Genomic DNA, 57,671 nt, shown 5'->3' on the forward strand with positions numbered 1-57,671 from the left:
AGTCACAGTGCCAAATGAAAAAAGCGAGGTATTCAACGATTTAATCGTTGAATACCTCGCAATGTGAGAAGATATGGACTTTTTCAGTGCCCTTCAATTTGTCGAGGGCTTTTTTTAGGCTCTGGTAGCAGCTTGGAGTTCTTTATTCGCTCCGCTCCCTACTTCCACCTATCCAAAAAACCCCTTTTAACAAAACTGCTAAAAGGGGTTCCAGCTATTTCTGCCAATTATTAAGTTCCTTTAACAACTCAGGTAGCTGCAATTTCTTAACATCAATCGGTGGTAACGCCTTGACAAATTCCTTACCGTACGACTTTGTTGAAATGCGGCGGTCTAAAACGATAAAGGCTCCTTTGTCCTGTGATGAACGAATTAAACGACCAAAGCCTTGTTTAAAACGCATGATGGCTTCTGGTAGTGATAACTCGTTGAAGGAATTTCGACCTTGTGCGGTAATATGTTTTGCTCGTGCCTTAAATACAGGCTCTTCTGGTGAGGAGAACGGCAGGCGTACAACAATAACCGATGCAAGTGCATTACCTGGAACGTCTACACCTTCCCAGAAGCTGTTAGTACCAAAAAGAACGGAGTGACTAAACTTTTGGAATGATTTCAAGATTCGCATACGGCTACCACCTGTGACGCCTTGTGCAAAGAGCATATAGTCATCAAGGAGTTCACTATCTTGAATAAGCTCCACTGTTTTTCGAAGCATGTCCTGTGCAGTAAATAGGACAAAACAACGTCCTTCCGTCATCCGCACTGTACGTGTAATGGCATGGGCGACCGCTTCAATATATTCATCCTGTGACACATGTTGAATATCGGGCATATCTGTGACAATAAATGCCTTCGCTCCTGCATAATAGGATGGTGGCGCTTGGAGCTTTCTTACTTGCACACTATCAGAAATACCGAGTTGACGCGTCACAAAACGTTCATTACCTGGCACAGTTAAAGTACCTGAAGTCCACACAATACTTGCCTGCTTCCGAAGTGGTGCAAGTACTTTTTCAATGATAGGCGTGATATTAACAGGCTTTTTAAAGACGTGCAAGCTCCCTGGAACGCTCCGTAAATCAAATTCTAACCACACTGAATTATCATCCTGTGACGATAGGAAAATTTCCTCCCATTCAGCGATTTTCACTTTTAATTCACGGATCCAATAATGCCATTCCGATAATATATAGAGCTCATTTTTATCTAGTTGCTCAATATTATTTTCAAAAGCCTGCCCTACTTCCGTCGCAAGATCAAGCCACTGTTGTGTAAGCTTACTCACTTGTAAAAGCGGTTCTTTTGCTAGCGATACATCCTCTAAAAACAAAGTGCATTTGCTACTAGCCCTTTTTCCTTTTATTTGTTGCTGCATTTTTTGAACAGCCCGCTGAATAGTGTCATCGAATGTCCGTTGCAGGCGTATAAATTGTGCATCTAGTCGTTGCAAGCTTTGCATAGAAACACGTTGTTTTTTCTTAGCTGCCTGACTAAATTGTTGGAACAAAGCAGTTTCCTCCATCGTTCCTATTTGACCGAAAATGTACTTCCACTGCGTATAGGAGAAGACAATTTCGTCTTGCTGCATAGCAGATTGTATAAATTGATGTGCTTCGTCAATGATCCATCCGTCAATTTGTGTAAAGATTGGTGTTTGACGAACTAAATCACTGAGTACCATAGAATGATTGGTTACAATGCAATCGGCAAATTCACTATTTTTTAACGCTTGCTCATAGAAATCAAAGCCCTTTGAAGGTTTTTCATCGGGCATTTTGCGGATTTTCTCTAAAAATAGTTGTCCACCACCAGATACATTGAGCTCACTTAGCACACCTGTTTCTGTTTTGGTCAGCCAAACGAGAATCTGCAAAATCGTAAATGTATCATCATAAGTTTCATCAGCATAAGCCATACATTGCTCAAAGCGTGCAACGTCAATATAATGCTGCATGCCCTTAAGAACAGCAATATTTACTTTAGTGCCTAGGATTTTTTCAATCTTTGGGAGCTCTTCCTCAACAAGCTGCTCCTGCAAGTGTGACGTATATGTGCTAATCGCAATTTTTTTATCGACTGCTCGAGCATACAAAATCGCAGGGAGTAGATAGCCCGCTGTTTTACCAATACCTGTTGAGGCCTCTATCACGCACTCCCTTTTGTCATTTAGCGCCTGCCAAATAGTGTCCATCATTTCGAATTGTGCAGGTCGTTGCTCAAAATTTGGCATCGCCTTTGTCATTAATGCTGTTTTGTCAGCTGTTGTTTGCGGGTACGATACAATCTCCGAGTTAATTGTACGCTTTTTTCTTCCATCAGAAATGGCCAAATTACGATAGTAGGAGACATTCTCATTAACAGTTACATGCTGTCGTTTAATTTGAAGAGCCTCAAAGAAAAGCTGAGATAAATTTGATTTTAATCTGAATGAGCGTTTATGCATTTGTTCAAGAGTTAGCTGTGGGAGACTGAGTAGCTCCCTCCAGCAATGTTTAAAGAGCTCAGCCGTTGCACGGGCATCGTCATCAGCTCGGTGTGCATTTGTTAGCTCTATATTTAAATCTGCCGCTAAATCACCTAGTTTAAAGCTAAGTGACATTGGAAATAATATTTTGGCAAGCTCAACCGTGTCCATCTTTTTACCTTGCCATTTCGGTAAACCTGCACGCTTAAATTCTGCTTGTAAAAAGGATAAGTCAAAATCCGCATTATGCGCGACAAATACACAATCAGCAAGCAGTTCATATATGTAGTCGGCATGTGCCTCAAACGGCAAGGCATCCTTTACATCCTCATCCGTAATATGCGTTAAATCCTGAATGAAAGTTGGAATGGCCTTACCTGGATAAATAAACTTCGTATACGTTTTCTCAATTTTCCAATCTTTCATAATAACAATTGCTATTTGAATCATTCGGTCCCCATTTGCCGGTGAATGACCTGTCGTCTCTAAATCTACAATTGCATACTTTTGACTTTCCATCATACATCTCAACTCACAGTTCACATTAGATAGATGAATTTTATCATATATTTGGCTCAACGGCATCCCTTCGCCTCTTTAGATTGAACACAAAAAGAAGCATGTACAATTTGTACATGCTTCCTCCCTATTACATCACCGTTGCTTCTGGTTCATAGGTAATCATTTCTTTAATTGTATTGTCTTCGCCCATAATGGCCACTGTTGGCTTATGATCTTCTGCCTCTTCATGATCTACATACACATAAGAAATAATAATCACAATATCTCCACGTTGTACTAGGCGTGCTGCTGCACCGTTCACACAAATAACGCCTGATCCACGTTCCCCTGCAATAATATAAGTTTCAAAGCGTGCGCCATTGTTGTTATTGACGATATGCACTTTTTCGTTTGGTAGCATCCCTACTGCATCTAAAATATCCTCATCAATCGTAATAGATCCAACATAGTTTAAATCTGCTTGTGTCACTGTAGCACGGTGGATTTTACTGTTCATCATCATTCGTAACATATTACAATCCTTCTTTCACATTAAAGATACAATTATCAATTAAACGAGTATTCCCCATATAGACGGCTGCTGCTAAAAGCACTTGTTCAGTTTCAGCAGTTGCTGGTGTTAAATCTGGATACGCTAATAGCTCAATATAGTCAATGTGGCCATGTGTGCGTGCTGCAATGTGTGCCTTTGCTTTAGCAAGCGCATTCGCTGCATCACCATTCGCTAGAAAGCTATCACGAGCAAGCTGTAGCGCTTCATTAATTGCTGGTGCCTCAAGACGCTCCTCTTCACTTAAATACACATTACGAGAGGATTTCGCTAAACCGTCCTCCTCACGTACAATGGGTACTACTCGCATTTCTAAAGGGAAGTTAAAATCGCGTACCATTGTAGCAATAATAGCAACCTGCTGTGCATCTTTTTGTCCAAAATAAGCTCGTGTCGGCTGTGCTAGGTGAAATAATTTTGATACGACCTGTAAAACGCCATCAAAATGACCTGGACGGCTCGCTCCACAAAGAATTGTTGCCTGTTCACCCGCATGAATACGAATACCACCATCACTCGGATACATTTCTTCAACACTCGGTGCGAAAATAATATCAACGCCGACAGACTCTGCCAAAGCAGTATCCCGTGGCAAATCACGTGGATAGCTTTCAAAGTCTTCGTTTGGCCCAAATTGTGTTGGGTTTACAAATATACTCATAACGACTAAATCATTTTCGGCACGAGCTGTTTTCGCTAGTGTTAAATGGCCCTCATGTAAATACCCCATTGTTGGAACGAGTCCAATTGTTTTTTGAGCTTGCTTAGCTGCTTGGATTTCTACGGTTAGTGCTTGGATTGTAGTTACGACTTTCATTACTTTACGCCCCCATATAGCTGATCCAATGCTTCCTCTTTCATCGTGAAGGAATGCTTCGGCGCAGGGAATGTACCTGCCTTGACAGCTTCTACGTAACTAACAATTCCACGACTTGCTTCTTGGTCCATATTAGCAAACTGTTCCACAAATTTTGGTACATGATGTGAACCGTAGCTTAACATGTCATGATAAACCAAAACTTGCCCATCAGCCTCAACACCAGCTCCAATGCCGATCGTTGGAATGATGAGATTAGCGGATACCATCTCTGTTAGCTGATGCGGAATACATTCTAAGACGACTGCACACGCTCCAGCCTCTTGACATTTTTTTGCATCTTCAATGAGTTTCGTTGCCTGTTCAGCTGTTTTACCCTGAACTTTGTAGCCACCAAGTACTCCTGCTGATTGAGGTAGTAAACCTAAATGAGCTACCACCGGAATGCCAGCTGACGTTAATTTACGAATTGCTGGTAGAACATCGTCTGCTCCCTCTAACTTTAGTGCATCTGCTCCTGTTTCTTGCATCATAGATACTGCCGTTTTCAACGTCTCGTGTACATCACCGTGGTACGAACCAAATGGCATATCCACAACAACAAACGTATCCTTTGCACCGCGACGTACTGCTTTTGCATGATGGACCATATCGGCTACTGTTACTGGCATTGTAGAATCATAGCCTAGTACTACCATACCTAGTGAATCTCCCACTAGAATCATATCGACGCCTGCTTCCTCGGCAAATTTTGCAGCAGGATAATCGTATGCCGTGAGCATAACGATTTTCTCACCTGCTGCCTTCATCTTTAAAAAATCTGAAGTTGTTTTCATCATGTAGTCCCCCTTTTTTAAGGGAAGAAAACAGAAAAACCCCTCTGTTCCTAATATGGACAGAAGGGTAGTGTTTCGTTCGTTATCAAAAATCACCTCTTGTTTTTTGAGTAGAGGCCATAACTTAATAATGGGATACGTAATCAAATCTCTTTGAGAGAATTGCCCATTCCATTGAATCAAGTTATATTTTTGAACGCTTGTTTTCTTCCGTCCCTGTCATATAAAGATCAAGGCAGATATTTATTGTAAATAGTTCTTACGTTTTGAAGGTGCCGTTCACAAAAGGATACTGCCCTTCGCACATACTATAACAGATTCCCCTAGTAATCTTCAAATATTATTTTCTAATAATTACACTTAGTAGTTTTTTCTAATTTCAAACCAATCGTTTCTGAAAGTTTGATTTTCGATAAACTTCATACACTGTAAATAGAAACAGGGCAAATAAAAATGTGAATAAACCAGATGTTACATTTGTAACTGGTACAAAGACGACATCCCAAAATGAATTAATTAAAGCGTGGAAAATAATACAGAGAAAAATACTTTTAGTGGAGAGGTAAATGATTGTCAATAAAAAGGATAGTGCTAAAGCTGTTAGAGAAAACCATAGGAAGTTCATGTTCATTTGGTTTGATCCAATGACGAACCATAATGGCAAATGCCAAACTGTCCAAATAACGCCCACAATAATTGTACTTGTGAAAGGAGACCATCTTTTTTGTAATGTAGGCTGTAAAAAACCACGCCAGCCAATTTCTTCTAGTCCTCCACCAATAATCATGATTGGCAATTCAAGTAACGCCAGATACATTGGATTCTCCATAGTCGCTCCACCCCATAGAGTTGGTAAAAAACACGCCGCAAATGCGAATCCGATTGCAAATAGGTACCATGAAACAGGAAGCTTAGGATTTTTCACATTATGGATAAATGATTTGAACTCTTCTTTAGTCGAATATTTCTTTTTCAACCAAATCTCACAAATTGCAGGAGTAATGCCGCCGAGAATAAATAATAGCATTGATATTGCATTGTCAAACTCCAGCAAATTTAGCTGTGTTAACAAAGCTAAACTGCCCCATATTATCCAAGACGTAGCAAAGGTATAAAATAGAAATCTTCTTATCTCTACTCCCAACTTTAATCCTCTCCTTCTTTCGTACCCAATAGTAATAATACGGATTTGCAAAGTGTATTCATCAATCGAATCTCATCAAACTGCACTTGATCATTTGAGAACATTCCGTAACATTTTTGCAAGACAACGTCTCTCACAATGCCATCAATGGATGTCATCATAAAAGTAGATAAATCCTCTATCGATATCTCAAGCTGAAAACATCCTGAAGAAATACCCTTATGGATTGAATGAAAAATTTGTTGCATCAAATATTGCCCACTTTCATTTTCCACAATGTTCGATAAAATTTTCTTTTCTCTTTCTGGATTGTTAGCAAATAAAATCGTAAGCTCAAATTGAATTTTGCCAACTGTTGATACGTTTTCCTTCATGTACTCTCCAAGAAAACTAAATAATTTAATGATTGTTTCTGAGGGAGAGTTACTCGTACCCGTAATTCCATCGATAATATGTTTATAGTCTGCGTTAGCATTTACTTGATTAATAACATCAACAAGTACTTCGTCCAAGTCTGAATAATAACGATAAATCCCACCCTGACTTACCCCTGACGCTTTAATAATATCCCTCATCGAAATGTCATAAAGTGGCTTAACTTTACATACTGTTATAGCTGCTTCTAAAATGCTGTTTTTCTTTTCCTGTACATATTCATGGCTTACCTTTGGCACTATCTTTACCTCCAAACATTTTAAATGACACCATTGTCATTTTTATCGTAATTTATATACCTTTTATTGTCAATTAAAAAATGACACTGCTTTCATTTTTATTTTTTTCTTGAACTTTTTAATAAAATTTGACAAATCAACGCGATATGTAATATACTTCCACCATACTATACGACGTATAATATAAAACCTCGTATAGGTAAACCATTGTGAGGTGATAAAAGATGACATTTCAGCTTGGCTCAGCTTTACTTGACGCTTGTGTACTCGCCATCGTCGATAAGGAAGATGCTTACGGCTACTCATTAACACAGCAAATACAATCTGTGATGGATATATCAGAATCTACGCTGTACCCAGTTTTACGTCGTTTACAAAAAGCAAATTGCTTAACAACCTACGATCAGCCCTACCAAGGCAGAAATAGACGCTATTACCAAATTACTGATCAAGGTCAAATACGATTACTGGAACTATTAAAAGAATGGCAACAGTATAAAGAAAAGGTTGATTGTGTACTTATAGGAGGGAAATATGATGAATAGAGCAAGCTATTTGAAAAAGCTACGGGGGAAATTACAACGTCTTCCAGCGCATGAGGTTGATGCTGCGCTTGCCTATTATGAGGAATATTTCGATGAAGCAGGAGAGGAAAACGAACAGCGGGTCATTCAACAACTAGGCTCCCCTTCTCATGTTGCATCACAAATAATGGCGGACTATGCATTAAAGGATTTAGAAACAACCTCAACTTCGACTAAGAAGAATGTGTCTGCGATTTGGCTTATCATTCTAGCTATAATATCTGCCCCACTTTCATTACCGTTACTTGTAGTCGCTATAGCACTTATTATTTCATTTGGAGCAGTTATATTCAGCGTTATCATTGCGATTATCGCAACTGTACTTGGTATCTTTTTCGGTGGAATTGTTGCACTTATTTCAGGTTTCTTCATTTTAACTCAGCATTGGCCGACAGCGTTACTCTTTATGGGCGTTGGCTTTATTGTAACAGGTCTGGGCACTCTGCTTTTCCCATTCGTTGCTCGTTTGATCAAAACAATCGTTGTTGTTTGTGTTGAAGCATTAGGTAAACTATTTCATAAAATGATGAAGAAACGGAAGGAGGGATACTAATGACGTCTCGACATACCCATATTGCCATTACTATGATTGCTTTTGGTATACTGTTAGCTCTAGTTGGTTATTTCTCTGGTGGGAAATGGAATTTTGTGTTAACTGATGAAGGCATCCAATTGCCAGAGAACAATAAACTAGTAAACAATTCCTATAAACTAGATGATTTCACTAATCTCAATATTATCAATCACTATGGAGATGTTGAAATTGTTACTAGTGATCGTTATGCATTAGAAACAAATGTTATTAATAATGATGATGTGACGTACAGTATTAAAGATAATACATTAACTGTTGAAACAAAGGCTAAGAAGAAGAATGGTTTAGAATTCGGATTTGGTAGCTTCAGAACTCCTTCCATCAAAATCTATGTTCCTTCAGATGTAAAATTGAAAACCGTTATCCTTGATAGTAATTTTGGGGATACAACCATTCGTGGTCTGAATTATCAGGAGTTAAATCTAATTGAAGATTTTGGAGACATTATTTTTAAAGACACTTCTGGTGATAAAACAGAGATTACACAATCATTTGGTGATATGAAGCTACAACAATTTTCAAGTAACGGCTTCGTTGCCGAAAGTGAACATGGTGATATTAATATTGATGGAACATTAAATGGTCAATCCACTATTACGTCTAACTTTGGAGATGCTACACTTCACTTACAAAATAAAAAAAGTGAACTTGGTTTTGAATTACAAACGGACTTCGGGGATCTTACAATTGATAAGAAAGATCAAGACGACAAAGTATCACAATTATATAAGGGTGATAACCAGCTAAAAGTAACAGTTTCACACGGTGACTTACAGTTAAAGTTAAAATAAAGGGCTTTGGCAAAACGAGGAGTTGATTTCCGTTCCGGCTAGGCGCGGCGTCCGATGAGCAGCTTCACTCGCGATGCTCGCTCCAGGGTCTCATCTGTGACGCTAATCCCCGAGGAGTCGCCTAGCCTCCACTCCAATCAACTTTTTTTTACATGACATAGGTTTTAGTCAAAATATCATCCCAAACTTACAATAATGGACCAAATATCAGAAATGCATTTGTATGGCTCAGCCAAAAAAAAGAAGGGATGATTCCCGTTCCGACTGGGTGCTATCCTGAGGGCGTCGGGGCAACAAATGTTTTCTGTGCGAAAGCGTAGTGCTAACGTAGCGACAGCAACGACAGATGTCTTTTTATGCAAAAGCGTAGCCAATATTCGCGTCACTGTTAAATGTCACTTCTGTTCGATTATGGTGAGTAGCCTAGGACAGAACTCACCTCATTAAAAGTGCCACAACATCATAAAGATTTCCTTGACCATTTTGATTTTAAACACTATGAAGGTAGAATTTATACACTTGTGATTCTGCCTTTATAGTAAGAATTTTTTATGATTCAGTTCTTCCCTCTAAAAGTTAGTAAGAATTTTCTGTTTATTATATTCTATACTCATATTTTAGAAATATATATTTAATTAAAGCAGAATCTGAGGTGAATCGGGTCAGATACGTCCATCATCTTGGAAATAAAATGCGACTTTCGAGGTGATCAATATGAAAATTAGAAAAGCAAACATTGAAGATGCTATAGGTATCGGAAAAGTACATGTTGATAGTTGGCGAACAACATATAAAGGCATTCTTCCAGATGATTTTTTGAATAATTTATCTTACGAGCAACGAACAGAGCTTTGGAAGAAGAATATTTCAGATGCTACGAATTATGTACTAGTGGCCGAAAATGAACAAGGTGAAATAATCGGCTTTGCAACTGGTGGCAAACGAAAAACTAATTCAGTACCCAATGCAACTGATTTAACTTCTATCTATCTTTTAGAAGAATATCAAGGAATGGGAATCGGAAAGCAACTACTCAAAGAAGTATTCGCCTATTTTAAACAAAAAGGATACGAAAAAGTATTTGTTGAAGTATTAGCAGAAAATAAAACACGTGATTTCTATGAATATTATGGTGCACAATATGTCAATAATATAGAAATAAAAATTGGTGGAAAAATAGTAGAAGAGCTTATTTACGTATGGAATGATGTTAATAAAGTTACAGAAAAAATAAAATAGAGAGATATTTAAATATTTTTTTCTCGAAAAATATAAAAGAACGTATATTCTCAGATCGATAATATACGTTCTTGTTTAGTTAAAACAGATAAGCAAGTACTCAACTACTATTTACAGAGTATGCTTATAGTATGTTCTATAAAATCTTTATATCTCCAGCATAAATTGTCCGGACTGTGCCATTATCCTCTGTTAGCTGTAGTACACCTTCATCCGTAATCCCACTGGCAATACCTTCAAAGCGCTCGCGTAAAGTCGTGACTTCAATACGTTGTCCGATGGTACATGACATTTGCTCCCATAGTTCTTTAATGCTAGCAAAGCCCTCTTTTACGTATACTTCCGTGAATTGTTCTAAGTATTGTAAAATCGATGCGACAAGGGCTGCACGATTAATTTCCTCACCCGCTTCTAAACGTAAAGATGTCGCAATATCAGCAATTTCTGGTGAGAAATCTGATTCGACTTGGTTTGCATTAATACCTATACCTACCAGTAGTGCTTGTACACGGTCTGCCTCAGCCTGCATTTCTGTTAATATACCTGTACACTTTTTACCGTTAATGAGTAAATCATTTGGCCATTTAATGGCTGGCTCAACATGTTTATATAATGTTTTAATAGCCATTGTAACCGCAACTGCTACGACAAGCGTATACGATGAAGCTTGCTGAGGAGTAACATCCGGTCTCACAATAACGGTCATCCAAATACCTGTACCATTTGCAGATTCCCATGGACGCGCCATACGACCACGACCAGCAGTTTGCTCCTCCCCGATTATGATCGTGCCATGCGGAGCGCCTTCCTGTGCAAGCTTATGGGCAATTGTTTGTGTTGAATCTACAACATCAAAATAATGAATTTCACGTCCAAAGCGTTCCGTATTTAAAAACAGTTCAATTTGTGTTGGACTTAAGCTATTTGGCACGCCAGTCAGCACATAGCCTTTTTTCTTTACAGTTTCAAATGTATAGCCTTCCTCCTGCAGTGTTTGCATATGTTTCCATACAGCTGTACGTGATACTCCAAGAGAATCTGCTAGCTCCTGACCTGAAACCGCTTCACCATTAGCAGCTAATATTCTTTTTAAAATTTCATCCTTCATGGAAATACTCATGCTCAAATCAATCCTTTAGTAATCTCTACTATTAGTAATTTCTGTTGCTATTAGTAATAATCATACTGTAAATTATGATACTTGACCACAAACTATCATCAAATATCTTTTAGCTACTAGTTATTCACTTTTTTCACCTATATTGTTTCGGATCTTTTTCTCTTTTTATAGGTCCTTTATGAGTAAAAGTCCATTCAATGATATGGTCGCTAATTCTGTCATATACATCATCGTCAAGATATGGCGCATCAAAATTTAATAACGTATCAACGTCCATTTTTATTTCACGTAAAACATTATGATCAAAAGTCTCTTCGTCATTTAGAACTTCCCATAAATAATGACAAAAAAGTTCAAATCCTTCATCCCAATTACAATTTCCGTTATTCTGTGCTTCATACCGAAGTCTTTCAATCGCCCTTATTAGTTCACCTTCAACTGTATCTGCCTGCCCACTCTTCGGAACATAATTTTTCCAAATATATTTAGCTTCCTCAAAGTATTTCATAATAACCTCCATAAAGATTCTTTAATCGGTTTCCAATCAGGATTTCTTTTATCTTCAATCTTTGACTTTCTAACATTATGAATAAATCGCTCTTCTGAGACACCCAAGCGAAAATAGTTTATTTGTGCTTCTACTAAAGAGATTTTATTAGCCCCCTCTTCATCTATATTTACTTTCTGAAAAGGATCATCCTCCCAAAAACAAATTGGACAGATTTCATAATCACCATCACTATTAATTGTTTTATATCCACAACACGAACAAGGATATTTCATACAATCACCAACCTTTCTATTTTATTTATTTCCAGTTCAACTAATTTTTTCACAGAAAAACTTCTTGCTTCTAATTAATATTATATATATTTTTTACCATCAGGTTTTACCTTTCACTCATCTCATCACCCAAATTATGTAATAGATAATGCTTTTTGAACATATATTACCTATCTTTTTTAACAATTCATTCATATAATTAAGGTGAATACAAGGCGAGCAACGGAAGCACGTCCCATTTACTTTACTATTCTTTTGTTTTAATTTTTTAGGAGGTATTATTATGCAAATAATCATCAGTGTACGCCCTTAATAAGGGACGTACACTTCTTTAGCCGCCAGAAATTTGGAGGCTATTATGAAACCAATTTATTTTGTTTATACAAAAGCATTTTCTGATTTTAGTTCCCGCATGCAGTTTATCGGATTGTCAAGTGCACTGTTAATGAGCCCTTATCCTGAGCTTTATATGACCTTATTTTTTATAGGGAGACAAGTTGGAGGTTTGATGATAAGTTATCTTGCAGGGATCGTTGCTGATCGTTATTCAAAACGTCGAACAATGATTTTTTCGGAGCTTGCAAGCGGTGGAATTGTGTTAAGTCTAATTTTTTTAGAACATCCGTTGTTTATTGTGTTGGTTGCTTTTTTACTGGGGATAACATATGTATTTTTCGATGTGAGTTATCGTGCATCCATTCCCTCAATGTTTGGTGAAGAATATCTTACAAAAATTAATACTCTTCTTGTACGTCTTGGAGCAATCATGAGTACTATTGGCTTTACGACTGGTGGCTTTATATCTGCCTTTTTCTCTTACAAGTATCTACTTGTATTTGATGGAATTATGTATTTTGGCTCAGCAATCGTATTGTTAAAAGTCCGCTGGATAGAACCAACTTTGTTACTAAGGTCGACTGAACAAAGACAAACTAACCAAAACATTATTCAGACAGATGGGTATTTGTTTGTACTCATAGTTGGCTTCGTATACCCATTAGCAGCTTCTGCTTATCAATATGCCTTGCCACTTTTCACATCTGTAAAAGAGAATGGTGATTTTTATAATGGCTTGATGTGGTCAACAATTGCCATTGGTTCTTTCCTTTGTTCATTGTTTATAAAAAAAGAAACTGTAAACGAGCGTCGTTATATTATAAGCTTACTATTGTTTGCATTTTTGGTATCAATGACCTTTATTTCTGAGTTAACACCCATCTCATTTTTTATTTTATTACTAGTAGGAGCTTCTGAAGCATTCGTACAAGTAAATCACTATACACTTTTACAGCGCAGCCATGAAAATGTGCGAGGTCGCTTGCTCGGTCTTAACACACTTGCATCAAGATGTGGTTTTTTAATAGGCTTTTTACTATTACCCGTACTGACGAAGTGGATTTCCTTAACATACGGAATTTGGCTAATGCAAAGTGTTTTAATCTTATGTTGTACTGTTTTTATTTGGCGAAAAAATAGATGTTGAATTAAAAGGGGCCGTCTCATTCGTTTTTGAGACGGCTCCTCGTTTTACATTCGAGGTCTACCATTCTTTGCTGAAATAATCATGTTCTATCCAATTCTTTATCTGTTGTCGGTCATTTTGAAGCTCGCCATTGACAACCGCTTCAAGCATCGCCTGCAACACTTCTTTTACCCATGGTCCACCTTTTTTTCCAGACCATTTTATTAAATCTGTACCGCTTACAATGAGCTCTCGCTTGTGTCTAATAGGAAGCTCCATCTGTATTTCATGAATACTTTGCTGTGGCATTTGAACGTCAAGCTGTCTCAGCTTCGCAAAATAACAAGCTGTCTCTAGTTCCTGTTGTGTATACAAAAAGTAATCCATTTTCGTCCAGCCATTTTTTAAAGCTTTCAAAGCTTCTAACACAGCTTTTACAAATGCCATCTCCTTATTCGATAAACGATAGTCACCTAGCACTTCTCGCCAATGATCACCCTGTAAAACCGCAAAATATGCCCAGCCTAATAGCTTGTCCTGCGTGTTAAATTCATACCAGTCATCAGCTTGAAAAGTACCATTCAAATAATTCACTAAGTTACTTTCCTCAAGCTTTCTTATACCGTTAAAAACATCTTTCCCTACCCATAGCTTATCGAGCTCTGCCTTTATGCGCTCCCTTGCAATCCAAGAAATATTATCAGCCTTGTTCTTCATTGCTTTCAAGGTTTCTGATTCGATTAGAAAACCAAGCTGAGCCGAAAAACGCACGGCTCGGAGCATTCGTAATGCATCTTCCGAAAAGCGTTTCTGCGCGTCACCAACAGCTCGAATCACGCCAGCTTCAATATCTTGGCGTCCTCCGTAAAAATCAACATAAGAGCCATCACGACGCATCGCAATGGCATTCATCGTAAAGTCTCGGCGCTGTAAATCTTCTTTTAGCGAACGTACAAATTGCACTTCCTCTGGTCTACGGTGATCCGTATATTCACCATCTGTGCGATATGTCGTTACCTCCACCGATCCAGCTGGCACGATAACAAGTACCGTCCCATGCTGAATCCCTATATCAACCGTGTGTTTAAAGACAGACTTTACTTCGTCTGGCATGGCATTTGTTGCAACATCTACATCGTGGGCAGGACGACCTAGTATAGCATCTCGTACCGCACCACCGACGATCACTGCTTCAAAGCCTGCGTGTTCTAGTTGTTCAATAACTGAATAGGCTGCTTGCCATTCTTTATTGTTTTGCATGATTTCTTTCAGCAACCTTTTCATACAATTTTTCATATTGTTCTACAATTTTAGATGAATGGAATTTTTCATCAACAGCACGGATAGCTGCTTCTCGGAAACGTTGTAATTTCTCCTCATCATTCATTAGGTTCACGGCATATTCTGCTACCGCGTCCGTATCACCTAATTCCACTATATAGCCATCTACACCATGCTCAATGACTTCTGGAATACCGCCTACAGCTGTTCCAATACAAGGTACACCACAAGCCATTGCTTCAAGTAAGACTAGCCCGAATGATTCCTGCTGTGATAGTAATAATTTCAGGTCACTGATCGCATACAATTCAGCCAAATTTTCTTGTTTGCCTAAAAATAGAACATCCTGTACGTAAGGACTTTCCTTTACTTGATCCATTACACGATGCTTTTCTGGACCATCTCCCACAAGTAACAGCTTTGCCTTCATGTTTGCACGAATCTTCATAAAGGCGTCGACAATATGCGGCAGATTCTTAATTTTACGGAAATTAGATACGTGAATAATAACTTTTTCATCTTCTTGAATCCCAAATTGCTCCTTTAAGTTACCTGAATTGCGCGGGAAGTATTCACGTTCATCAACAAAGTTGTAAATCGTGTTTATCGGCTTTACTGTATCGATAAGCTCATAGGTTTGTTGCTTTAATGCCTCTGATACTGTTGTAACGATATCAGATTTGTCAATGCCATACTTAATTGCCTGTGAAAGAGTGGAATCCTGCCCAAGCACCGAAATATCTGTACCGTGTAACGTTGTGACAATCCCAATGTCGCGACCACTCATTTCACGTGCTAAAACAGCACAGACAGCATGTGGTATTGCATAATGCACATGAAGCACATCTAGTTCTTCATCCTTAATCACGTCCGCCATTTTACTCGCTAATGCTATATCATATGGCGAATATTGAAATACTGAATAATTGCTAACTTCTACTTCATGGAAAAAGACGGTTGGATAAATTTTATTCAATCGAAATGGTACGCTTGAGGTGATGAAATGAATCTCGTGTCCTCTCTCTGCAAGCATTTTTCCTAATTCTGTTGCAATAACACCAGAGCCTCCAACTGTTGGATAACAGGTAATGCCGATTTTCAGCTTTTTCATTCGATTATCATCCTTTCTAAATCACGTCTTTTTTTAATTTCGTCTTTCTTGAATCAGTCTCCAATCCACAAAGCCTTCTTGTAGGCCTTTTAGTAATATTTCTGCTGTTCCCATATTTGTGGCCAGTGGCACTTGGTAAACATCACAAAGACGAATAAGTGCAGAAACATCTGGCTCATGTGGTTGTGCTGTTAAAGGATCTCGGAAAAAAATGACCATGTCCATATCATTATTGGCAATCATTGCGCCAATTTGTTGATCGCCGCCGAGTGGTCCTGAACGAAAACGTGTTACCTCTAAGCCTGTAGCTTCCATAACACGCTGTCCTGTTGTACCCGTAGCAAACAACGTATGCTCATTTAAAATATCTTCGTAAGCAATAGCAAACTGTACTAAATTATCTTTTTTACGATCATGTGCAATTAATGCGATTTTCATAATGCTTCCATCCCAATCTTTAGATGATGTTTTCTAAACCATATACAAGTTGATCCATTTTCATGACCTCTTCTACGCAGAATGCTACACCCGACATAAAAGAATTACGATTTAACGAATCATGACGAATTGTTAATAGCTGCCCATCTCCGCCAAATAACACTTGCTGGTGTGCCACTAAACCTGGTAAACGAACAGAGTGAATACGCATGCCATCAAATTCTGCCCCTCTTGCACCCTCAATTGTTTCTTTTTCCTCTGGATGTCCTTGCATTTTTTGCGCCCGCACCTCTTGAATCAATTGTGCCGTTTTAACAGCTGTTCCAGATGGCGCATCCAGCTTTTGATCGTGGTGCATTTCAATAATTTCAACATCAGGTAAATATTTTGCCGCTTCCTTAGCAAATTTCATCATAAGGATCGCCCCTATCGCAAAGTTTGGAGCAATAATACAGCCTAGCTCTTTTTCTTTAGCAATTGCTGATAATTCCACTAGTTGTTCATCTGTAAAGCCTGTTGTACCAATTACAGGTCGTACATTCAAATTCAAGGCCTCTTTAGTATGTTTATATACTGCATGTGGGCTTGTTAAATCTACTAATACGTCTGGTGCAGTCGCCTCTACAAGTTCAGACATATCTGTAAAGATTGGAGCCGTATAACTTGCCGGAAACATCTCCAGATCAGCTAATGTTTTTCCTACTTCCTTATAATCTAGTACGGCTACTAATTCCATTTTGTCATGCTTCATGACCGTATGTACAGCCTCAGCCCCCATTTTTCCCCTAGGTCCTGCTATTACTACACGAATTGACATTATTCTCCATCCTTTCTAGTCCAGCGATCTTTATCCCTTGTTTCAAATTTATGTATAACGCGTAAAAGTGCTTCATCTAATTTAATGCTCTGCGCATTTGCAAAGCACACTAAAACAAAGAAAAAGTCACCTAATTCTTCTTCAATACTGTTTGCTTCCTCTGTACTCTTTTTCTTCTTTTGCCCGTAAACGTCCTGCACCTCGCGAGACAATTCACCAAGCTCCTCGGTTAGACGTGCCAGTAACTCAAATGGTGGGAAATAGCCTTCTTTAAATTGTCCTATATAATCATCCACACGCTGCTGTAAAGCATGCATTGTCAGTTGTTCAGTCATCTAAATCACACTCCTACTTACCATCGTATAAAATTTACACCATTCTTGTCAAAAACAATAAAATGTCAGATAATAGATAGCACTACTTCATTTGTTTGGAACTTCAGGAGGTCATATGCTAAAACAGATCAAAATCAGCAATATCATCGCAATAATGCTCGGAGCTGCAATTTTTAGCTTCGGCTTCGTCCACTTCAACATGCAAAATCAACTTGGTGAAGGTGGCCTAAGTGGGATTACACTCATACTTTATTTTACACTTGGCTGGGACCCTGCCTTAATGAATTTACTTTTAAACATTCCTATGTTTATTATTGGTTATCGTTTACTTGGGAAAAAATCATTTATTTATACGCTTGTTGGAACTTTATCTGTTTCAGTTTTCCTTAAAGTTTTCCAAAAGTATCAATTTACTATTCATTTAGAGGACGATATGTTACTTGTTGCTCTTTTTGCAGGGGTTTTTGTTGGACTAGGGCTCGGTATCGTCTTTCGCTTCGGTGGTACAACTGGCGGTGTAGATATTTTGGCTCGCCTTGGGCATAAATATTTTGGCTGGAGTATGGGGAAAACGATGTTCATCTTTGATGCAATTGTCATTATCCTATCATGGCTAACGTTTTTAGATGCACGCTCTATGATGTATACCCTCGTTGCGGTATTTGTTGGTGCGCGCGTCATTGATTTTGTTCAAGAAGGAGCATATGCAGCACGCGGAGCACTTATTATTTCTGAAAAATCTAGCACCATTGCTGAGATGATTGCCTTACGAATGGAACGCGGCATTACTATACTTGAAGGGCATGGCCATTTTACAAAGCAACAAAAAGAAGTTATTTATTGTGTCATTGGCCGCAATGAGGTTGTACGTTTAAAATCTATTGTTCATGAGGTTGATCCACACGCCTTCGTATCTATTATAGAAGTACGAGATGTTGCAGGAGAAGGCTTCACGCTAGACGACCAAAAACAACCGCTCCATTAACATTAACAACCTGCCTACTCTCACGAAAAAACATTTTACTTTTTCGATGGATGTAGGCTTTTTCTACATAATCAATTGTAAACATAGTTTAACGGATTAAAAAACTTGCTATAGTGAAATATCACTACAACAAGTTTATTAATTAGTCGTCATTTCGCATATTTGTAAAAATTAATACTAAACGTAATAATTCTAATACAGCTACTGCTGCTGCGGCAACATATGTTAATGCTGCAGCACTTAACACTTTTCGTGCTGGGCGCTCTTCTTCATTTGTAATAATCCCCAGAGAATTCATCTGCACTAACGCACGCTTTGATGCATCAAACTCTACTGGTAACGTTACTAATTGGAAAACCACACCTGCTGCCAATAATACGATACCTAAAAGTAACATATTTGCGCTACTTGCAAAAATACCAATCATGACAAATATCCAAGACATATTTGATGAAATATTTGCAACGGGAACTAGCTTACTTCGTAATGTCAGCATTGAATAAGCTTCTTTATGCTGGATGGCATGGCCAACCTCGTGGGCAGCAACTGCTGCACCAGCAATACTCGCCTCGTAGAAGTTACTTTCCGATAAAGCCACTGTTTTTGTTGCCGGATTATAGTGATCAGACAATACACCTTGTGTTGGAACAACTCGTACATCATATAAGCCGTTTGCATCTAAAATCGCACGCGCTACCTCTGCACCTGTTTGTCCCTTCATTGTACGTTCTTTTGCAAACTTATTGTACGTACCCTTTACTTTCATCTGTGCGTAAAGCGGTAGTAGCATTATTATTGCAAAATAAACAATATACATACTTGTTGACAATTTTCTAACCCCTTTCTACCTCGATACTATAATTCTATAATCATTTACCTAATTCGGCAAATATTTGCGCCACTTAATTGAGAAGATGGCTAGGAAAATGCATGTAACTGATAACCAAAAAGTAAAATAGCCAATATAGCTTGTATAATCTGCTAAATCTCGATACATAGGCATTTGGCCAAATACGTAATCAATCACATCATTATGCATTGTCCATACCGCTGCCACGGCAATATGCCAATATGAAAAAACATATTTACCGAGATACAAAATTACTTGGACAGCCATCGCAAAATGCGAGCCCACAAGCATCCAGCCTTGCCAACCAATAGATCCAGTTTCAATCAACGTCCAAATATTCATCACATCTGCCCAGATTCCATATTTCACCGACGTAATAAGTGCTAGCACCTCCATTAGCGGCCATTTTTTATCCATAATCCAAGCTATCAATACAAAGCAAAAGAATAAGCTCGCTGTTGGGCTATCCGGCACAAAAATATAAAAAATTGGCTTCGTGATGGCAAGCTGCCATCCATACCAATAATAACCGTAAATAGTACCTAATAGATTGATAATAAGTAATAGTATTAAAAATGACTTATGTGTAAGGAGATACCAGATGTTAGCACGTGAAATTTGCATAATAAAAACTCCTTTATCTTCTGTCTTTACTAAGATGCCTTTTTTAATTGTTATTATGTATAAACTAGTCTTTAATTTGCCACATTCTTTCTATAATGAATATTGGCAGTATTTTTTTGCCCATATCCATAACGGGGGTTGATTTCCGTTCCGACTGGGCGCTTTGTTGCTGCCGCTTCGCTTTCGCGCAGAGCAGAGCTTCCTGGGGGCGTCGGGCTAACACGATGTTAGTCACGAAGGCGTTATCACAGGACGTGATGCTTTTAGCCTTCGTTCCTCTATTGCTATTCCCCAAGGAGTCGCCCAGCCTCCACTCCAATCAACTTTGGAGGCAAGGCAGTCACCGGAATTTATGTAGAGCTACACATTGTGCCGTACCAGGTCATTTTTAAAGGGAATGTTAGAAAAAATGGCTCATCAACAAAAGTTAGGGATGTCATTTGTAAAAACGCAAGCTATGTGTATTCGGTTTGTTCACACAAACACTGTCTGGTCTTGAATCGCCAATTTTCCGGCAATAGTGGCAGGGCATTTGCCTCTATCTTAAATAGTATGTATATCCTCATAAATATTATAGAACTAAAATATATTTTGCGGGAACTTTTTTGAAGCTGTAACAGTCACAATATTAGACTAGCAGAAAAAAAGAGCCAGTTTCCTGACTCTTTTAAAACAAATCTTATTCCTTAGCCTTTAAGCTCGCAATAAATTCAGCTAATTGCTTCGCTTCTTCGTCTGTACCGTGGAATTGACCAGGTGGCATTCCACCACGACCATTATGAATAATATCTTCAACTTCATCAGCCGTTAGTGTATTACCAAGTAATTTTGGAGCAGCTGGGCCACCGTTTAAATCAGCAGCGTGACAGCCGATACAAGTTTTAGCTTGATCACCTGAGTCACCGTTCCAAATTGCAAAACCTGGTAGTGATTCATCAATATCAACATCAACTTCTTCTACAATTGCACCCATTGCTTTTTGAGCTTCCCAGTCATGGTTAACAACTGACTCCCATGTTAAGTAGAACATAGCAGCTAAAGTTAATAACATAAACGCTGTTGGTAATGGGCGTTTAGATGGACGACGCTCTGGACTTTTATCTAAAAATGGCATTAATAATAGCGCTCCAAATGCAAGACCTGGAATTACGATTGCTCCAATAACATTATATGGACCTGAAGCATATGAGTATTTTAATAATTGATACATGAATAAGAAGTACCAGTCCGGTAATGGCACGTATGCTCTTGTTGGATCAGCTGGTCCTTCAAGAGGTGATGGATGTGCAACTGTTAATATTAAATAAGCTATTAAAAATACAGCACCAACCATCCATTCTTTTAGTAAGAAGTTCGGCCAGAAAGCTTCCGTCTTACCTGGATATTCGGAATAATCCTTTGGAACGTTCGGCATTCTGTGATTCGCTTTAATACGAGAATCACCAACAAATTTCATTCCTTTTCCGCGATGCATTATGTCCCCTCCTTTAAAAAATCATCGAACCGTCAAGAACTATTACAACGGCCCTGAAATTCCTTGACGACGAATCATGATAAAGTGTGCTGCAAGTAACCCAAACAATACTGCAGGTAAGAAGAATACATGAATCGCAAAGAATCGTGTTAACGTTTGAGCACCAAGAATAGTTGAGTCACCCGCTAATAAGATTTTAATCCATCCACCGATAAACGGTACAGATGCAGCAATTTCGATACCTACTTTTGTAGCGAATAATGCTTTCATATCCCATGGTAATAAGTATCCTGTAAAACCAAGACCCATCATTACACCAAAAATACCTACACCAACCATCCAGTTTAATTCACGAGGTTTCTTATAAGAACCTGTAAAGAATACACGAAGAGTATGTAAGAACATCATTACGATTACTAATGAAGCTCCCCAGTGGTGCATACCGCGTACGATTTCACCAAATGCTACTTCGTTTTGTAAATAATAAACTGATTTCCAAGCATTCACTACGTCTGGTACATAGTACATTGTTAAGAACATACCAGATAGTATTTGAATCACTGTGATGAAGAAAGTTAATCCTCCGAAACAGTAAACGAATGCTGAAAAATGATGTGCAGGGTTCACGTGCTCTGGCACTTCGTGGTCGGCAATATCACGCCAAATAGGTGTAATATCTAAGCGTTCGTCGACCCAATCATAAATTTTATTTAGCACTGTTTTGTACCCCCTTACTTAACTAGAGTATTTGCTTTAGTTGGACCAAGCGATAAGTAACCATCTTCTTCTTTAACTTCGTATTCATCCAACGGACCTGTAGGTGGTGTACCTGGTACGTTTTTACCATTTTTCTCGTAACGTCCAGCGTGACAAGGACAGAAGAATTGATTCGGATGTGCTGAATCTTCCTCCCAGCCTACCATACATCCTAAATGCTTACAAACAGGAGATAATGCAACGATTTGATCGCCATCTTTGTAAACCCAAGCAACGTTTGTTACTTCTGATTTGTACCATGCGTCAACTTGTTCAAATTTTAAGTCAACTTTAACTGGTTTGTCAGTAATATCAGCGATTTTATGCTCTGTCTTTATAAAATTCCCACCATCATGTTTTTGTAATAATGGGTCAACTGCAAAGCGAAGCATCGGCATCAGCATACCTGCCGCCATAAAGCCACCTACACCAGTTAGTGTATAGCTTAGGAATTGACGACGTGAAACTCGATTATTACTCATTTTTTTCCCCCCTCTAACTTAAAGGTCAGTCCAACGGACATTCATTTACAAATAGTAATACTAGGACATATCTATGATATATCAAGTCCATAGCTTGGTCAATATAGCATTCTGTGGAAAGCTGGAGAATGTGAACATTTATTGAAACAAATTGTTAAATCTGTGCCCATTTGGTCGAAAGCATCGGAATCACTTGTCGCAATTGATCTTCGAGAATGGAGTTTTTCACGCCTTTATCCATACTTTCTAACGGAATCGCTGGTAGCCAAATAACATTTACTTCATCTTCAATATTTGTCCAAAAATGGTCACAAGTAATGAAGAACACATGCTTAAAACCAGCATTATGTAATTGTGCCTCTAATTGCTTTGGCATATCTTCGTTTTTTAATGTTGCACTATACGAAAATGGTGGCATCAGTAATAGACGGCCTTTAAACTGTTGTTCGATAAAAGATGTGAGCGATAACAAAAAATCTGCCTCTGTACCACTCTGTTTCATTTTTTCAGAAGTTAAATCGACGGTTACGAGTGGAACAATTGCTGTATCGATAAATTCCTTCTGTGCCATAAACGATGTCACATCGCTTGCATTAAAATACATCTCATAAACCTCCTCATGTTGCATAAATCAATTTCTCCTTGGAGTAATTGTTATCTTCGTTCAGTAGGTGTTTGGTACCACTGAATGAAGATAAAAAAAATGCCCTTCTCCACTCTTCAATAGGATAGCCAATAAAAAGTGAAAACAATCATTCACTTGTTATGTTATCATATCGAGGTAGATAAAGGACATTCAATTTTTACCTAAAACTAATGTAAATTAGCCGTTTCCTTTAAAGCTTGTAACAAATTAGACAATTCATAAAAGCGCTCTTCATCTCCCTGATCGAGGGCTTCATCAATTTGCGCGAGTAATTTTTCTTCTTGGAATACGAGTAAGCTGTTGGAAAGCAGCTCTTCTGCAAGTAAACGATCTTTTTCACTGACAATGAGTGCTTCCGGCATATAAGGGTTTTCTTCAAGAACTGCTAAGTATTGTGCACTTGGTGGTACATTTGGAAAATTCAATTGTATATACATATCTTCATGTTCATGTAAGCGTAAATCATGGAAAGATTTCTCGGCATCTGCTGTCATTACATTTCCTTTGTAAAAACGAAATGGCACACCTGTTGAGTCAACTGTTGACATCACCATTGCTCTAGGGCAATAGTGGGCTTCTTCAACAAATCGAATTCGTGTTAATAACTCATCGTTGCTTAACAAATAATTCAATATCCATACACACTCACGACGTTTCAATTGATAATTTTTTAAAAACCATCTAACAAATGCTTTTTTATCGACAACTGATACAGAAGCAGTCATACCCACTCCCTCCTTTACTCAAATTCTAAGGTTTCTAACTTCTCTTGCCACTCAAGTTCACCGGGCTGAATAGTTATTAATTGACCGAGTACTTCTTTAGCTTCTGAACGCTTTCCTTCCTCTAATAAGAAGTAAACATATTTTTCCAAAAACGTTGCGTCTTCCTTAAAATCATTATATGCCAAACGGTAAAATTCGTATGCACGGTCGTACAATTCTAAATTTTCATATGCAACCGCAGCAAATGGGTATAAAGTGCTCCATTCAAAATCATTTTTTTGCAACGTTTCAAATAATTCTATTACATCCTCATGACGCTCTTGTTGTGACAACACAGAGATTAATGTTAATACTGCCTCCATGTATTCAGGATCTAAAGCAACGGCTTCACGTAGATGCTGCTCGCCTTCAGCTGGCAAGCCAGTTTTTAAAGCCATTTTACCAGCGAATAAGAATAAGGTCTTATCATATTCGTCACGCTTTAATCCTTCCAGAATGGCAGCGTATGCTTTTTTATTGTCCTCCGTCATAGCATAGCTTTCAGCAAGTAATAAATAGGCAGAAAAATAATCAGGGTCTAATTCTTTTAATTCCTCTAATTGTTTAATGGCCATTTCATATTTTTGTGATTGAAAGGCAGAATACGCAGCACCAAATAAAACATCTGGCTTTACTTCATCATCAAGTGCTTTTAAATAGTAATCTAAAGCCGTTTCATAGGCAGCTCCTGCACGATACACCTCAGCAAGTCTTTCAACAAGACTTACCCCAGCAAATTCAACTTGTTGTTCAGACAAATCTTCATATAATCTCGCAGCCTCTAAAAAACGACCCGTTTCAAATAAAAGCTCCGCTTTAGCAAATTGTAATAATGGCTCTTCTGGTAATATAGATAGTGCCTCATTGATGCGCATTTCTGCTACTTCAAATAATCCTTGCATTTGATAATAATCCGCTAATACTAATAATGCTTGAGGATATTCTGGAGATGACTCCTCTACTTCTAATAAAAAATCTAACGCTTCATCTTCATCGCCAAGTTCCATTAAGACGTTTGCACGATCAATTTTTAACTGTGCCTCTTCTGGGAATAAAAATTGTAGATGCTCCAGTACACGGTCAGCTTCCTTCATATATCCATACTGCATAAAAACTTCAGATAGCGCATAAATTTCCTCAGGTAGCTCCTTCGTTAAAAATGTTTCAAGTAGCTGTTCAATTAATGCTAAGTCCCCTTGTTCAAGTGCTTGCATCATTTCAGTCATCGCATTGTTCACAGTCATTCACCTATTCTTTCATTAATACCTTTATGCTACAAAACATTTTCTTTCGAAACAAGAAAAAACTCCCCAAAAGGCTTGGAGAGTCAAGCATAGATTTATATTACTTCCTCAATATGCTCGAAAAACGATGGGTAAGAAACCGCAATACATTCTGCGTCATCTAAAGTAACAGCCCCATCTGATATTAGTGCTGCAACAGCGCCCATCATTCCTATACGATGATCACCATAGGTTTGAAGGCTAGCACTACGTAATTGAGTTGGTCCTTCAATAATCATTCCATCCTCAGTTGCTTCAATATTAGCACCTAGTTTTTTCAATTCATCCACTACAGCCGTTATCCGGTCTGTTTCCTTCACTTTTAGCTCCTCGGCATCCTTAATAATAGTTTTACCGTTTGCCTGCGTTGCTAATAAAGCAAGGATCGGGATTTCATCTATAAGACGAGGAATAATATCTCCCTCAATTGTAGTTCCTTTTAATGTTGACGTTTCAATTGTAATTGTTGCTGTCGGCTCTGATTGGCTATCTTCATTCGGCATAAGTGTTATAGATGCTCCCATATTATGAAGCACTTCGATGATACCATCTCGTGTAGGATTAATTCCGACATTTTCTAACGTTATTTTACTATCTTCACAGATAGCTCCCGCTACTAAGAAAAAGGCAGCAGATGAAATATCACCTGGCACAGAAACATGCGTCCCTGTTAGAGCTTGCCCTCCTTTTAATGAAATAACACCATCCACCTCATCAACCTGTGCACCAAATTGACGTAGCATTCTCTCAGTATGATCTCGAGATACTTCAGTTTCTCGCACAATTGTAGTACCTTCAGCACGTAAACCCGCAAGTAAAATAGCTGACTTTACCTGTGCACTTGCAACAGGCATGTGGTAATCAATAGCTTGTACTGTCGTACCTTGAATGGCTAATGGCGTATATTGCCCATCTACCCTTCCGGTAATGTGAGCACCCATTTGACGTAACGGATCAATAACACGGCGCATCGGTCGCTTTCCAATTGACGCATCCCCTGTCATCACTGAATGTACATTAGATCCAGCTAGAATCCCTAGCATTAAGCGTGTCGTCGTACCAGAGTTTCCTGTATATAGTACCTCTGTAGGCTCTTGCCAACCCTCAATACCTGGGCTGTCGATGGATACTTTTGTTCCTTCCACATCAATTTTTACACCAAGCTTTCGGAAACAATCAATTGTACTCAAACAATCCTCACCTAATAAAAAGCCGTCAACTGTCGTTTTACCCGTTGCAATAGCTCCAAACATAACGGAACGGTGAGAAATAGATTTATCACCTGGAATCGTTAAAGTCCCTTGTAAGGAAGGTTTATCATATTGTAATACTTTTTCACTCATCGGTTTTTTCCCTCCAATATGAAGATAGAAAGCGCCGTAATTCCGACGCTTTCTTTTAAACTGTTATTTCCTATTCAGATTTCCGAGGCTGCCTATGAAATATATGTTTCATAATTAGCACGATTTTGTATACACGCTGCTGCACGTTCACGGTCACTTTCGCTTTGTAAGCTAATAACAAGAATCCCGAAAACGTCTTCTCGTGACTCTACGATACGTAAATTCGTAATACTAATCGCTTCGTCTGCAAGTAAGCCTGTCACCTCAGAAATAACCCCTGGATAGTCAGGAACGTCAACATATAAGTCAAATGATGTGAACATTGCTCCTGCACTAATCGGTAATTCATCTCTTACTTCTTTGGCAACCGCAAAGTATGTTTCTATGTCATCCGAGCTGCCATTTAAAAGCAGCTCCTTCACACGACTCATTTCCTTTTCCCAGCCTTCTAGCTGTGCAATAAGCTCATCTCGATTTTGCAATGTAATATCTCGCCATAAAATCGGATTGGACGAGGCAATACGCGTTACATCACGGAAGCCACCTGCAGCAAGTGAACGTGTCATCGGATATTCCCCATTTTCTCCGCCCAACTGATGCACAAGAGAAGCAGCAACGACATGTGGAAAATGACTAACTACAGCTGTCATATGATCATGCTCACGAGCAGATACACTTACAACCTTTGCATGTGTAAATTTTAATAGACTTTCAAGCTGTGCCATTTTAACAATTTCTTCGCCGGCGAGCGGTGTTAACATATAATACGCATTTTCAAAAAGGTGAGCCTTTGCAGCTAAAACACCGCTTTTATGTGAGCCTGCCATTGGATGTCCTCCAATAAAGGTAATGCCTAACTCACGTAGCTCCCCAGCCTTTTGCATAATCATCTTTTTTGTACTGCCTGTATCTGTTACGATTACTTTATTTTTTAACGGCCATGTTTTTAATTGTTCCATCCATTCAAGTGTTGCGTTGACGGGAGTGCCAAAAATGATAACATCCACGTCGGCTGCAACTTCTTTGGGGTCTGACACAATATCATGAACAATATTTAATGTTTTCGCATGTTCACGTGTTTTCGCATCCATATCATAGCCAATAATTTTTGTTTCTGGTGCCTTTTGCAATGCCAAGGCAATTGAGCCTCCAATTAGGCCTAGCCCAATAACGAGCACGTTGCGTATCATGCAAAAACTCCTTGCTCTTTTAGGACGTTTTCAAGGTGACCTAACAACGCTTCGTTTTGAGCCTCTGTTCCGATTGTCACGCGGATAAACCCAGGCAATCCTAACGCATTTCCACTACGGACTATAAAACCTCGTTTCATTAGCTCATTGAAAACAACATCACTATCAGTATTCGTATTAAAGAAAATAAAGTTCGTATCAGAAGGGAAGTATTTCAAATTACGTTTTTCGCAAAATTCAATATATTGTTTTTTACCTATTTCATTTGCTTCACGGCAAGCTTTTATATATTCTCGATCACTTAACGCGATTGTCGCAACTGCTTGACTTAAAATTGTATTATTAAATGGCGCTCTTACTGGATCTAGTTTAGCAATCACGTCTGGTTGCCCAATTGCATAACCAACTCGGAAAGACGCAAGACCATATGCTTTTGAGAATGTACGCATTAATAGTACATTCGGAAACTCGTCAATTAACGGTAGAGTATCTTTGTGACCAGGATGCGTTACGTATTCGATATATGCTTCATCTAATACTACTAGCACATCACTTGGAACCTTAGCTAAAAATGCACGCAATTCAACATCAGGTATCACCACACCTGTTGGATTATTTGGACTACAAACCCAAACGATCGATGTGTTACCATCAACTGCAGCTACCATTGCATCTAAATCATGTGCACCTTCGATACAAGGAACTTTACGTACCTCTGCGCCTTCTATTTCAGCATTGTGCCAGTATTGAGAGAAGGATGGGTCTGCCATCACTGTGTTTACACCTGGATACAACAATGCACGAGTAATAATTGCAATGATATCGTCGGAGCCGTTACCAAAAAGAAGCTGTGTTTCTTTGACACCTAGATGATTTGCAACAGCTGTACGTAAATTTTGCGCATAGCCGTCTGGATAGATAGCATGATTTACTGAATTATTTTGTAAATAAGCAGTTACCTTAGGTGAGCACCCAAATGGGTTTTCATTAGATGCTAGTTTGATGACTTCTTGTAAGCCATATTCACGTTGCACTTCTTCAATTGGTTTACCAGGCTTATATGCTTGCATACCGTCCAATTGTTGTTTCCATTTCATCTCAAACATCTCCTCTAATTATTTAGCTTGGGCTAAATCTGGTCTTAATTTCACTGCATCATTGAGATACAAGTGTTTTACATCCTTTTGTGCTACTTCCACATTCGCATGTATTAATACACGAATACAAAGTGGCAATGCGTTCGGCACGTCCATTTCATGCGTACACATGACAGGTACATACTGCCACCCGTCCATTAACCGTACAGCACGTGCTGGAAATGCTGACGTAATATCAGGTGTTGTGGATATTAGTATAGAAGCAATATCATCTATTTCCACATTATTGGCTGCTACTACTTCACGCACTAATCTTGCTGTCTCATCCCATACAAGCTCTGGCTTGTCAGATTCAATTGTAATTGCTCCTCTAAGTCCACGAATCATACAAGCACCTCCGCTAATAGCTGTCGGAATTCGGCATCTACTTCTCTGCACTCTGCTAAATCAATTGGTTGCACGAAGGGTTTACCAATTTTATCCAACAATACAAATTGTAAAATACCATACTCCGCTTTTTTATCTTTCATTAAATACTCTGTTAACTGTTCAAAGGTATATTCTTTCACAGCTTCAAATGGATAGCCATTCTTCACTGCAAATTGCAAAAATGCTGTAGTGAAGTTACGGTCTAATTCACCGTATCGCTCACTTAATAATAAACAATATACGAGACCAATCATTACAGCCTCTCCATGCGCTACTTTTCCATAACCAGCGGCCGCTTCAATGGCATGCCCATAAGTATGGCCTAAGTTTAAAAATTTCCGCACGGATTGCTCGGTTTCGTCCTCTGCTACGATTTGTGCTTTCACTTCAATACCTTTTCTAAGCTGCTTCGCTAATTCTTCTGTGTTGAAATGAATAACTGTCTCTGCAGCCATTAATTCCTCTAACCACGCTGCATTAGAAATCATCGCATGCTTGATCACTTCTGCTGTTCCTGAACGTACCTCGCGCTCAGGTAAACTATCGATAAATACGGTATCGTAAATAACTCCCTCAGGTTGATAAAACGCACCAATCATATTCTTACCTAGTGGATGGTTAATAGCTGTTTTACCGCCTACTGCTGAGTCATGTGCTAAAATCGTAGTTGGGATTTGAATAAACGGCACTCCACGCATATAAGTGGCTGCCACAAAGCCTGTTAAATCACCTACAGCACCCCCACCAAATGCAAAAATAAATGATTTACGTGAGCATTTTTGTTCAAGTAAAAATGTTTGTGCTGCATTGTATTGTTCGAAGGTTTTACATGCCTCACCACCTGGTAAGACAAAGACCTCAAAATGATAAGGGAAATTAACCTTGAAATAATCTCCTTGCGCTGCCCATACATTAGCATCTGTAAAAACAATGAGTTTATCCGCTTTTTGAAGCTTATCATCAAATGCTTTTACTGCCTCTGCTAAAAATTTATGACCAAGGACAACCTCATATTGATGCGATTTCGTTGCTACTGGTACTCGCATATTAGAACCCCTTTGTATAACGACGCTGTTCGTCGATTTGAGCTTTTAGTTGAGGTAATTGATCGCTATGGAATTGTTCCAATATTGCATTCGCTATTTCCCAGGCAATAACGTGCTCAGCAACAACTGATGCTGCTGGTACTGCACAGCTATCCGAGCGCTCTACACTAGCTTTAAATGGCTCTTTCGTTTCAATATCAACACTTTGCAACGGTTTATATAATGTAGGAATTGGTTTCATTACACCACGTACGACAATTGGCATTCCAGTAGACATTCCACCTTCTAAACCACCAAGTCGATTTGTTGCACGTGTATAGCCTTCTTCCTCTGACCAAATGATTTCATCATGTACTTCAGAGCCTTTACGGCGTGCCATTTCAAACCCAATACCAAATTCAACACCTTTAAATGCATTGATAGATAGCATTACAGCTGCTAATTTCGAATCTAGCTTACGGTCATAATGAACATATGAACCAACACCCGCTGGCATTCCTTCAACGATGACTTCAACAACACCACCAATGGAGTCACCCGCTTTTTTCGCTTCATCAATTGCCTCTACCATTTTTGCAGAAGCCTCTGGGTCAACGCAATAGCAAGGATCTGCTTCAACAATGGCACGAATTTCATCTGCAGATTTCCCTTCCACTAAGGAAGTGTCTGCCTTAATACCAATGATTTCTGTTACATGTGCCACAATGGAAATGCCTAGTTCATTTAATAGCGCTTTTGCAACAGAACCTACTGCGACACGTACAGTTGTCTCGCGCGCTGAGGAACGCTCTAACACATTACGTAAATCACGGTGTCCGTATTTCATGCCTCCAACTAAATCTGCATGTCCTGGACGAGGGCGTGAAATTTGACGCTTAATATCTTCAGGATTCACATCTTCTGCTAACGGTTCTGCTCCCATAATTTTTGTCCAATGCTTCCAGTCATCATTTGTGACTACGAGTGCTACGGGAGAACCAAGTGTTTGTCCATGACGAACACCAGCGACTATTTCCACTGTATCTGTTTCGATTTGCATCCGGCGACCTCGTCCATGTCCTCCTTGACGACGTTTTAAATCATGGTTAATTTTTTCTGCTGTAATTGGTAAGAGCGATGGTAAGCCCTCAATAATTGTTGTTAATTGGGGTCCATGTGACTCTCCCGCTGTTAAGTAACGCATAAACACTTTCTCCCTTCAACTCGCTAAAGTATGTATTTTTCACTATAACATATATTCTCTAAAAAAACAGTCCTTTTGCAAATGTCTTTTAAGACTCGTTTTAATCGTTTGTAAATTTCGGATTATTTCAGCAACTCCTAACATTTTTATTAAGACCTTGAAATTAATTTGGAGCACCTTGTTAAATTCGAATATTCTGAACGATTTATTTAAAAAAAAGATAGTTTCCTCATCTTTACTAATTATTAGTCTTCACCGATTAGGCTTTTTACAGACATGTAAGTTCCTACCTCCCTTATTTGCTCTCGCTAAATTTTAAGGTTGGGATCTTACTCTACTGTTGATGCGAGATAACTAATAAAAAATACGCTTTTTGCTTAAACCAAGCGAAAAGCGTACGATTCATCTATGTCTTAAGCCTTTAAAATATGTATATGACATTCATAGTGTCTACTGTACGAATGCTTTTCTCATATTATTAACTATTTCGTCTATAGAAGAATGTATCCTCAACTTCAAACTCATAACGAGATGGATTAAAAATTTGCTCTGTAGATCCAACAAATAAAACCCCATCCTTGCGCAATGCTTTACTAAAATTCGTATAAATCTGATCCTTCGCTTCTTCAGTAAAATAGATCATCACATTACGGCAAACAATTAAATCATAATTAGAATCGTAATGGTCTTTAAGTAAATTCTGTTTCTTAAAAGTCACACAACGTTTAATCTCATCCTTGACCCTATAAAAGGAACCTTCTTGCTCAAAATACTTAGCTTTAATATCACTCGGCACTTCAGCTAATGAGCGCTCTGGATACACACCTAATTTCGCCTTTTGAATGACATTCTCATCTAGATCAGTAGCAATGATTTGAATTTGAGATAATGGCACTAATTGCGATAATACCATGACTAAAGAATAAGGTTCTTCACCCGTTGAACAAGCAGCACTCCAAATTTTCAAACGTTTATTAGATTGCAGTAATTTTGGAAATATTTTTTTCTGTAACACTTCCCAACGCTTCCCATTGCGATAAAATTCGGAAACATTGATCGTCATGCGATCTAAAAACTCATTCATTAAATCACGATCTTGTTCAAGCGCCTTTAGAAAGTCCACAAAATTACGATGTCCCTTTTTCTCATACAGAGATGTTAATCGTCTTTTCATTTGCGCTTCTTTATATAGCGCTAAATCTATTCCTGTCTTGCGCTTTATACCTTCTATAAACTGTTCATAATCAGACATGCGGTCTTCTTCCCCTCTAGCGACGTATTTCCATTATAGCGGAAAAGTGCCATTCCTGAAATAGTCTTTCACATGTAATCCAAGTTACTTAGTTGAGTTTTGTTTTTCCTCTAATAATAACACTTTGGATTGCTCTAATTCTAGACGTAATTTTTCTGTTTCCATCGTATACGTTTCTAATCGAAGCTTTTCTAACTCCGTTTCTTTCTCAATAGCCTTTAATTTAATTTTTTGCTTTCTTGTATAGGCATCAGTAAAAATCCCTGCTAAACTAATAACGACTCCACCAATAATAGCAACTATCGCAATTGACAATACATCCACATCCTCTCATTAATAATGATTATACGGCAATATGGAAAAAATAGTTTCATTTTTCTTTTCATTCTTTCATTAATTTAGCTAAAATATTCTCATTGCCAATTGTTAAACGTGATGAGCCTATATCCCCTAAATTTTTACGTAAAAAATGAAGGTAGTTAGTCACCACCTTCAAAATTTTTTAGTCTCCTAAACCTCTACTCGATAATCCTTTAATTCTTCTCGCAATTTTACCTTCATGAATTTTCCTACAGAGGTTTTCGGTATTTCATTTAAAAATACAACATCATCAGGAATCCATGTTTTATGGAATTGCGATCGTAAATCTTCTAGCAGCTCTGATTTCGTAATGGAATCCTTAAATTCAGGCTTTGGTACAACACATGCTAGAGGTCGTTCAATCCATTTTTCGTGGGGAATGGCTATAACAGCAGCCTCAAACACTTTAGGATGTGACATCAAAGCATTTTCAAGCTCTACTGAAGAAATCCATTCTCCACCGCTTTTAATTAAATCTTTTGTCCGATCTGTAATTTTGATATAACCATCTACTGTCACTACAGCAATATCACCAGTGTAGAGCCAGCCATCTTTAAAGGCTTCATTTGTTCGTTCATCATTATAATACTCTGCAGCAATCCATGGGCCCTTAATTGTCAATTCGCCCATTGTTTTGCCATCCCAAGGTACTTCACCGTTTTCATTGACTACTCGTGTCTCAATGAGCGGCACTGTTATTCCCTGCGTAATACGAACGTCCATTTTTTCATCCATCGTATAATCTTGCATATGTGTTAAATACGTCGATACGCTAACAAGTGGCGACGTCTCGGTCATACCGTAGCCCGTCATGTAAGGAATTTTAAGCTCCTCCTCAAAGCCACGAACTAGACCGAGCGGCGATGCTGAACCACCACATACAATCAACCGTATTGAAGACAAATCACGAGGATTTTTGCGTTGCTCCTGTAATACCCCAAGCCAAATTGTCGGTACTCCAGCAGTCAACGTTACCTTATATGTTTCAAATAAATCAAGTAATAGCTGCGGTGTAAACATTGGCCCAGGAAGCACCTGTGTAGCACCAAATAATACACCAGCAAACGGAAATCCCCACGCATTCGCATGAAACATTGGTACGACAGGTAGTAAAACATCAGCCTCGCCTATTGCAATACTATCCGAGATTCCTGCTGCCATAGTATGGAGGACAATACTACGATGAGTATATACTACACCCTTTGGCATTCCTGTAGTTGCACTTGTGTAACACATGCCAGCAGGTGTATTTTCATCTAAATCATCTGGGAATCTAAAATTATCATTCGCCTCTTCAAGTAATGCCTCATAAGAAAGAGCATTCGGTAATGGGATGTTTTCTAGCTCGACAGCATCTCCCATTACGATAAAATGCTTAACCGATTTAAGCTGTGAGACAATTGGTGCAATAAGTGGAACTAAGTTATCATCAATTAGTAATATTTCATCTTCTGCATGATTAATAACATATGCAATATGCTCAGGTGCTAATCGAATATTAATCATATGCAATACAGCTCCCGCACATGGTACTGCAAAATATGCTTCTAAATGGCGATGGTGATTCCAAGCAAAGGTACCTACCTTCATACCTCGCTCCATTCCCAGCTTTGTAAGGGCATCTGCTAGCTTACGAGTTCGTTTTACATATTCTTTATAAGTAAACTCGTGAATTGTTGTAGGACTTGTCCGCGAATATATTTTTTTCGCATGAAAAAATCGTTCTGCTCGATCCAAAAAGCTTGTTAATAATAAAGGTGTATCCATCATATGCATAAAAACGCTCCCCTTTGTTCATAAATTTTTGAATCGTCCAAGGCTGACTGCTACTACCAATAATTACATACGAAACAAGCTAACTTTTTCGGCTCGCTATCCGCAGACAAGCACTTTTCACTTCAGAGCTTCACGAAAGCGTAATCACGGGAAGGTGGTTTTAGCCTTCGGTCATTCTGTCAGTTTATTTTGCAGGAGTCGAGCACCTTCAAGTTATCCCTACTTCGGCTGCATACGAATCGCACCGTCTAAGCGGATTACTTCACCATTTAATAAACCATTTTGGATAATACTTTCGACTAATAGCGCGTATTCTGATGGCTTCCCAAGTCGTTTAGGGAATGGAGTCATTTGGGCAAGCGCTGTTCTTGCTGGCTCTGGTAACGATGCAAACATTGGTGTTTCTACTAACCCTGGAGCAATAGTCATAACACGTACACCAATTTCAGCAAGCTCCCTGGCAATCGGTAACGTCATCGCTGCCACACCACCCTTTGATGCGCTATATGCAGCTTGTCCTATTTGCCCATCAAATGCTGCCACAGATGCAGTATTAATAATAACACCACGCTGACCATCCTCGTTTGGCTCATTATGTTGCATCTTCTCAGCTGCTAGGCGAATAACATTGAAAGTACCAATTAAATTTACCGAAATTACCTTTTCGAATAAATCGAGGGCATGTACACCACGCTTTGAAAGTACTTTACTTGCATCAGCAATTCCAGCACAATTCACTGTGACATTAATGGACCCAAATCTTGCTACTGCTTGCTCAAGCCCTGCCGCTACATCAGCTTCCTTTGTGACATTAACACGTGCATATTGGACATTCTCCCCTAACTCCTCTACTAGCGCATGTCCTCGCTCGTCATTAAGATCAAAAATTACTGCTTTGCCACCCTCCGCAACAATTTTACGAACAGTCGCCTCTCCTAAACCAGATGCTCCCCCTGTTACAACTGCTATTACTTCATTCATCAAACACAACCCCTTTTACATTTTTTCTATAATAGTGGCATTCGCCATTCCCATACCTTCACAAATTGCAAGTAAGCCATAACGTAAATTTTCTCGTTCCATTCTGTATAGCATCGTTGTTAACAGTTTTGTACCAGTCGCTCCCAATGGATGCCCTAAAGCAATTGCTCCTCCATCTGGATTTAATTTATTTTGATCTGCTCCAATTTCATGCAACCAAACTAGTGGTACTGGCGCAAAAGCTTCATTCACCTCATAAGTATCAATTTCCTCTATCGTAAGACCTGAATGTTCTAGTGCTTGTCTAGTTGCCTCAATTGGACCAGTTAGCATTAACGTCGGATCCGAGCCAACAACAACCCTTGTAACAATTTTAGCAAGCGGTTGGATATCAAGCTCCTGTGCCTTTTCTAAAGACATAATAACTACTGCTGAGGCACCATCACTCATTTGACTTGCATTACCAGCTGTTATCACACCATCTTCCTGGAAAACGGTTTTTAGTCCATTTAATTTATCAACTGTCGTTTCTGCCCGAGGTCCTTCATCCACAGAAAACGTTGTAACTGCGCCGTCTTCTTGCGTAACTTGGACAGGCAGTATTTCCTCTTTAAAATGGCCCGCCTCAATTGCAGCTAATGCTCGTCTATGGCTATTGTAAGCATAGCTATTTAGCTGCTCCTTTGATAAGTTCCATTTTTCCGCTATTTTCTCGGCTGATAACCCTTGATGTATAATTGTATAGTTGTCTTGTAATCGTGCACCCGCATGGGCACCCTTCATGTTAGACCCCATTGACACCCTCGTCATGCTTTCAACCCCACCAGCAATAACAATGTCCATATCGCCTGCTAAAATAGCCTGTGCGGCGAAATGTACAGCCTGCTGACTTGAGCCACATTGACGATCGATTGTCACACCTGGGACACTTTCCGGAAAGCCTGCCATTAATAAAGCCGTACGGGCTATATTTGCTCCTTGTTCTGCAGTTTGCGTCACACAGCCAAAAATAACATCCTCCACCTGATCCTTGTTGATGCCTGCCCGTTGCACCACTTCTTGCAGAACATCTGCCGCTAAGTCATCTGCTCGAACATTGCTTAATGCCCCTTTACTCCTGCCAACTGCTGTACGAACAGCTGATACAATCACTACTTCTCTCATAAAAAAACCCCTTTGCACTGTCAATTCTCTCATTACCTATCATCCAATGTATTTAGATGTTATGAAATATATTCTTGATAATAAACTATTAAAAAACCTTAATTATCAGAATATTATATCTTTTATTTTACATGACTAAGAAGTATTTAACAATTCTATATGTATCTAGAAGATTCTATCCACTGTTTTAGTAAGTATTTTAGTTTCTTGGGTTCTATCTGTTACTTTAACAAAGCTATCCTTCACTCCATTTCGAGGCACAAAAAAAGCAATCTCAAACTAAATTGAGATTGCTTAATCTATTTGCAAATTAAACTTTGCGAATTAAACTAAATCTTCACCGAAGAATAAGCCGATTTCACGCTCAGCAGAAGCAAGTGAATCAGAACCGTGAATGATGTTATGAGAAACAGTTGTTGCATAGTCACCACGGATTGTACCTGGGTTAGATTCTTCAGGTTTAGTTGCTCCCATCATTGTACGAGCAAGCTTAATTACGTTTTCGCCTTCCCATACCATAGCGAATACAGGACCAGAAGTGATGAAATCAACTAATTCACCAAAGAATGGACGCTCTGCATGCTCTGCATAGTGCTTTTCTGCTAATTCTGCAGGAATTACCATTAATTTAGCACCTTTCAATACAAAACCGCGACGTTCAAAACGATCTACGATGTCTCCTACTACTTGACGTTTTACGCCATCAGGCTTAACCATTAAAAAAGTTTGTTCGATTGCCATTTTTAAAACACTCCTTAAAATTCGTATAACAGGTTTTACACCTACCGATAAATATTAACAAAAAATGAGCCTTTGTACAACAAAAAGCTAGAATTTACGCTTACCCATAAACAAAGCGACATCACGAAGTTTTTTCTTGACGGGATGTTTTGGTAATGCATCTATTTCCTGTAATGCCTTTTTCAAATATTTATCACTCATTTTATTAGCTTGCTCAATCGCGTCAGATTTACGCACATACTTCAGCATATTTTGACGTTCTGCTTCTGTCAACGTACCTGCAAATACTTTTACCAAATAAGGTTGCATCACAGGATCATCTTTTAACAATAGAATCGGTAACGTAATATTGCCCTGCAATAAATCACTACCTGCTGGCTTCCCTAATTCTTTATCAGTTGCCATAATATCTAAAACATCATCGATAATTTGGAAGCTCATGCCCACAAAATAGCCGAAGCGTTTCAAATGTCTCACTGTTTTGGGATCTACACCTGCTGCTACTGCACCAAGTTCACAACTAGAAGAAATCAGTAATGCCGTTTTTCGTTTGATTCGTCTAAAATAATCCTTTAATCCTTGATCTAATCTAAATTTATCTTCGATTTGAATGACTTCACCGTTACAAATTTCCACCATTGTACGTGCTAAAATTTGATGAACTAATGGGTCTTCAAGCTTTGTAATATATTCAAGTGCACGCGCAAAAATAAAATCGCCCGTGTACATTGCAACTCTATTATTCCATTGTGATTTGACAGTCGGGCGTCCTCTTCGCATATTGGAATCATCAATTACATCATCATGCACAAGTGATGCCATATGAATAAGCTCTACTGGCACGGCTACATCCTTCATCTTTTCGATATCATATTCGCCAAATTTCGCGCCAAGCAACACAAAAATTGGTCGTATCCGTTTGCCACCAGCTTGCAATAAATGGAGAGAAGCATCATTGATCAAACATGAAGAAGAGTTCACTGCTTTTTCTAATTCTTTTTCAATGATATCGATATCTGATTTCAAATCGGAATAGAGTAGTTTTAACTTCATCTTTTCCACGTGTGAAAACCTTCCCCCATTAACGTACTTTTTTAAAGCCTATATGCATTGCCGCAGCACCGCCACTGTATGCTTTATACGTTACTTTTTCTAAACCTGCCTGCTCAAACAATGCCGCTAACTTCTTCATACCTGGGAAATCATTTGCTGATTCCTGTAGCCAAGAATATTCTTTATAGCTTTTCGCAAATATTTTACCAAATATCGGCATTATATATTTAAAATAAAAACGGAATAGTTGTCGATAGCCTGGAATTTCCGATTGAGATGTTTCTAAACAAACAACGATTCCCCCTGGTTTTACAACACGATTCATTTCCTTTAAAACTTGTAAATAATCTGGTACATTGCGAAGCCCAAAACCAATTGTTACATAATCAAATGTATTGTCTGGGAAAGGTAACTCCATAGCATTTCCATGTATTAGTTCAATTTGTGGGTATGGCTTTACCTTTTCCTCGCCAGCCTTTAGCATGTTTTTACTGAAGTCTAGCCCTTTTACTTCTCCACCTTCACCAACTGCCTCGGCTAATGCAATTGTCCAATCTGCCGTACCACAGCAAACATCTAGAGCCTTCGCTCCAGGTTTTACTGCCATGTGCTTCATCGTATCATTGCGCCAGCCAACATGCATCTGGAAACTAATAACACCATTCATTTTGTCATAGTTTTCCGAAATACTTTCAAATACTTCGTGCACGTGCTCTTCTTTCGTTTTAGCCATTTTGAAAAACCTCTCTTATCCATTAGTAGAAGCAATGGATGCCTCTACACGTGCTTGTAGAGCTTGTTTCACATCACCTTGTAAAAACGATGCATCTTCTATCACCTGTAATAGCTCTGTTTTTAATTGCACAATTTTGTCCTGTATGACGTTGCCATAGGTCGCTCCAGCATATCTCGCGCTTTCTTCAAGAACCCTACTCATTAAAGATACTTGCCCACGTTGATATGTCGCCAATTCTCTTTCTAAACGCAAGATTAATAAGCTCTTCTCCATAATTGGAATATAATCACTAAATGAATAAAGCTCAAAAAACTTTGAAATTAATCCTGATTCAATATTAGTTATTGAGGCAAACCATTGTTCGATTGATCGTTTTTCTGCCTCATATACTTTAATTTGATGTTCACAACGTGCCACAATTCCTTGTGACAAATTTCGAATCAATGCGACATTTCCCGACATCGCTAAAATCTCATAATAACGGCCACTATAAAAGTCTCCAGCTAAAACGGTTAGCTGCTGTTCTTTTGATGTGGCATCTAATTCTTTAATATGATCGTGCGCCGCTAAGGCTGCGTACACAATTCCAACAGTGATTGCAGCTTCTCTTTCCTCTTGTTGCCACTCTTCCCCATTCAAAAAGGGAACTAACAAGTAAAATAATTGATTTTCATCGAGCACAGGCAATCCTGTGTATTTTTGCAAAGTTCTATGACGAACATCCATGAAAATCTCTGTTTTTAATTGTGCAATTGAATTTTGAATGTATGTTGCATTCATAGACCTTACTCCATTTCACTTTCAAATATGTTAGTCACTTCATGACCTAATGCTTACTTACTGAGTCATTATAGCATACGCGACGATTCGGAATAAAAAATTTTTGCTTTATTCAACATGATAGGCAGTAGAGCTTCCCCATTAAAAAACGGTAGAAATCCAACTGCCTATAAATTATGCCTGGCATAATTGCGTCCGGAATCGGCTTTGTGCTTAGGCCTGCACGAGGGCCGACACGATGTCGGTCATTTCGGTAATGCCACAGGACGTGGCGTTTTTACCGATGCAGGTCAGTTAGCCGTTATCGCATGGATGCGATGATTTTAGGCTAACATCCTCTAAGAACTCCTTTCCGATTCTGTGACATCCGCCGGAGGCTTTAACTTCTTTCAGCAATGTTTTCTGTAGCGAAAGCAAAGCGTCAGCTACAAATATTTTTTGTACCGAAAGCGTAGCGACAGGTACAGGTGTTTGGACACCCGCTGAAAGAAGTTAAAATTGGAGTGAAAACATAAACTTAGTTTTACACATCTAGTCGATTTATATGTGCCATCACTAATTTTGCATAGACACGAAACCATTCATAATGCACTTCTGAATGGTATTTCTCTCTATTACTTTTTAGCTTCGCTATTTATAACACCATGAGCTGTATGAATCTGTGCTTTCCCACGAATTTTCATGGCTGATGTATGTTCGGTAAATTGAGCAATCATAACTTCGCCTGCATCTAATTTCTCAGAATGATGGAACTTTGTATCTGTACCTCGTGTTAAACCGATTACATGCACGCCATCTTCCTCTGCTTGAATAACAATATAATCTTGCGCCATTGTCTGTACACTCCCTTAAATCCGACAAATTCTTTGTTCATCATAACATAATTAGACATGCAATTTAAGACATTTGAATAAATGATAAAACTTCTCTACGTTTTACTTCATCTTCTTCGTAAATGCCACGTGCAACCGATGTCACAGTTTTAGACCCTGGCTTCTTAAGTCCTCGCATAGTCATACACATATGCTCCGCCTCTATCACTACATAAACACCTTTCGGAGAGAGCATTTCCATAATTGTCTCTGCCACTGAAGAAGTAATGCGTTCTTGTAATTGCGGACGACGAGCAATGGTTTCTACTGCACGTCCTAATTTACTTAGTCCAGCAACAATGCCATCATTTGGTATGTATGCGACATGAGCTTTTCCATAAAAAGGCACTAAATGATGCTCACACATCGAATAAAATGAAATGTCCTTTACAAGTACTAATTCCTCATGGTCTTCATGAAACACTGTTTTAAAATAATCTTTTGCGTCTTCATGTAAGCCACTAAACATTTCTGCATACATTTTTGCTACACGTTTCGGTGTATCGAGTAAACCTTCACGATTTACATCTTCCCCTACCGCCTCTAAAATCATTTTTACTGCTTCTTCTATTTTCAATAAATCAACATTCGACATCCGTAAAAACCCTCCTGCGTATCAATACATTACACATTTCCTTATGCATCGTAGCATATCCAAAAGGCAAGCGCAAAACGACTTACTTGATTCAAAAGAAATTCAGCGCTATATGAGCAAAATAGCCACTTAATGCTTTCTAATTTGGAGCATATTTTATAAATTTTGACTCACCACCATAACGTGTGGTTGATTTCCGTTCCGACTGGGCGCTTTCCTGGGGCCCAACTTTTAGTGATGGACCTCAATTGTGCATATGCTATCAACGTTGCATACACTTATGTTTATTGCATCTTTCTATGTACCATTATCTTATTTTGCTATGTGCGCAATTTTTCGTAGTGAAGATCAATTATGCCTCGGCATAATTGCGTCCAGAATCGGCTTTGTGCTTGCACAAAGAACTCCTTTCCGATTTCCGTGACATCCGCCGGAGGCTTTAATTTCTTTCAGCGGATGTTTGTACATTCACTGAAAGAAGTTAAAAAGAGCAGCCTCCATGTTCGTTTACATGAAGACTGCCCTATGTAACTACTAGACGTGTATTATTTTACAGCATCTTTAAGCGCTTTACCTGGTTTGAAAGCAGGTACCTTGCTAGCAGCGATTTCGATTTCTTTACCAGTTTGTGGGTTACGACCTTTACGAGCCGCACGTTCACGTACTTCAAAGTTACCAAAACCAATTAATTGTACTTTGTCACCCTTTGCAAGAGCATCTTGAATTGTATCAAATACAGCTTCAACTGCTTTAGAAGCGTCTTTTTTAGAAAGACCTGCCGCTTCAGCAACAGAGTTTACTAATTCTGTTTTATTCACACCATTCACCTCCTCTCAAAGGGTCATGAACCAATTCTGTAAAAAGATTAACACATAGAAAACCGCTACGCAACTGTATTCATTCATGATTATAACCAAAAAATACGTTTTTCACCCAAAAAACAAAAATAACAGGACTTTTCGCATAAGAACGAAGAGCCCTGTGATAATTTTTTGCGCATTATTTTTCATTTTTTCACTACAAAATAAATGTAACCAATCCTCTATCACCTTCGTTTACCATACGTTCAATTGTTTGTCGCATCCGTTTTTTGGCTGTGGATGGAACAGCATCCATTTTATAGCGTATTCCTTCTTTTAACACTTCATGTAGCGGGGTTCCAAAAAGCTGTGTGTTCCATAAAGCGTCACGATCATGTAAATAAGCATGATTTAAATCCTTAAGCAATTGTTGACTATGGAATTCAGAGCCAATTAGTGGCGCAAATTCTGATTCCATATCTACACGAATGATATGATATGATGGCGCTTTTGCCTTCATACGCACACCATAAAAATTATTTTGTTTAATAAGCTCTGGTGCTGTTGGCTCAAACTCCTGCATCATCGGTAATGTTACACCATAACCAGTCGAATCTGCTTGACTAATAGCATTTTTAAAGCGTTTTTGCGCCTCTTTTGCTTCAGCTGACTCTTTAATAAAGAGTAGCCAATCTCGCTTCGTCTCAATAGGCTCATCTAGCCATTCATTGCAAACCGACTTATAGAGTTCACTTTGTAATGACACTCGAATGATCGCGGTCCCAATACCAGCATCCACATGTACCACTTCACTTTGGTCAATAAAATCAATGGCTTTAAAGGCATCTGACGCCTGCTGTACATCCCTAATTTTCATAACAGATGACAACACTTCTTCCATCGAATCAATTAATGCAACATTCAATGGGTGTGTTGCATCTAAAACATCTAACCAATCTGGCTTTTCCACCTCAATTGTTCGAATTGGAAATTCAAATAATGCTTCTTGCAAAATATACTGAATATCAGATGCGCGCATTTGATCAATTGAAGTGGCAATTACTGGAACATTATAGCGCTCAAATAGCTCATTTCGAAGCTGTACCGTTTCCTCCCGTGCTGGCATTTGGCAATTTAATACAACAACAAAAGGTTTTCCAATATCCATTAATTGCTCTACAATTTCCTCTTCAGCCTTCTCTGCCGCACGACGACTTATCCCATTTACCGTGCCATCTGTTGTTACAACAATTCCAATATTAGCATGGTCACGAATAACTTTATCTGTGCCTATTTTCGCCGCTTCTTCGAAAGGGATAGGCTCTGTATGCCAAGGTGTATGCACATATTTTGGCCCATTTTCATCCTCATAGCCCTTTGTCCCTTCAATGATATAACCAACGCAATCTGCTAAACGAATTTGGAACGTCATTTCATCATCACCGACGGCAATACGAGTTGCTTGGGCAGGCACAAACTTCGGCTCAGCAGTCATAATGACTGGACCCGGCGAGCTTTGTGGCAACTCGTCTTGTGCCCGCATTCTTTCTGTTTCATCCACTATATTCGGTAACACGACCGCTTCCATAACCTTTTTTACAAATGTTGATTTACCTACACGTACTGGACCGACAACACCAATATAAACATCGCCATTTGTGCGCTCTGCAATTTCTCTAAATACTGCTTCACTCAAGGTTTCTGCCTCCTTTATCTACGCTTTTTCACTATATGCAAGCTGATAGATAAATATGAAAAGCTCCTCACAAATGTAAGGAGCTTAGTGTCTATTCTTTTTTAGTTTTGGATTCAGACTCTTGAATTGCTTTTTCTCTAGCTTTTTCTCTAGCTTTTTTTGCGTCACTATTATAGGCGTCCATAAAATAAATTGGCTCGCCTTTTTCGTCTACTGTATACGGTATAGAATAAGCTGGTACTACAGGATATTTATCGACAAGTAGCTGACGAATATCATCTCCAGGCTTCACATCAGGCTTGTCTTCTTTAAGTAGTTGGCCTAAATCGATTGAATAGTCGACATGCATTTCACCATCGCCTGTCATAAATATAGGTAATTCGGCACCAGAATAGGGGCTTTTCACAGTTACATCTGTTTTATAGCCCAATTCTTCAAAGTTAATTTGATATACATTATCTGAAGCCGCACCCTTTATCGGTAAATATTGGGTTGAAAGTTTACGAATATTAATTTCACGAATTCGCTCGGCTGCATTTAAATCTACCAATTTTACTTTAGCTTCATTCTCAGGATCCCAAATAATATACTGGAAAATCCCACCCTTTTCATAGGCGTTCCCTGGTATTTGTGCAAGATATTTAGGCATTAGTTTTTCAAAATCGATTAAATATTTTATATATAAATCTGTATCTAGCTCACTATTTTTAATTGGAACTAGTCCACCAGTTGCTTCACGGTATTCATCAACCGCACGCTGAACCGCAGCTAATTGGTCAGCATCAGGCACTAATTTTGCCATTTTTTCGTCTTCTGGATATGCACAACCTACCAGAAGTACAGCGGTTACTATTACAAAAAGAAAAGCCCTTAGTTTTTTCATGTCACTTCCACCTCATCATTTTCATGGCCATGTGGCAACAATTAGTACCATTAAAAATGTGCCAAGCCCAAACAGTATGTATGCAATTAAATTTACGATTGTACGTAAAAAAACGTTCGAAACCTTATTTCGAGCTAAATAAATTAAACCGATAGATATAATCAAAAAGCCGATACAATAAAACGATACCCACATTACATCAAGCGCAGGTAAATGTGCTAACGGACCCATTTAAGACAACCACCTTTCTATAACGTCACGAAACAATCAAAGTATATTATACTATGTGCTTTCGCTAAAAAGAAATAGTTGTCCAATAACTATCATCAAATGGACAACCTTTATAAAATATTCAATTAAAAGCACACAATAAGGCGTCTCAGCTATTCCCTGAGACACCTTATTTATGTCCATTTTATGACAAAACTAATCAAATAGATCAGGTATGTTGGCAGCGAGCGTCGAGCCGCTTCGCTTTGGCACAGAAAACATTCGCTCCGGCAGGGTCTCGTCTATCTCACTTTTCCCTCGGGAAGCTTATTTTCCAAACCAACATACATGCAAATATATATAATTAGTATATCATGTCATCGATTTCTCGTTTTTTCATACGCATCATTAATGCATCAACCGCTATTTTCGGTTCTATATTACTAAATAGGACACTATAAAGCTCCGTTGTTATTGGCATAGCAACGTCATGTTTCTCTGCTAGTTGATAGGCAGCTTTTGTTGTGCGTACCCCCTCAACTACCATGCCCATTTGATCGAGTACCTCTGGCAGTTTCATTCCTTGCCCCAGTAAATTACCTGCGCGCCAATTACGAGAGTGCACACTTGTACATGTGACAATTAAGTCCCCCATGCCTGTAAGTCCTGAGAATGTAAATGGATTTCCTCCCATTTTAACACCCAAACGTGAAATTTCAGCCAACCCTCGCGTAATAAGTGCAGCTTTGGCATTATCACCATAATTTAAGCCGTCTGAAATACCCGCAGCTAATGCGATTACGTTTTTTAATGCGCCACCTATTTCTACGCCTATCACATCTTTGTTTGTGTAGACACGGAAAAATTGGTTCATAAATAAATCCTGCACTTTTTCTGCAGCTTCAATGTTTGCACAAGCCGCTGTAACAGTTGTCGGGTGGTGTAAGACAACTTCCTCTGCATGACTTGGACCTGAAAGTACAACAACTTCTTCTACAAATTCAGGTGGTAAACTTTCTACTAAAATTTCTGAAATTCGCTTTAACGTATCTGGTTCAATTCCCTTCGATACATGAACAAACAGTACTTTTTTATCAAGTGTTGCTATCATTTTTTCACATACTTCTCGAATAGCCTTAGTAGGCACGGCTACGACAATTGTCTCAGAATGAGCAACTGCCTTAGCAATATCGCTTGTCGCATACAAATTTGTAGGCAGCACCGTTTCAGGTAAATACTTCCTATTTGTATGTAGGTTGTTAATTTCTTCAGCTTGATCTGTTCGATGAGTCCATAGAAGTGTATCATGCCCATTTTCAGCAAGCACCATCGCAAGCGCTGAACCCCATGAGCCTGCACCTAATACACAAACTTTTTCCATTTAAAAACCTCCCTTGTTTAGAAAAGACAATTCACTCATATTAGTTACAAAAATGCTAGATAAAGGCTTACAACAGTAAAGCTTTCAAAGCAATTTTATAGTAGACATTAGAAAAATTATTCTTTCCTCTCTTGTAAAAAGACGCCACCCAACAATAATTGTCGGGTTGGCGTATTGTATGTGTATATTTTTCCTAAGCACGAGCACGGGTAATTAAACGAATTGGCGTTCCTTCAAAATCAAATGTTTCTCGAATACGATTTTCTAAAAATCGTTCATAAGAGAAATGCATTAACTCTGGCTCATTAACAAACACCACAAAAGTAGGTGGCTGTATCGCAACTTGGGTAGCATAGTAGATGCGAAGACGGCGGCCTTTATCAGTTGGTGCTGGGTTGCGTGCTACTGCATCCTCAATCACTTCATTAAGGATAGATGATTGAATACGCATTGCATGGTTTTCACTTACACGTTGTATAATCGGTAAAATTTGATGTACACGTTGCTTTGTATTGGCTGATACAAAAATAATTGGAGCATAGTCTAAGAATAAGAAATGCTCACGAATTTGCTGTGTAAAGACGTTCATTGTTTTTTCGTCTTTTTCAATAGCATCCCATTTATTAACAACGATGACAATAGCTTTTCCAGCTTCATGCGCATAGCCTGCAATTTTTTTATCTTGTTCTTGAATGCCTTCTTCTGCATTTAGAACAACTAAAACAACATCAGAGCGTTCAATTGCACGTAACGCACGTAATACAGAATATTTCTCTGTCGTTTCGTATACTTTCCCTTTTTTACGCATACCTGCAGTATCAATAATGACATATTCCTGATCATCATACTCATAAGGCGTGTCAATAGCATCTCGAGTAGTACCTGCGATATTACTAACAATAACGCGGTCTTGGCCTAAAAATGCATTTACCAACGAAGATTTCCCAACATTTGGACGACCGATTAACGAGAATTTAATGACCTCGTCCCCATATTGATCTTCATCTTCCTTAGGGAAATGTTCTGCACATTCATCCAATAAATCCCCTAAGCCTAAGCCGTGAGAACCAGAAATTGGCCAAGGTTCACCAAAGCCAAGCGCATAGAAATCATATATCATCTCGCGCATATCCGGGTTATCAATTTTATTCACTGCTAAAACGACCGGTTTTTTTGTTTTGTATAAAATTTTAGCAACTTGCTCATCAGCAGCTGTTACACCTTCACGACCATTTGTCATAAAGATTATAACGTCTGCTTCATCAATGGCAATTTCTGCTTGTTGACGAATTTGCTCTAAAAACGGCTCGTCCCCAATCTCGATACCACCTGTATCAATAATATTAAAATCATGTGTTAACCACTCTGCCGAACTATAAATACGGTCGCGTGTAACTCCTGGAATATCTTCCACAATCGATACACGTTCTCCAACGATACGATTAAAAATCGTCGACTTACCTACGTTCGGACGACCTACGATGGCTACTACTGGTTTTGTCATCTGTACTTCATCCTTCCAACTTCTTGTCTTTCGCTATTATACACGAAAAATGCCATTATATCATATCATATCCATAAAAGAGCGCGCTATGTACGGTTCTATTCATTTCTCTGGGAATTTTTTCATCGTTACCCTCTTCAATCTAGTGTTTCGATGTGGCTATCCTCGCTTTGTCTTATTCTATCTAACTCTTTGATTCTTCTATCCGTTTCTCCATAAAAAAAGCGAGGACACAAACTGTATCCTCGCTTGTCTAGTTTATTTAAAATTTTTCAGTTTATCGCCAATGACATCACCGAAAGAGAAGCCTGTGTTTTCTTCTGGTAATTCATAGTCGATTATTTCCTCTGCCTCAGGATTTTCAAGTAAATCCTTAATGCTTAATGCTAAGCGGCCTTCTTCAGCATTTACGTCAAGCACTTTCACCTGTACCTCTTGTCCTTCTTTTAGAGCTTCATGTGGCGTGTTTATATGCTTATGCGCAATTTGCGAAATATGCACTAAACCTTCTACACCTGGGAAAACTTCCACAAATGCTCCGAATGAAGTAAGTCGTTTTACTTTTCCATCTAGCACTGCACCTTTCGCGGCACGCTCCTCGATGTTCGACCAAGGACCAGGAATCGTTTCCTTAATGGATAGCGAAATACGCTCATTTTCTGGGTCTACAGAAAGGACTTTCACTTTCACCTCTTGTCCTTCTGATAAAACCTCGCTCACATCGCTCACATGCTCATGAGACACTTGTGAAATGTGCACAAGGCCATCAATACCACCAAGGTCAATAAATGCACCAAATGATGCGATACGCTGTACTTTACCGTCTAAAACATCGCCAGATTTAATTTGATTAATAACATTTTTCTTTTGAGAAGCTTTTTCAGATTCCACTACAGCACGATGTGATAAAATTAAGCGATTTTTTTCTTTATCAAGCTCTACAATTTTAAAGCTGAGAGATTTGCCTTTATAGTCTTCAAAATCATCAACAAAGTAGTCTTCTACTAGGGAGGCTGGAACGAAGCCACGTACTCCTAAATCTACGACAAGACCACCTTTAACAATATCTTTTACTTCCGCTTCGAAAATTTCCTCAGCGTTGAATTGTTGCTCAAGAGTATCCCATGCTTTTAAAGCATCTACTTTACGTTTTGATAATACATAGTTTCCTTCTTCAACTTTTGTAATCATCAACTCCAACTCATCTCCAACAGAGATTACGTCAGACGCTTTTTCAATGTGTAAGCTTGATAATTCACTTATTGGCACAATACCGTCAAACGGTGCACCTGGAATTGAAACAGTTACCGCTTTTTCATCAACCTGCTCTGCAATACCTTTGACGATATCACCTTCGTTAAACGTTTGTTCTGCATAGTTCATTTCTTCAGACATATGTAACCCTCCTTCGCATCTTCCCTTACTATTTTATTCGATATTGAAGACAAAGACAAAAATAAATCCTTTAAATTCAAAAAATGTCTGAAATTTTTGGATTTATATCGTTTTTTCTTGCGCTAATTTTAAAATGGCCTGTGCTGCATCATCAATTGACAATGCTGTCGTGTCTAAAAATATGGCATCTTCTGCTTGAATTAGTGGCGATGCTTCACGCTCGCTATCCATTTTATCGCGCAGGGCAATTTCTTCTTGAAGCTTTTCAATGGTAGATTCAATTCCTCGTTTTTGATTGTCAATAAAACGACGTCTTGCTCTCTCTTCTACAGTTGCAGACATAAAGATTTTTAGTTCTGCATTCTTTAATACATGCGTAGCAATATCGCGCCCATCCATAACAACACCACCATTATCCGCAAGCTTTTGTTGCTGTGCTACTAATAGTTCACGTATTTTAGCATGAGCCGCTACTTGTGAAACAGATGAAGTTACCTCATTTGATCGAATTTCTGCCGACACGTTCTTCCCGTCTAAAAAGACAAGCTGTCCTTCAGAAGAAGGTTTTAATTCAATTGTGCTAGATGCTAGCATTTCTGCTAATTTTGTTTCATCATCTAAATGTATGTTTTGTTGCATTGCTTTATACGTCACAGCACGATACATAGCACCTGTGTCGATATAAGTAAATTCAAGTGCCTCTGCAACAATTTTCGCGATTGTGCTTTTTCCAGCACCAGCAGGTCCATCAATCGCAATTTGAATGTTTTTCTTCATATTCTCCCTACTTTCTATCACACCATATTGTATCATAAAAAAGCCCTCTTCAAGGAGAGGGCTTTCTTAAATCAAATTACTACTCGATTTGAAGGTGTGTAAACTACCTGCAAAAATTCATGGCATTTCTACTCATCAATAGAGGTTGGGAAGACTAATCAATTATGCCTCAGCATAATTGCGTCCGGAATCGGCTTTGTGCTTAGGCCTGCGCGATGCAGGTCAGTTAGCCGTTATCGCATGTAAAAAATCAAGCATCAAAAGGATTTATTTCTTTACGACGATTCACTAACTGACGTTCAAAACAGAGACGAACAATATGCTGTTGGTCTACATCATCAGTATCTGTTAGTTGTATAGTTGCAATTTTTTTGTCATCTTTTTCGAATATACGAACAACCGTCGCAACCGTGTTCACGTATTTTACATCCCCATTGGCAAATGGTAAAACAATTGTTAACTGAACATCATCATCATCTTGGAAAGCAATTGCCCCTTTTAAGGTAACTGCCAAACCACCTGCGCTAATATCCGCTGTTACTAGCTGATATTTGTAATCCTTAAACTGTATCGCTACATCCACAGGCGTTTCCACACGTACATATTCACGACGTTGAATTTTGATAAAGTCATCTGCCTTTGGACAATGCAACATAATCATAGGTATATTACCAGCTTTACGTCCAATCACTTCAGTATTGAAAGCAAATGATTGTTTATCCTCTGTGCGAAAAGCTGCTCTAAATTCAGAACCATCTATTAAAAAAGCTGTTTTCTTTGTGGCAACATTTATTGGATAATCGATGTAAATAATATTTTCTTTTTGTTCTACAACTTTACAGCGGAATTTTTCAACACGCTCTGTATAAGTTGGTTCAAGTTCTAATTGTGTACCAATTTTTATTTCCATGAGCATCTCCCCGAACACAAATATACATTTATTATCGCATGAGATGCCCATTTTGGCTATATGAACTGGTAGTTTTTTCTTAGATTACGTTAAATATTCCACTTTTAAAACATTGTGATTTTCAGCGTCAATAACAATTCTAAATGTTTCTTGCGCATTTTTATCACGGACCGCAATTACCTCATAACAAAGACGTTGTTCGAATTGACCGTTATCTGTATAAATATTTCTCACTTCTTCTACTTTCACATCGTCATCGAAGAAAGTTTTCCAATCAATTGGTTTTGCAGTTTGTGGTTTAATCGTCTCTGCCTGAATATATTCCATCGCATTTGCACCAAGTAACTCGCCTGTATCCTTGGCAAGTTTTAATTGCACCCCATCTGCATATATCAATGCATTATCGCCAGGGTGAACACGTGCAAATGTCACATGCCATGCTTGATGGTTTTCACGAGATTCCACAAATGCAACATCATTCATGCCAAGTCGTTTTAAATATTCTTCAGCTTTTTTCATAATTTCATCTTGTGATAGCCTTGCTTCATCTACTGGACGTTCCACTAAATAGGATATTAAATGCCCACCCTTTTCTGTTAGATCGACATACCCTAAACGAATACCTTGATGGAATTGGATATGATAAAACGGATATGATGAAGTATCGCTACTTTTCGTAACAGTAAATGTTGCATCTTTTATGATAGGGAATAAATGTTTTACTTTTTCCAATGCTTCTTTTTCAGTAATGGCTGAATCTTGTAATGCTTTAAGATCTATTTTTTTCTGCCAATCCGATTCGCTTAATGTAAGTGGGAAGTCTTTTTCGCTGTAACCCTTTAATGTCTTTTGTACATTATCAAAAGTTGTATTTGGGTTCTTAGTATCTACTTGTTGTAACCAGACATCCATCTTACCGTTGTTTTTATAAAAATCTACTGTTGCAGCTGACCATTCATCTGAAAGTGATTGTAAATTTGTAGAGACTTGTGGCATTTTTTCTCGCCAAGCTTTATAATCACCAGCTTTAGATGTTTTCTTTGCCTCATCTCCTAGACGTCCTAAGTAACTTAGCCAGTCGTTCGACATTTCCTGCCCGATAGGAATATTCGACATAGAAGATCGAACGTCAGAGCTTAGTCGCCAAACAGAATCTAACTCATTGTGAATGGCATTGTCATCCCGAAACAATAGAGATTGTGAAACAGCTTGTTGTAGATGCGACAATTTCTCAGATGCATCCGTTAAATTATCCGTGTACTGAGCTAGCACAGTACGTTGTAAACTTGCATTTTTTCCGTGCATATTTATGCTATATGCCCCTAAACCAATAACCGCCGCAGTGAGTATAACGAGCATTGTTCTCATTTTTTTCCTCCTTTCTTATGAACAGAAAATGTGTTCTCCAATTCGTTTAATTTGAGGTCGTGACCAAATCCACTTACTTGTAGCTGTTTTCGGATTAAAATAATAAAGTGCATTTTCTGAAGGATCCCATCCATTCATAGCATCAAGAACTGCTTCTTTTGCACGTTCATTTGGTTCAAGCCAAATTTGTCCATCTGCCACCGCAGTAAACGCTAGTGGTTGGAAAATAATACCTGAAATAGTATTTGGGAATTCAGGACTTTCCAAACGATTTAAAATAACAGCTGCTACAGCCACTTGACCTTCATAAGGCTCTCCCCTAGCTTCACCATAAACCGCATTCGCTATTAACTGTACATCTCTGTCAGTATACTTTGGAGGTAGTTGAGTTTTAGTCCCATTATTATTACTACTACCACTACTTTTACCTCCCCCACCACCGCCGCCAGTGTTTGTTTTCACTTGCTGTTCAAGTGGCGTACCACCATAATAGGTAAATTGATTTCCGGCATTTAATTGCGCTTTTACCCATCCCTCATCATAATCTGAATAACCTGATAAAGTTTTTTTAGTTTTAGCACCGGCTATTCCATCTACTGGTAAACCATATTTCTCTTGGAAAATTCGTAAAGCCCAATATGTGTTATAGCCAAATTTGCCATCAATTTTACTTTTATAAAACCCTAAGTATTGTAGCCTTGCCTGAAGCTCAATTACATCATCTCCATAAGCACCACGAGAAATCTGTTGCCCAGTAAATGCAATTGCGTCATTTTGCGGAATAGCAAATATACTAATCCCCAACATCAAAGCAAAAATTATGCTTATTAAACGCATGATCATCACTCCTTTTTTTCATAGCTTGAAACAAATGACTCATTTTATACATTTAAAAAATAGAAAAGCGCAGAAATCTTTTTTAGATTTCTACGCTTTAAATTTTTTTATGCATATGCAAATGTTGTACTAGGTGATAATGAGCAAGCTTGACTTTTCGTAGCCCAAACCACCACAAAAATAGCATAAAAGGTATCATTAAATATACCCAATATCCTTTGAATGATAAAATTGTATTATATAGAATGTGTAATACTACCGGTGCACAAAGCGCCATAGCAATCATTTCTTTCGTCTTTGCAAGCTTTGAAAACTTGGCACGTCCATAATAATAGCCCATTACAACACCGAACAAAGCATGACTTGATACAGGTAATAATGCACGCATAAATGCAGTATTCAAACCGAAAGAAAATAAATAAAGCACATTTTCTATCGTGGCAAAACCAAGAGATATACTTGCACCATACAGTATGCCATCATAAGGATCATCAAATTCTACATGATTATAGATTGCGATTAAAAGCACAAACCATTTAAAAAACTCTTCGACTACACTTGAGAAAACTACATCTTGTAGATAAAAATATCGAAAGACCCCTTCCTCTGTTAGTACATATTGTAAAAACAAGATTGGGAACGTTAAAAATGCGCCATACAAAAACGTTTGAAGTAAAGTTCTTCTTGGCTCCGTTGCCATCTGATTGCGCAAATAAAAGTAACTGAAAAGCGCTAGACCGGGAGCAATGGCAGCTGATAATAAAATGATCATGATGCCGGCTCCTTTCAAAAATCAATTTCGCCTTGACATAATTATGTTAAGATTTTAAAATTCGTGACATCCTTCTAATGCTTTTGGCCAACAATGTTTTTTGCGCGGCAGCGTTAGCCGCATGATGTTTCTTGCGCGACAGCGTATAATGTTGGTCAACTTGGCGGTTTCGCAGGATGTAAAATTTCTTAGCCTAGTTTATCTTTTTCTGTCGATTATTGGACACCCATAAAAAACATTCGTATGTCTCAAGTGGAAGCTTCTGCGACATTAATCTTCCGTTTTCGACAAAAAATATCTGTTACATGAAGATAAACTGCTATTATTATACCATGATATGACTTAAAACTTTTTAAAAGGAGATATTATTTTTTATGAAAAAAACAATTTTATTAATTCATACAGGTGGAACAATTTCTATGGCGATGAGTGACGAAGGTGCCGTTATGCCAAACAAGGAAAATCCTCTAATGAAGGAAAGCAACAAACTTAATGCACTTGCCACAATTATTGAAATGGAGGCTTTTAACCTCCCATCACCACATATTACACCAAAAGAAATGCTTAAATTACGTAACCTTATTATCGAAAAAGTTGCAGAGGAGAAAATTGATGGTGTTGTCATCACCCATGGTACTGATACTTTAGAAGAAACAGCTTATTTTTTAGAGTTAACGACTGATTTATCAATACCTATTGTTTTAACAGGTGCAATGCGCTCCTCAAACGAACTTGGTGCAGACGGAATTTATAATTTAGTAGAAGCCGTTCGCGTAGCCGTAGACGAAGAAGCCCGTGAAAAAGGTGTACTTGTTGTCATGAATGACGAGGTCCATCTAGCTGTTAACACTACAAAAACAAGCACTAGTTCTGTCAATACCTTTCAGTCACCTCAATATGGCCCGATAGGACTTATTACAAAATCAAGAATATTGTTTCACCATGCCCCTATCAGCCGTCAATATGTAGATATTGATGGATTAACAAAACGAGTAGCCATGCTGAAAGTGTATGCTGGCATGGAGGTTGACTTACTTGATGTAGTACTCGCATGTAAATATGATGGTGTTGTGTTAGAAGGCCTTGGACAAGGCAACGTCCCTCCAACAGTTGTTAAAGGTATTGAAAGTCTTTTAGAGCGCGGTATTCCTGTTGTACTCGTATCCCGTTGTTTTAATGGTATCGCAGAAGGTGTTTACGGCTATGTTGGCGGTGGCAAAATGCTCGAAGACTTAGGAGCTATATTTGCAACTGGTATTAATGGTCAAAAGGCGCGATTGAAATTATTAATTGGACTAAACAAAGTAGGGACTCCTCTTGATTTAAAGAAATTTTTCATGTAAGGCTATTGTATTCAATATTCACTTATAGTTATGCTTCTACAATTTGCTTATAATAATTCAAGATTTTATGTAAATGATTGATTGCTATCTCAAAATCTGGCTGAATAACAGAGAGCTGTATGAAATTTCTTTGACGTAAGTATTGGCTATCCGCATGAACATAATAACCATTTAAATTTAAATCTCTCTGTAGATTTGTCAAAGCCTTAGGAAGTTGTAAAGTGATTAGCATCGGATACTGTCTAGTTGAAATTTGGTAGTGCATAAATGGTAGCTGCAGCATTGTTTTAAAGCGTTGCTGTAGCTGTCCATATCTTTCTGGATATGCTTGTAATGCTGCAGTAACATTTGCAACAAGTACTGCTGGTAATGTAAACGGGATCACACCAGACTGGTAATTAGCTAAATCGAGATAAGCAGGTAATGTTGTAGAAGATTTCACAATGTTTTGCGAAAAAACAAAAGCCAAGCCACTGAGTGCACCAATTGCTTTTCCACTCACTGCAGTCGCTAAATAACAATCCTTTAAGGAAAATGGCATTGCTCCGAACGAACTAATGCAATCTACGCAAAGCTTTATATCGTAACGTTTAGTTAGCTGTGAAATTCCCTTTAAATCATTACAAGTACCAGTCGACGTTTCTCCATGTACTGCAAGAAGCCATTGATAAGATCTTTTTTGCAAATAAGAGTCCAACATATTTGAATCAAACGAAATTCCCCAATTTTGCTCTATTACATCAAAATCTAATGACCATCTCTCTGCTTGCTTTCGAAGACGTTCTCCAAACTCACCATTTGTTAAAATTAATCCACGCCCTAATTGTTGAGCCTTCAATTGCCCCAACATAACTTCATTTGCCAATGTTCCAGTTCCTACAATTGTAGCTACATGCTCTGCTCCTGATAGTTGAAGCAACTTATTTCTCATTTGCTCAATTAATGATTGAAAGCCTAACGAACGATGAGAAAGCTCAGAATACATAAATGGTTCACTTTGTTTTACTGGACCTGGATAAAATGTATGGCACTCCTTCGCAAGTCTTTGCTGCAAAGACTTTTCAAACTGCTGTCTCGTTAATACCATAGGTAAAAATAAAGCATCCTCTGTCCCTGTAGCAGGTGCAAATTGAGTAAATCCCATTTGCTTATAAAGTTTCTCCTCACGAGTAGTACCTGAAATAACCGCTGCCGAATAACCTTTTTCGTAGGCAAAAGCAGTTAATGCCTGTGTCAATTTCAATAGTACTCTTCCTGTTCGATACGCCTTCTTGACGGCAAGCAATCGAATTTCACAAAGCTTAGTACTAATCTCCTTTGATAAATACTGCTCAACCTCTCCTATCTTTTCATCAATTGAAAATGGCCTTTGCTCTCTAAATGCAAGCATGCCTATAAGTTCTATTCCTTTATAAACAACAATATACGTATTTTCATGATGAAAACGGTCAACTTTTTTTCTTTCGGGGTTTGGTTTATGCTGTGGAATTTCTTCGACAAAGGTTTCATAATTTAATCGTGCAATTTCCTCAAACTCCGCTTCTGTATGCGCAATTTTACACCAATACATATAATCACTTCCTTCTCTCTAAAGCCTCTTTAATATTCGGCATATGCTTAATAAGCATAAAGCTTATTGCTACTAGTATCGGTATGTATAACAGTAATTTATCTGTATAAACAATCGCTCCAACATATAAAACAAAGCCACCTAACATACTAAGTGTTAAACTTCTCGTTACACTAAGCGTAATAGCTGTTCCTACAACC

General features: G+C 38.5%; 60 protein-coding genes (1 of these 60 running past the window's edge). 7 read left to right on the forward strand and 53 right to left on the reverse strand.

Going from position 1 to position 57,671, the window contains the following annotated elements; translation table 11 throughout:
• Positions 1-214: 214 nt before the first annotated feature.
• The 6 genes from dinG to ABH968_RS23500 form a co-directional block, all read right to left on the reverse strand.
• Positions 215-2,986, reverse strand: a complete 2,772-nt coding sequence (dinG, locus tag ABH968_RS23475) for an ATP-dependent DNA helicase DinG (RefSeq protein ID WP_370047920.1) — start codon at positions 2,984-2,986, stop codon at positions 215-217.
• Positions 2,987-3,113: 127 nt separating this feature from the next.
• Positions 3,114-3,497 (reverse strand): aspartate 1-decarboxylase, encoded by a 384-nt coding sequence (gene panD, locus ABH968_RS23480; protein WP_370047921.1) that lies wholly within the window; start codon positions 3,495-3,497, stop codon positions 3,114-3,116.
• Position 3,498: 1 nt separating this feature from the next.
• A complete protein-coding gene (panC, locus tag ABH968_RS23485) occupies positions 3,499-4,353 on the reverse strand; it encodes a pantoate--beta-alanine ligase (protein ID WP_370047923.1) in 855 nt (284 codons plus the stop codon).
• Positions 4,353-5,189 carry a 3-methyl-2-oxobutanoate hydroxymethyltransferase gene (panB, locus tag ABH968_RS23490; RefSeq protein WP_370048004.1) on the reverse strand — a complete coding sequence of 279 codons (837 nt, stop codon included), beginning with the start codon at positions 5,187-5,189 and terminating at the stop codon, positions 4,353-4,355. The genes panC and panB overlap by 1 nt, the downstream gene beginning before the upstream one ends.
• Before the next feature lie 379 nt (positions 5,190-5,568).
• Positions 5,569-6,333: a CPBP family intramembrane glutamic endopeptidase gene (locus ABH968_RS23495; RefSeq protein WP_370047925.1), complete on the reverse strand. Its 765-nt coding sequence runs from the start codon at positions 6,331-6,333 to the stop codon at positions 5,569-5,571.
• A 2-nt stretch (positions 6,334-6,335) separates the two neighbouring features.
• A complete protein-coding gene (locus ABH968_RS23500) occupies positions 6,336-7,007 on the reverse strand; it encodes a TetR/AcrR family transcriptional regulator (protein WP_370047926.1) in 672 nt (223 codons plus the stop codon).
• Between the two features lie 224 nt (positions 7,008-7,231).
• Here ABH968_RS23500 and ABH968_RS23505 point away from each other — a divergent pair, with 224 nt between their 5' ends.
• The 4 genes from ABH968_RS23505 (at position 7,232) to ABH968_RS23520 (ending at position 10,216) form a co-directional block, all read left to right on the forward strand.
• Positions 7,232-7,552: a PadR family transcriptional regulator gene (locus tag ABH968_RS23505; RefSeq protein ID WP_370047928.1), complete on the forward strand. Its 321-nt coding sequence runs from the start codon at positions 7,232-7,234 to the stop codon at positions 7,550-7,552.
• Positions 7,542-8,144, forward strand: coding sequence for a DUF1700 domain-containing protein (locus tag ABH968_RS23510; RefSeq protein WP_370047929.1), 603 nt, complete (start codon positions 7,542-7,544; stop codon positions 8,142-8,144). The genes ABH968_RS23505 and ABH968_RS23510 overlap by 11 nt, the downstream gene beginning before the upstream one ends.
• Positions 8,144-8,977, forward strand: a complete 834-nt coding sequence (locus ABH968_RS23515; RefSeq protein ID WP_370047931.1) for a DUF4097 family beta strand repeat-containing protein — start codon at positions 8,144-8,146, stop codon at positions 8,975-8,977. The genes ABH968_RS23510 and ABH968_RS23515 overlap by 1 nt, the downstream gene beginning before the upstream one ends.
• 714 nt (positions 8,978-9,691) lie before the next feature.
• Positions 9,692-10,216: a GNAT family N-acetyltransferase gene (locus ABH968_RS23520; RefSeq protein WP_370047933.1), complete on the forward strand. Its 525-nt coding sequence runs from the start codon at positions 9,692-9,694 to the stop codon at positions 10,214-10,216.
• Positions 10,217-10,352: 136 nt separating this feature from the next.
• Here ABH968_RS23520 and ABH968_RS23525 read toward each other — a convergent pair whose 3' ends face one another.
• From ABH968_RS23525 to ABH968_RS23535, 3 genes are all read right to left on the reverse strand, one after another.
• Positions 10,353-11,336: a biotin--[acetyl-CoA-carboxylase] ligase gene (locus ABH968_RS23525; protein ID WP_370047935.1), complete on the reverse strand. Its 984-nt coding sequence runs from the start codon at positions 11,334-11,336 to the stop codon at positions 10,353-10,355.
• 133 nt (positions 11,337-11,469) lie between these two features.
• The gene (locus ABH968_RS23530) at positions 11,470-11,844 is read right to left on the reverse strand and encodes a hypothetical protein (RefSeq protein WP_370047936.1); all 375 of its coding nucleotides are present in this window, start codon (positions 11,842-11,844) and stop codon (positions 11,470-11,472) included.
• On the reverse strand, positions 11,841-12,119 hold the full coding sequence (locus ABH968_RS23535; RefSeq protein WP_370047938.1) for a CPCC family cysteine-rich protein: 279 nt from the start codon (positions 12,117-12,119) through the stop codon (positions 11,841-11,843). The genes ABH968_RS23530 and ABH968_RS23535 overlap by 4 nt, the downstream gene beginning before the upstream one ends.
• Before the next feature lie 358 nt (positions 12,120-12,477).
• Here ABH968_RS23535 and ABH968_RS23540 point away from each other — a divergent pair, with 358 nt between their 5' ends.
• Positions 12,478-13,602 (forward strand): MFS transporter, encoded by a 1,125-nt coding sequence (locus tag ABH968_RS23540; protein ID WP_370047940.1) that lies wholly within the window; start codon positions 12,478-12,480, stop codon positions 13,600-13,602.
• A 57-nt stretch (positions 13,603-13,659) separates the two neighbouring features.
• Here the strand turns inward: ABH968_RS23540 and ABH968_RS23545 are convergent, their stop codons facing one another.
• From ABH968_RS23545 to ABH968_RS23565, 5 genes are read right to left on the reverse strand one after another with little or no spacing between them, the layout of a single operon-like run.
• Complete coding sequence (locus ABH968_RS23545) at positions 13,660-14,841, reverse strand: CCA tRNA nucleotidyltransferase (protein WP_370047941.1); 1,182 nt, start codon at positions 14,839-14,841, stop codon at positions 13,660-13,662.
• Entirely contained in the window at positions 14,828-15,973 is a 1,146-nt protein-coding gene (bshA, locus tag ABH968_RS23550) for an N-acetyl-alpha-D-glucosaminyl L-malate synthase BshA (protein ID WP_370047942.1), read from the reverse strand. Before bshA ends, ABH968_RS23545 begins: the two co-directional genes overlap by 14 nt.
• A gap of 33 nt (positions 15,974-16,006) precedes the next feature.
• The gene (gene mgsA / locus ABH968_RS23555) at positions 16,007-16,411 is read right to left on the reverse strand and encodes a methylglyoxal synthase (RefSeq protein WP_370047944.1); all 405 of its coding nucleotides are present in this window, start codon (positions 16,409-16,411) and stop codon (positions 16,007-16,009) included.
• A 19-nt stretch (positions 16,412-16,430) separates the two neighbouring features.
• Entirely contained in the window at positions 16,431-17,228 is a 798-nt protein-coding gene (gene dapB / locus ABH968_RS23560; RefSeq protein ID WP_370047946.1) for a 4-hydroxy-tetrahydrodipicolinate reductase, read from the reverse strand.
• A complete protein-coding gene (locus tag ABH968_RS23565) occupies positions 17,228-17,563 on the reverse strand; it encodes a nucleotide pyrophosphohydrolase (RefSeq protein WP_370047947.1) in 336 nt (111 codons plus the stop codon). Before ABH968_RS23565 ends, dapB begins: the two co-directional genes overlap by 1 nt.
• A gap of 115 nt (positions 17,564-17,678) precedes the next feature.
• On the opposite strand from ABH968_RS23565, the gene ABH968_RS23570 reads away from it, so the two are divergent.
• A complete protein-coding gene (locus ABH968_RS23570; protein ID WP_370047949.1) occupies positions 17,679-18,548 on the forward strand; it encodes a YitT family protein in 870 nt (289 codons plus the stop codon).
• 142 nt (positions 18,549-18,690) lie between these two features.
• Here the strand turns inward: ABH968_RS23570 and ABH968_RS23575 are convergent, their stop codons facing one another.
• The 37 genes from ABH968_RS23575 to prsW form a co-directional block, all read right to left on the reverse strand.
• Positions 18,691-19,365 (reverse strand): zinc metallopeptidase, encoded by a 675-nt coding sequence (locus tag ABH968_RS23575; RefSeq protein WP_427562006.1) that lies wholly within the window; start codon positions 19,363-19,365, stop codon positions 18,691-18,693.
• 60 nt (positions 19,366-19,425) lie between these two features.
• Positions 19,426-20,022, reverse strand: a complete 597-nt coding sequence (lhaT, locus tag ABH968_RS23580; RefSeq protein WP_370047951.1) for a lipoprotein heptaprenylglyceryl N-acetyltransferase LhaT — start codon at positions 20,020-20,022, stop codon at positions 19,426-19,428.
• A gap of 679 nt (positions 20,023-20,701) precedes the next feature.
• The gene (locus ABH968_RS23585) at positions 20,702-21,496 is read right to left on the reverse strand and encodes a menaquinol-cytochrome c reductase cytochrome b/c subunit (protein WP_370047953.1); all 795 of its coding nucleotides are present in this window, start codon (positions 21,494-21,496) and stop codon (positions 20,702-20,704) included.
• A 42-nt stretch (positions 21,497-21,538) separates the two neighbouring features.
• Positions 21,539-22,213: a menaquinol-cytochrome c reductase cytochrome b subunit gene (qcrB, locus tag ABH968_RS23590; protein ID WP_323649245.1), complete on the reverse strand. Its 675-nt coding sequence runs from the start codon at positions 22,211-22,213 to the stop codon at positions 21,539-21,541.
• A 14-nt stretch (positions 22,214-22,227) separates the two neighbouring features.
• Positions 22,228-22,734, reverse strand: coding sequence for a Rieske (2Fe-2S) protein (locus ABH968_RS23595; RefSeq protein WP_370047955.1), 507 nt, complete (start codon positions 22,732-22,734; stop codon positions 22,228-22,230).
• A 154-nt stretch (positions 22,735-22,888) separates the two neighbouring features.
• Complete coding sequence (locus tag ABH968_RS23600) at positions 22,889-23,362, reverse strand: DUF2487 family protein (protein ID WP_370047957.1); 474 nt, start codon at positions 23,360-23,362, stop codon at positions 22,889-22,891.
• 185 nt (positions 23,363-23,547) lie between these two features.
• Positions 23,548-24,105 (reverse strand): ReoY family proteolytic degradation factor, encoded by a 558-nt coding sequence (locus ABH968_RS23605; protein WP_370047958.1) that lies wholly within the window; start codon positions 24,103-24,105, stop codon positions 23,548-23,550.
• 14 nt (positions 24,106-24,119) lie between these two features.
• Positions 24,120-25,388 carry a tetratricopeptide repeat protein gene (locus ABH968_RS23610; RefSeq protein WP_370047960.1) on the reverse strand — a complete coding sequence of 423 codons (1,269 nt, stop codon included), beginning with the start codon at positions 25,386-25,388 and terminating at the stop codon, positions 24,120-24,122.
• Positions 25,389-25,483: 95 nt separating this feature from the next.
• Positions 25,484-26,770 carry a 3-phosphoshikimate 1-carboxyvinyltransferase gene (gene aroA, locus ABH968_RS23615; protein ID WP_370047961.1) on the reverse strand — a complete coding sequence of 429 codons (1,287 nt, stop codon included), beginning with the start codon at positions 26,768-26,770 and terminating at the stop codon, positions 25,484-25,486.
• A gap of 92 nt (positions 26,771-26,862) precedes the next feature.
• A complete protein-coding gene (locus tag ABH968_RS23620) occupies positions 26,863-27,960 on the reverse strand; it encodes a prephenate dehydrogenase (RefSeq protein WP_370047963.1) in 1,098 nt (365 codons plus the stop codon).
• On the reverse strand, positions 27,957-29,057 hold the full coding sequence (gene hisC, locus ABH968_RS23625; RefSeq protein ID WP_370047965.1) for a histidinol-phosphate transaminase: 1,101 nt from the start codon (positions 29,055-29,057) through the stop codon (positions 27,957-27,959). The genes ABH968_RS23620 and hisC overlap by 4 nt, the downstream gene beginning before the upstream one ends.
• A gap of 18 nt (positions 29,058-29,075) precedes the next feature.
• Positions 29,076-29,444: a chorismate mutase gene (aroH, locus tag ABH968_RS23630; RefSeq protein WP_370047966.1), complete on the reverse strand. Its 369-nt coding sequence runs from the start codon at positions 29,442-29,444 to the stop codon at positions 29,076-29,078.
• A complete protein-coding gene (gene aroB / locus ABH968_RS23635; protein ID WP_370047968.1) occupies positions 29,441-30,532 on the reverse strand; it encodes a 3-dehydroquinate synthase in 1,092 nt (363 codons plus the stop codon). The genes aroH and aroB overlap by 4 nt, the downstream gene beginning before the upstream one ends.
• 1 nt (position 30,533) lies before the next feature.
• Positions 30,534-31,715 carry a chorismate synthase gene (gene aroC / locus ABH968_RS23640; RefSeq protein WP_370047969.1) on the reverse strand — a complete coding sequence of 394 codons (1,182 nt, stop codon included), beginning with the start codon at positions 31,713-31,715 and terminating at the stop codon, positions 30,534-30,536.
• Positions 31,716-32,193: 478 nt separating this feature from the next.
• Positions 32,194-32,967, reverse strand: a complete 774-nt coding sequence (locus tag ABH968_RS23645) for a CheR family methyltransferase (RefSeq protein ID WP_370047971.1) — start codon at positions 32,965-32,967, stop codon at positions 32,194-32,196.
• Between the two features lie 84 nt (positions 32,968-33,051).
• Entirely contained in the window at positions 33,052-33,282 is a 231-nt protein-coding gene (locus ABH968_RS23650) for a hypothetical protein (protein WP_370047972.1), read from the reverse strand.
• Positions 33,283-33,477: 195 nt separating this feature from the next.
• Positions 33,478-35,103, reverse strand: coding sequence for a long-chain fatty acid--CoA ligase (locus ABH968_RS23655; protein WP_370047973.1), 1,626 nt, complete (start codon positions 35,101-35,103; stop codon positions 33,478-33,480).
• A gap of 219 nt (positions 35,104-35,322) precedes the next feature.
• Positions 35,323-36,084, reverse strand: coding sequence for a 3-hydroxyacyl-CoA dehydrogenase (locus tag ABH968_RS23660; protein ID WP_370047975.1), 762 nt, complete (start codon positions 36,082-36,084; stop codon positions 35,323-35,325).
• A gap of 15 nt (positions 36,085-36,099) precedes the next feature.
• Positions 36,100-37,248: a thiolase family protein gene (locus ABH968_RS23665; RefSeq protein WP_370047976.1), complete on the reverse strand. Its 1,149-nt coding sequence runs from the start codon at positions 37,246-37,248 to the stop codon at positions 36,100-36,102.
• A gap of 324 nt (positions 37,249-37,572) precedes the next feature.
• Positions 37,573-37,989 carry a nucleoside-diphosphate kinase gene (ndk, locus tag ABH968_RS23670; RefSeq protein ID WP_370047978.1) on the reverse strand — a complete coding sequence of 139 codons (417 nt, stop codon included), beginning with the start codon at positions 37,987-37,989 and terminating at the stop codon, positions 37,573-37,575.
• Between the two features lie 87 nt (positions 37,990-38,076).
• Positions 38,077-39,051 carry a heptaprenyl diphosphate synthase component II gene (hepT, locus tag ABH968_RS23675; protein ID WP_370047979.1) on the reverse strand — a complete coding sequence of 325 codons (975 nt, stop codon included), beginning with the start codon at positions 39,049-39,051 and terminating at the stop codon, positions 38,077-38,079.
• A gap of 19 nt (positions 39,052-39,070) precedes the next feature.
• On the reverse strand, positions 39,071-39,775 hold the full coding sequence (locus ABH968_RS23680) for a demethylmenaquinone methyltransferase (RefSeq protein WP_370047980.1): 705 nt from the start codon (positions 39,773-39,775) through the stop codon (positions 39,071-39,073).
• 15 nt (positions 39,776-39,790) lie between these two features.
• Entirely contained in the window at positions 39,791-40,558 is a 768-nt protein-coding gene (locus ABH968_RS23685) for a heptaprenyl diphosphate synthase component 1 (protein ID WP_370047981.1), read from the reverse strand.
• Positions 40,559-41,172: 614 nt separating this feature from the next.
• A complete protein-coding gene (gene mtrB / locus ABH968_RS23690; RefSeq protein WP_049666799.1) occupies positions 41,173-41,391 on the reverse strand; it encodes a trp RNA-binding attenuation protein MtrB in 219 nt (72 codons plus the stop codon).
• A 64-nt stretch (positions 41,392-41,455) separates the two neighbouring features.
• Complete coding sequence (folE, locus tag ABH968_RS23695; RefSeq protein WP_370047983.1) at positions 41,456-42,025, reverse strand: GTP cyclohydrolase I FolE; 570 nt, start codon at positions 42,023-42,025, stop codon at positions 41,456-41,458.
• Positions 42,026-42,570: 545 nt separating this feature from the next.
• Entirely contained in the window at positions 42,571-42,843 is a 273-nt protein-coding gene (locus ABH968_RS23700) for an HU family DNA-binding protein (RefSeq protein WP_004232618.1), read from the reverse strand.
• Between the two features lie 199 nt (positions 42,844-43,042).
• Entirely contained in the window at positions 43,043-44,521 is a 1,479-nt protein-coding gene (gene spoIVA, locus ABH968_RS23705) for a stage IV sporulation protein A (protein WP_370047985.1), read from the reverse strand.
• Between the two features lie 91 nt (positions 44,522-44,612).
• Positions 44,613-45,404, reverse strand: a complete 792-nt coding sequence (locus ABH968_RS23710; RefSeq protein WP_370047986.1) for a hypothetical protein — start codon at positions 45,402-45,404, stop codon at positions 44,613-44,615.
• Positions 45,405-45,425: 21 nt separating this feature from the next.
• The gene (locus ABH968_RS23715) at positions 45,426-45,635 is read right to left on the reverse strand and encodes a DUF2768 domain-containing protein (protein WP_370047987.1); all 210 of its coding nucleotides are present in this window, start codon (positions 45,633-45,635) and stop codon (positions 45,426-45,428) included.
• A gap of 343 nt (positions 45,636-45,978) precedes the next feature.
• Entirely contained in the window at positions 45,979-46,995 is a 1,017-nt protein-coding gene (locus ABH968_RS23720) for an NAD(P)H-dependent glycerol-3-phosphate dehydrogenase (RefSeq protein ID WP_370047989.1), read from the reverse strand.
• 193 nt (positions 46,996-47,188) lie between these two features.
• Positions 47,189-48,499, reverse strand: coding sequence for a ribosome biogenesis GTPase Der (gene der / locus ABH968_RS23725; RefSeq protein ID WP_370047991.1), 1,311 nt, complete (start codon positions 48,497-48,499; stop codon positions 47,189-47,191).
• A gap of 258 nt (positions 48,500-48,757) precedes the next feature.
• The gene (gene rpsA, locus ABH968_RS23730; RefSeq protein ID WP_370047992.1) at positions 48,758-49,894 is read right to left on the reverse strand and encodes a 30S ribosomal protein S1; all 1,137 of its coding nucleotides are present in this window, start codon (positions 49,892-49,894) and stop codon (positions 48,758-48,760) included.
• 102 nt (positions 49,895-49,996) lie between these two features.
• Entirely contained in the window at positions 49,997-50,671 is a 675-nt protein-coding gene (gene cmk, locus ABH968_RS23735; protein ID WP_370048005.1) for a (d)CMP kinase, read from the reverse strand.
• A 250-nt stretch (positions 50,672-50,921) separates the two neighbouring features.
• The gene (locus ABH968_RS23740) at positions 50,922-51,581 is read right to left on the reverse strand and encodes a flagellar brake protein (RefSeq protein ID WP_370047994.1); all 660 of its coding nucleotides are present in this window, start codon (positions 51,579-51,581) and stop codon (positions 50,922-50,924) included.
• A gap of 84 nt (positions 51,582-51,665) precedes the next feature.
• Complete coding sequence (locus tag ABH968_RS23745; RefSeq protein ID WP_370047996.1) at positions 51,666-52,949, reverse strand: PepSY1/2 domain-containing protein; 1,284 nt, start codon at positions 52,947-52,949, stop codon at positions 51,666-51,668.
• A gap of 15 nt (positions 52,950-52,964) precedes the next feature.
• Positions 52,965-53,786 carry a spore cortex-lytic enzyme gene (gene sleB / locus ABH968_RS23750; protein ID WP_370047997.1) on the reverse strand — a complete coding sequence of 274 codons (822 nt, stop codon included), beginning with the start codon at positions 53,784-53,786 and terminating at the stop codon, positions 52,965-52,967.
• Positions 53,787-53,883: 97 nt separating this feature from the next.
• The gene (gene prsW, locus ABH968_RS23755) at positions 53,884-54,558 is read right to left on the reverse strand and encodes a glutamic-type intramembrane protease PrsW (RefSeq protein ID WP_370047998.1); all 675 of its coding nucleotides are present in this window, start codon (positions 54,556-54,558) and stop codon (positions 53,884-53,886) included.
• 374 nt (positions 54,559-54,932) lie between these two features.
• Between prsW and ABH968_RS23760 the strand changes: the two genes are divergently transcribed.
• Positions 54,933-55,901 (forward strand): asparaginase, encoded by a 969-nt coding sequence (locus ABH968_RS23760; RefSeq protein ID WP_370048000.1) that lies wholly within the window; start codon positions 54,933-54,935, stop codon positions 55,899-55,901.
• 28 nt (positions 55,902-55,929) lie between these two features.
• Here the strand turns inward: ABH968_RS23760 and ABH968_RS23765 are convergent, their stop codons facing one another.
• Together ABH968_RS23765 and ABH968_RS23770 are read right to left on the reverse strand one after the other, a co-directional pair.
• Positions 55,930-57,471, reverse strand: a complete 1,542-nt coding sequence (locus tag ABH968_RS23765) for an aminotransferase class V-fold PLP-dependent enzyme (RefSeq protein ID WP_370048001.1) — start codon at positions 57,469-57,471, stop codon at positions 55,930-55,932.
• 4 nt (positions 57,472-57,475) lie between these two features.
• Positions 57,476-57,671, reverse strand: the 3' end of a protein-coding gene (locus ABH968_RS23770; protein ID WP_370048003.1) for a glycerol-3-phosphate acyltransferase. The gene runs 365 nt beyond the window's last position; the window shows 196 of its 561 coding nt (coding positions 366-561); the start codon falls outside the window, past its right edge; it ends in the stop codon at positions 57,476-57,478.

The organism is Lysinibacillus sp. RC79 (assembly GCF_041262405.1).
Classification (GTDB): Bacteria; Bacillota; Bacilli; order Bacillales_A; family Planococcaceae; genus Lysinibacillus.

Excerpts from the sequence above, each read along its gene's own strand:
- ABH968_RS23595 (WP_370047955.1), bottom strand. The coding sequence starts at position 22,734 with ATGAGTAATAATCGAGTTTCACGTCGTCAATTCCTAAGCTATACACTA.
- der (WP_370047991.1), bottom strand. The coding sequence starts at position 48,499 with ATGACAAAACCAGTAGTAGCCATCGTAGGTCGTCCGAACGTAGGTAAG.
- sleB (WP_370047997.1), bottom strand. The coding sequence starts at position 53,786 with ATGCGTTTAATAAGCATAATTTTTGCTTTGATGTTGGGGATTAGTATA.
- ABH968_RS23745 (WP_370047996.1), bottom strand. The coding sequence starts at position 52,949 with ATGAGAACAATGCTCGTTATACTCACTGCGGCGGTTATTGGTTTAGGG.
- ABH968_RS23565 (WP_370047947.1), bottom strand. The coding sequence starts at position 17,563 with ATGACTGAACAACTGACAATGCATGCTTTACAGCAGCGTGTGGATGAT.
- ABH968_RS23685 (WP_370047981.1), bottom strand. The coding sequence starts at position 40,558 with ATGAATGCAACATACATTCAAAATTCAATTGCACAATTAAAAACAGAG.
- panD (WP_370047921.1), bottom strand. The coding sequence starts at position 3,497 with ATGTTACGAATGATGATGAACAGTAAAATCCACCGTGCTACAGTGACA.
- ABH968_RS23510 (WP_370047929.1), top strand. The coding sequence starts at position 7,542 with ATGATGAATAGAGCAAGCTATTTGAAAAAGCTACGGGGGAAATTACAA.
- ABH968_RS23535 (WP_370047938.1), bottom strand. The coding sequence starts at position 12,119 with ATGAAATATCCTTGTTCGTGTTGTGGATATAAAACAATTAATAGTGAT.
- ABH968_RS23610 (WP_370047960.1), bottom strand. The coding sequence starts at position 25,388 with ATGACTGTGAACAATGCGATGACTGAAATGATGCAAGCACTTGAACAA.
- ABH968_RS23605 (WP_370047958.1), bottom strand. The coding sequence starts at position 24,105 with ATGACTGCTTCTGTATCAGTTGTCGATAAAAAAGCATTTGTTAGATGG.
- ABH968_RS23760 (WP_370048000.1), top strand. The coding sequence starts at position 54,933 with ATGAAAAAAACAATTTTATTAATTCATACAGGTGGAACAATTTCTATG.
- ABH968_RS23740 (WP_370047994.1), bottom strand. The coding sequence starts at position 51,581 with ATGGAAATAAAAATTGGTACACAATTAGAACTTGAACCAACTTATACA.
- lhaT (WP_370047951.1), bottom strand. The coding sequence starts at position 20,022 with ATGCAAATTTCACGTGCTAACATCTGGTATCTCCTTACACATAAGTCA.
- ABH968_RS23600 (WP_370047957.1), bottom strand. The coding sequence starts at position 23,362 with ATGCAACATGAGGAGGTTTATGAGATGTATTTTAATGCAAGCGATGTG.
- ABH968_RS23680 (WP_370047980.1), bottom strand. The coding sequence starts at position 39,775 with ATGGCTAAAACGAAAGAAGAGCACGTGCACGAAGTATTTGAAAGTATT.
- ABH968_RS23515 (WP_370047931.1), top strand. The coding sequence starts at position 8,144 with ATGACGTCTCGACATACCCATATTGCCATTACTATGATTGCTTTTGGT.
- ABH968_RS23530 (WP_370047936.1), bottom strand. The coding sequence starts at position 11,844 with ATGAAATACTTTGAGGAAGCTAAATATATTTGGAAAAATTATGTTCCG.
- rpsA (WP_370047992.1), bottom strand. The coding sequence starts at position 49,894 with ATGTCTGAAGAAATGAACTATGCAGAACAAACGTTTAACGAAGGTGAT.
- ABH968_RS23540 (WP_370047940.1), top strand. The coding sequence starts at position 12,478 with ATGAAACCAATTTATTTTGTTTATACAAAAGCATTTTCTGATTTTAGT.
- aroC (WP_370047969.1), bottom strand. The coding sequence starts at position 31,715 with ATGCGTTACTTAACAGCGGGAGAGTCACATGGACCCCAATTAACAACA.
- ABH968_RS23710 (WP_370047986.1), bottom strand. The coding sequence starts at position 45,404 with ATGAAAAAACTAAGGGCTTTTCTTTTTGTAATAGTAACCGCTGTACTT.
- bshA (WP_370047942.1), bottom strand. The coding sequence starts at position 15,973 with ATGAAAAAGCTGAAAATCGGCATTACCTGTTATCCAACAGTTGGAGGC.
- cmk (WP_370048005.1), bottom strand. The coding sequence starts at position 50,671 with ATGAAGAAAAACATTCAAATTGCGATTGATGGACCTGCTGGTGCTGGA.
- hisC (WP_370047965.1), bottom strand. The coding sequence starts at position 29,057 with ATGAAATGGAAACAACAATTGGACGGTATGCAAGCATATAAGCCTGGT.
- ABH968_RS23575 (WP_427562006.1), bottom strand. The coding sequence starts at position 19,365 with ATGTATATTGTTTATTTTGCAATAATAATGCTACTACCGCTTTACGCA.
- ABH968_RS23665 (WP_370047976.1), bottom strand. The coding sequence starts at position 37,248 with ATGAGAGAAGTAGTGATTGTATCAGCTGTTCGTACAGCAGTTGGCAGG.
- ABH968_RS23585 (WP_370047953.1), bottom strand. The coding sequence starts at position 21,496 with ATGCATCGCGGAAAAGGAATGAAATTTGTTGGTGATTCTCGTATTAAA.
- mgsA (WP_370047944.1), bottom strand. The coding sequence starts at position 16,411 with ATGAAAATCGCATTAATTGCACATGATCGTAAAAAAGATAATTTAGTA.
- prsW (WP_370047998.1), bottom strand. The coding sequence starts at position 54,558 with ATGATCATTTTATTATCAGCTGCCATTGCTCCCGGTCTAGCGCTTTTC.
- ABH968_RS23715 (WP_370047987.1), bottom strand. The coding sequence starts at position 45,635 with ATGGGTCCGTTAGCACATTTACCTGCGCTTGATGTAATGTGGGTATCG.
- ABH968_RS23570 (WP_370047949.1), top strand. The coding sequence starts at position 17,679 with ATGCTAAAACAGATCAAAATCAGCAATATCATCGCAATAATGCTCGGA.
- aroB (WP_370047968.1), bottom strand. The coding sequence starts at position 30,532 with ATGCGAGTACCAGTAGCAACGAAATCGCATCAATATGAGGTTGTCCTT.
- ABH968_RS23525 (WP_370047935.1), bottom strand. The coding sequence starts at position 11,336 with ATGAGTATTTCCATGAAGGATGAAATTTTAAAAAGAATATTAGCTGCT.
- ABH968_RS23655 (WP_370047973.1), bottom strand. The coding sequence starts at position 35,103 with ATGCATATGATGGATACACCTTTATTATTAACAAGCTTTTTGGATCGA.
- panB (WP_370048004.1), bottom strand. The coding sequence starts at position 5,189 with ATGAAAACAACTTCAGATTTTTTAAAGATGAAGGCAGCAGGTGAGAAA.
- ABH968_RS23720 (WP_370047989.1), bottom strand. The coding sequence starts at position 46,995 with ATGGAAAAAGTTTGTGTATTAGGTGCAGGCTCATGGGGTTCAGCGCTT.
- ABH968_RS23520 (WP_370047933.1), top strand. The coding sequence starts at position 9,692 with ATGAAAATTAGAAAAGCAAACATTGAAGATGCTATAGGTATCGGAAAA.
- ABH968_RS23645 (WP_370047971.1), bottom strand. The coding sequence starts at position 32,967 with ATGTCTGATTATGAACAGTTTATAGAAGGTATAAAGCGCAAGACAGGA.
- aroH (WP_370047966.1), bottom strand. The coding sequence starts at position 29,444 with ATGATTCGTGGACTTAGAGGAGCAATTACAATTGAATCTGACAAGCCA.
- panC (WP_370047923.1), bottom strand. The coding sequence starts at position 4,353 with ATGAAAGTCGTAACTACAATCCAAGCACTAACCGTAGAAATCCAAGCA.
- folE (WP_370047983.1), bottom strand. The coding sequence starts at position 42,025 with ATGTCGAATGTTGATTTATTGAAAATAGAAGAAGCAGTAAAAATGATT.
- mtrB (WP_049666799.1), bottom strand. The coding sequence starts at position 41,391 with ATGGCGCAAGATTATATTGTTATTCAAGCAGAGGAAGATGGCGTGCAT.
- ABH968_RS23765 (WP_370048001.1), bottom strand. The coding sequence starts at position 57,471 with ATGTATTGGTGTAAAATTGCGCATACAGAAGCGGAGTTTGAGGAAATT.
- aroA (WP_370047961.1), bottom strand. The coding sequence starts at position 26,770 with ATGAGTGAAAAAGTATTACAATATGATAAACCTTCCTTACAAGGGACT.
- ABH968_RS23620 (WP_370047963.1), bottom strand. The coding sequence starts at position 27,960 with ATGATACGCAACGTGCTCGTTATTGGGCTAGGCCTAATTGGAGGCTCA.
- ABH968_RS23545 (WP_370047941.1), bottom strand. The coding sequence starts at position 14,841 with ATGCAAAACAATAAAGAATGGCAAGCAGCCTATTCAGTTATTGAACAA.
- ABH968_RS23505 (WP_370047928.1), top strand. The coding sequence starts at position 7,232 with ATGACATTTCAGCTTGGCTCAGCTTTACTTGACGCTTGTGTACTCGCC.
- dinG (WP_370047920.1), bottom strand. The coding sequence starts at position 2,986 with ATGATGGAAAGTCAAAAGTATGCAATTGTAGATTTAGAGACGACAGGT.
- ABH968_RS23660 (WP_370047975.1), bottom strand. The coding sequence starts at position 36,084 with ATGAATGAAGTAATAGCAGTTGTAACAGGGGGAGCATCTGGTTTAGGA.
- ndk (WP_370047978.1), bottom strand. The coding sequence starts at position 37,989 with ATGGCAATCGAACAAACTTTTTTAATGGTTAAGCCTGATGGCGTAAAA.
- dapB (WP_370047946.1), bottom strand. The coding sequence starts at position 17,228 with ATGTCAATTCGTGTAGTAATAGCAGGACCTAGGGGAAAAATGGGGGCT.